The sequence below is a fragment of the Streptomyces sp. GQ60 genome, from assembly GCF_059758875.1.
In genome coordinates this window covers 229,443-287,113 of the sequence record NZ_JCAXEG010000005.1, presented here as the reverse complement: position 1 = coordinate 287,113, position 57,671 = coordinate 229,443, and the positions used below count along the sequence as shown (strand labels likewise).

45 protein-coding genes and 1 pseudogene (2 of these 46 cut by a window edge) are annotated in these 57,671 nt (G+C 72.7%); 20 read left to right on the top strand and 26 right to left on the bottom strand.

What is annotated here, in order from left to right; translation table 11 throughout:
- Both AC6CKD_RS15395 and AC6CKD_RS15390 read left to right on the top strand, forming a co-directional pair.
- Positions 1–505 carry the 3' portion of a DUF2470 domain-containing protein gene (locus AC6CKD_RS15395; protein WP_498327851.1) on the top strand. The gene continues 215 nt to the left of window position 1, outside the view, so the window shows 505 of its 720 coding nt (coding positions 216–720); the start codon falls outside the window, past its left edge; its stop codon occupies positions 503–505.
- A gap of 94 nt (positions 506–599) precedes the next feature.
- Positions 600–1,526: an NADP-dependent oxidoreductase gene (locus tag AC6CKD_RS15390; protein ID WP_498327850.1), complete on the top strand. Its 927-nt coding sequence runs from the start codon at positions 600–602 to the stop codon at positions 1,524–1,526.
- Between the two features lie 44 nt (positions 1,527–1,570).
- On the opposite strand, the gene AC6CKD_RS15385 is transcribed toward AC6CKD_RS15390, so the two are convergent.
- The 9 genes from AC6CKD_RS15385 to AC6CKD_RS15345 form a co-directional block, all read right to left on the bottom strand.
- Positions 1,571–1,942 carry a 4Fe-4S ferredoxin gene (locus tag AC6CKD_RS15385; RefSeq protein WP_498327848.1) on the bottom strand — a complete coding sequence of 124 codons (372 nt, stop codon included), beginning with the start codon at positions 1,940–1,942 and terminating at the stop codon, positions 1,571–1,573.
- A gap of 22 nt (positions 1,943–1,964) precedes the next feature.
- Positions 1,965–3,398: an FAD-binding protein gene (locus AC6CKD_RS15380; RefSeq protein ID WP_498328128.1), complete on the bottom strand. Its 1,434-nt coding sequence runs from the start codon at positions 3,396–3,398 to the stop codon at positions 1,965–1,967.
- Between the two features lie 148 nt (positions 3,399–3,546).
- Positions 3,547–4,593, bottom strand: a complete 1,047-nt coding sequence (locus AC6CKD_RS15375; protein ID WP_498327846.1) for an LLM class flavin-dependent oxidoreductase — start codon at positions 4,591–4,593, stop codon at positions 3,547–3,549.
- 473 nt (positions 4,594–5,066) lie between these two features.
- Positions 5,067–5,972 (bottom strand): ABC transporter permease, encoded by a 906-nt coding sequence (locus tag AC6CKD_RS15370; protein ID WP_498327845.1) that lies wholly within the window; start codon positions 5,970–5,972, stop codon positions 5,067–5,069.
- On the bottom strand, positions 5,969–6,799 hold the full coding sequence (locus AC6CKD_RS15365) for an ABC transporter ATP-binding protein (protein ID WP_498327844.1): 831 nt from the start codon (positions 6,797–6,799) through the stop codon (positions 5,969–5,971). The genes AC6CKD_RS15370 and AC6CKD_RS15365 overlap by 4 nt, the downstream gene beginning before the upstream one ends.
- A gap of 9 nt (positions 6,800–6,808) precedes the next feature.
- On the bottom strand, positions 6,809–7,594 hold the full coding sequence (locus AC6CKD_RS15360) for an ABC transporter substrate-binding protein (RefSeq protein WP_498328127.1): 786 nt from the start codon (positions 7,592–7,594) through the stop codon (positions 6,809–6,811).
- Positions 7,595–7,624: 30 nt separating this feature from the next.
- Positions 7,625–7,843, bottom strand: a complete 219-nt coding sequence (locus AC6CKD_RS15355; protein ID WP_498327843.1) for a hypothetical protein — start codon at positions 7,841–7,843, stop codon at positions 7,625–7,627.
- A gap of 102 nt (positions 7,844–7,945) precedes the next feature.
- A complete protein-coding gene (gene ssuE, locus AC6CKD_RS15350) occupies positions 7,946–8,503 on the bottom strand; it encodes an NADPH-dependent FMN reductase (protein ID WP_498327842.1) in 558 nt (185 codons plus the stop codon).
- Between the two features lie 106 nt (positions 8,504–8,609).
- Positions 8,610–9,557 carry a TauD/TfdA dioxygenase family protein gene (locus AC6CKD_RS15345; protein ID WP_498327840.1) on the bottom strand — a complete coding sequence of 316 codons (948 nt, stop codon included), beginning with the start codon at positions 9,555–9,557 and terminating at the stop codon, positions 8,610–8,612.
- A 1,273-nt stretch (positions 9,558–10,830) separates the two neighbouring features.
- Between AC6CKD_RS15345 and AC6CKD_RS15340 the strand changes: the two genes are divergently transcribed.
- From AC6CKD_RS15340 to meaB, 4 genes are all read left to right on the top strand, one after another.
- The gene (locus AC6CKD_RS15340) at positions 10,831–12,066 is read left to right on the top strand and encodes an ROK family protein (RefSeq protein ID WP_498327839.1); all 1,236 of its coding nucleotides are present in this window, start codon (positions 10,831–10,833) and stop codon (positions 12,064–12,066) included.
- Positions 12,067–12,128: 62 nt separating this feature from the next.
- Positions 12,129–13,985: a methylmalonyl-CoA mutase family protein gene (locus AC6CKD_RS15335; protein ID WP_498327838.1), complete on the top strand. Its 1,857-nt coding sequence runs from the start codon at positions 12,129–12,131 to the stop codon at positions 13,983–13,985.
- 20 nt (positions 13,986–14,005) lie between these two features.
- Positions 14,006–16,195: a methylmalonyl-CoA mutase gene (scpA, locus tag AC6CKD_RS15330; RefSeq protein WP_498328126.1), complete on the top strand. Its 2,190-nt coding sequence runs from the start codon at positions 14,006–14,008 to the stop codon at positions 16,193–16,195.
- A 10-nt stretch (positions 16,196–16,205) separates the two neighbouring features.
- Positions 16,206–17,189 carry a methylmalonyl Co-A mutase-associated GTPase MeaB gene (gene meaB, locus AC6CKD_RS15325; protein ID WP_498327837.1) on the top strand — a complete coding sequence of 328 codons (984 nt, stop codon included), beginning with the start codon at positions 16,206–16,208 and terminating at the stop codon, positions 17,187–17,189.
- A gap of 264 nt (positions 17,190–17,453) precedes the next feature.
- Here the strand turns inward: meaB and AC6CKD_RS15320 are convergent, their stop codons facing one another.
- Positions 17,454–18,473, bottom strand: a complete 1,020-nt coding sequence (locus AC6CKD_RS15320) for an asparaginase (RefSeq protein WP_498327835.1) — start codon at positions 18,471–18,473, stop codon at positions 17,454–17,456.
- A gap of 126 nt (positions 18,474–18,599) precedes the next feature.
- On the opposite strand from AC6CKD_RS15320, the gene AC6CKD_RS15315 reads away from it, so the two are divergent.
- From AC6CKD_RS15315 to AC6CKD_RS15295, 5 genes are all read left to right on the top strand, one after another.
- Positions 18,600–19,049 carry an Lrp/AsnC family transcriptional regulator gene (locus tag AC6CKD_RS15315; RefSeq protein ID WP_254384480.1) on the top strand — a complete coding sequence of 150 codons (450 nt, stop codon included), beginning with the start codon at positions 18,600–18,602 and terminating at the stop codon, positions 19,047–19,049.
- A 147-nt stretch (positions 19,050–19,196) separates the two neighbouring features.
- Positions 19,197–20,783, top strand: a complete 1,587-nt coding sequence (locus tag AC6CKD_RS15310; protein ID WP_498327834.1) for an amidohydrolase — start codon at positions 19,197–19,199, stop codon at positions 20,781–20,783.
- A gap of 32 nt (positions 20,784–20,815) precedes the next feature.
- The gene (locus AC6CKD_RS15305) at positions 20,816–21,046 is read left to right on the top strand and encodes a hypothetical protein (protein ID WP_498327833.1); all 231 of its coding nucleotides are present in this window, start codon (positions 20,816–20,818) and stop codon (positions 21,044–21,046) included.
- Complete coding sequence (locus AC6CKD_RS15300; RefSeq protein WP_498327832.1) at positions 21,043–21,750, top strand: 4'-phosphopantetheinyl transferase family protein; 708 nt, start codon at positions 21,043–21,045, stop codon at positions 21,748–21,750. Before AC6CKD_RS15305 ends, AC6CKD_RS15300 begins: the two co-directional genes overlap by 4 nt.
- 141 nt (positions 21,751–21,891) lie before the next feature.
- Positions 21,892–22,419 (top strand): GNAT family N-acetyltransferase, encoded by a 528-nt coding sequence (locus AC6CKD_RS15295; RefSeq protein ID WP_498327830.1) that lies wholly within the window; start codon positions 21,892–21,894, stop codon positions 22,417–22,419.
- Positions 22,420–22,526: 107 nt separating this feature from the next.
- Here the strand turns inward: AC6CKD_RS15295 and AC6CKD_RS15290 are convergent, their stop codons facing one another.
- On the bottom strand, positions 22,527–23,669 hold the full coding sequence (locus tag AC6CKD_RS15290; protein WP_498328125.1) for an acetylornithine transaminase: 1,143 nt from the start codon (positions 23,667–23,669) through the stop codon (positions 22,527–22,529).
- 47 nt (positions 23,670–23,716) lie between these two features.
- Entirely contained in the window at positions 23,717–24,610 is an 894-nt protein-coding gene (gene argB, locus AC6CKD_RS15285) for an acetylglutamate kinase (protein ID WP_498328124.1), read from the bottom strand.
- A 198-nt stretch (positions 24,611–24,808) separates the two neighbouring features.
- Between argB and AC6CKD_RS15280 the strand changes: the two are divergent.
- Positions 24,809–26,056, top strand: a pseudogene (locus AC6CKD_RS15280) (RNA-guided endonuclease InsQ/TnpB family protein).
- Positions 26,057–26,068: 12 nt separating this feature from the next.
- Here AC6CKD_RS15280 and argC read toward each other — a convergent pair.
- The 3 genes from argC to AC6CKD_RS15265 all read right to left on the bottom strand — a co-directional run bounded on the left by argC (position 26,069) and on the right by AC6CKD_RS15265 (position 28,425).
- On the bottom strand, positions 26,069–27,115 hold the full coding sequence (argC, locus tag AC6CKD_RS15275) for an N-acetyl-gamma-glutamyl-phosphate reductase (RefSeq protein WP_498327829.1): 1,047 nt from the start codon (positions 27,113–27,115) through the stop codon (positions 26,069–26,071).
- Positions 27,116–27,256: 141 nt separating this feature from the next.
- The gene (locus AC6CKD_RS15270; protein ID WP_498327827.1) at positions 27,257–27,925 is read right to left on the bottom strand and encodes an isochorismatase family protein; all 669 of its coding nucleotides are present in this window, start codon (positions 27,923–27,925) and stop codon (positions 27,257–27,259) included.
- Positions 27,926–28,212: 287 nt separating this feature from the next.
- Positions 28,213–28,425 carry an MbtH family protein gene (locus tag AC6CKD_RS15265; protein WP_498327826.1) on the bottom strand — a complete coding sequence of 71 codons (213 nt, stop codon included), beginning with the start codon at positions 28,423–28,425 and terminating at the stop codon, positions 28,213–28,215.
- Between the two features lie 188 nt (positions 28,426–28,613).
- On the opposite strand from AC6CKD_RS15265, the gene AC6CKD_RS15260 reads away from it, so the two are divergent.
- Positions 28,614–29,729 carry an alpha/beta hydrolase-fold protein gene (locus AC6CKD_RS15260; RefSeq protein WP_498327824.1) on the top strand — a complete coding sequence of 372 codons (1,116 nt, stop codon included), beginning with the start codon at positions 28,614–28,616 and terminating at the stop codon, positions 29,727–29,729.
- 127 nt (positions 29,730–29,856) lie between these two features.
- Here the strand turns inward: AC6CKD_RS15260 and AC6CKD_RS15255 are convergent, their stop codons facing one another.
- From AC6CKD_RS15255 to AC6CKD_RS15220, 8 genes are all read right to left on the bottom strand, one after another.
- Positions 29,857–31,560, bottom strand: coding sequence for an ABC transporter ATP-binding protein (locus AC6CKD_RS15255; protein WP_498327823.1), 1,704 nt, complete (start codon positions 31,558–31,560; stop codon positions 29,857–29,859).
- The gene (locus AC6CKD_RS15250) at positions 31,547–42,523 is read right to left on the bottom strand and encodes a non-ribosomal peptide synthetase (RefSeq protein ID WP_498327822.1); all 10,977 of its coding nucleotides are present in this window, start codon (positions 42,521–42,523) and stop codon (positions 31,547–31,549) included. Before AC6CKD_RS15250 ends, AC6CKD_RS15255 begins: the two co-directional genes overlap by 14 nt.
- Before the next feature lie 58 nt (positions 42,524–42,581).
- Positions 42,582–44,369, bottom strand: coding sequence for an ABC transporter ATP-binding protein (locus AC6CKD_RS15245; RefSeq protein WP_498327821.1), 1,788 nt, complete (start codon positions 44,367–44,369; stop codon positions 42,582–42,584).
- Between the two features lie 2 nt (positions 44,370–44,371).
- Positions 44,372–45,430, bottom strand: coding sequence for an iron-siderophore ABC transporter substrate-binding protein (locus tag AC6CKD_RS15240; RefSeq protein WP_498327820.1), 1,059 nt, complete (start codon positions 45,428–45,430; stop codon positions 44,372–44,374).
- 106 nt (positions 45,431–45,536) lie between these two features.
- Positions 45,537–46,376 (bottom strand): ABC transporter ATP-binding protein, encoded by an 840-nt coding sequence (locus AC6CKD_RS15235; protein ID WP_498327818.1) that lies wholly within the window; start codon positions 46,374–46,376, stop codon positions 45,537–45,539.
- A 41-nt stretch (positions 46,377–46,417) separates the two neighbouring features.
- On the bottom strand, positions 46,418–47,491 hold the full coding sequence (locus AC6CKD_RS15230) for a FecCD family ABC transporter permease (RefSeq protein WP_498327816.1): 1,074 nt from the start codon (positions 47,489–47,491) through the stop codon (positions 46,418–46,420).
- Positions 47,488–48,564, bottom strand: a complete 1,077-nt coding sequence (locus AC6CKD_RS15225) for a FecCD family ABC transporter permease (protein WP_498327814.1) — start codon at positions 48,562–48,564, stop codon at positions 47,488–47,490. The genes AC6CKD_RS15230 and AC6CKD_RS15225 overlap by 4 nt, the downstream gene beginning before the upstream one ends.
- 152 nt (positions 48,565–48,716) lie before the next feature.
- Positions 48,717–50,081 (bottom strand): lysine N(6)-hydroxylase/L-ornithine N(5)-oxygenase family protein, encoded by a 1,365-nt coding sequence (locus AC6CKD_RS15220; RefSeq protein ID WP_498327812.1) that lies wholly within the window; start codon positions 50,079–50,081, stop codon positions 48,717–48,719.
- 262 nt (positions 50,082–50,343) lie between these two features.
- On the opposite strand from AC6CKD_RS15220, the gene AC6CKD_RS15215 reads away from it, so the two are divergent.
- The 7 genes from AC6CKD_RS15215 (at position 50,344) to rpsR (ending at position 54,816) form a co-directional block, all read left to right on the top strand.
- The gene (locus AC6CKD_RS15215) at positions 50,344–51,291 is read left to right on the top strand and encodes a methionyl-tRNA formyltransferase (RefSeq protein ID WP_498327810.1); all 948 of its coding nucleotides are present in this window, start codon (positions 50,344–50,346) and stop codon (positions 51,289–51,291) included.
- 220 nt (positions 51,292–51,511) lie between these two features.
- The gene (gene rpmF, locus AC6CKD_RS15210) at positions 51,512–51,682 is read left to right on the top strand and encodes a 50S ribosomal protein L32 (RefSeq protein ID WP_214924716.1); all 171 of its coding nucleotides are present in this window, start codon (positions 51,512–51,514) and stop codon (positions 51,680–51,682) included.
- Positions 51,683–51,687: 5 nt separating this feature from the next.
- Positions 51,688–52,866 carry a GTP-binding protein gene (locus AC6CKD_RS15205; RefSeq protein ID WP_498327808.1) on the top strand — a complete coding sequence of 393 codons (1,179 nt, stop codon included), beginning with the start codon at positions 51,688–51,690 and terminating at the stop codon, positions 52,864–52,866.
- 80 nt (positions 52,867–52,946) lie between these two features.
- Complete coding sequence (rpmG, locus tag AC6CKD_RS15200; protein WP_030162346.1) at positions 52,947–53,111, top strand: 50S ribosomal protein L33; 165 nt, start codon at positions 52,947–52,949, stop codon at positions 53,109–53,111.
- Between the two features lie 25 nt (positions 53,112–53,136).
- The gene (locus tag AC6CKD_RS15195) at positions 53,137–53,385 is read left to right on the top strand and encodes a type B 50S ribosomal protein L31 (RefSeq protein ID WP_031149134.1); all 249 of its coding nucleotides are present in this window, start codon (positions 53,137–53,139) and stop codon (positions 53,383–53,385) included.
- A gap of 26 nt (positions 53,386–53,411) precedes the next feature.
- Positions 53,412–54,524, top strand: a complete 1,113-nt coding sequence (locus AC6CKD_RS15190; RefSeq protein WP_498328122.1) for a CobW family GTP-binding protein — start codon at positions 53,412–53,414, stop codon at positions 54,522–54,524.
- A 55-nt stretch (positions 54,525–54,579) separates the two neighbouring features.
- A complete protein-coding gene (rpsR, locus tag AC6CKD_RS15185; protein WP_498327805.1) occupies positions 54,580–54,816 on the top strand; it encodes a 30S ribosomal protein S18 in 237 nt (78 codons plus the stop codon).
- Positions 54,817–54,912: 96 nt separating this feature from the next.
- On the opposite strand, the gene AC6CKD_RS15180 is transcribed toward rpsR, so the two are convergent.
- The 3 genes in view from AC6CKD_RS15180 to AC6CKD_RS15170 are tightly spaced (each overlapping or abutting the next) and all read right to left on the bottom strand, a layout consistent with a single transcriptional unit that may run on beyond the window.
- Positions 54,913–56,421: an ABC transporter ATP-binding protein gene (locus AC6CKD_RS15180; protein WP_498327803.1), complete on the bottom strand. Its 1,509-nt coding sequence runs from the start codon at positions 56,419–56,421 to the stop codon at positions 54,913–54,915.
- Positions 56,418–57,227, bottom strand: a complete 810-nt coding sequence (locus tag AC6CKD_RS15175; RefSeq protein WP_498327801.1) for an ABC transporter permease — start codon at positions 57,225–57,227, stop codon at positions 56,418–56,420. Before AC6CKD_RS15175 ends, AC6CKD_RS15180 begins: the two co-directional genes overlap by 4 nt.
- Positions 57,224–57,671: the 3' end of an ABC transporter permease gene (locus AC6CKD_RS15170; RefSeq protein WP_498328121.1), read on the bottom strand. 509 nt of this gene lie beyond the right edge of the window; the window shows 448 of its 957 coding nt (coding positions 510–957); the start codon falls outside the window, past its right edge; its stop codon occupies positions 57,224–57,226. The genes AC6CKD_RS15175 and AC6CKD_RS15170 overlap by 4 nt, the downstream gene beginning before the upstream one ends.

Genomic DNA, 57,671 nt, shown 5'->3' with positions numbered 1-57,671 from the left:
GCCCACTCCCGTACGGGACCGCGTGCGCGCCCGGGTCACCCTCGTCGGCCGCCTGCTCACCCCTTACACCGACGGGGGCGCCGAGGGCTCCGACTCCACGTGCGTGGAGTTCGGCCGGGCCGTCCTGGAAACCGCCGACGGCGCCCGCTCGTACGTCGGCCCCGACGAGCTGGACGCGGCCCGACCCGACCCGCTCGCCCCCTACGAGGCCGGGATGCTCACCCACCTCCTCGACGACCACGCCGAACTCGTCACCCTCCTCCTGCGCTTGGTGCGACCGCAGCCGTCGGCGGACCCGGGGGCCGAGTCCGCCGTCCTGCGCGCGCTGCCCCTCGCCATGGACCGGTACGGCATCACACTGCGCCTGGAGGAACGCCGCGGCCACCGCGACGTACGGATCCCCTTCCCCTCCCCGCTCGACGACGTGGAGCAGTCCGGGGCGCAGATCCAGGCCCTGTTCAGCGCGGCCCGGCGCAGCTCGCGCCGCAATACGCTGCCCGCCTGAACGACCTCCACGGGACGGGAGGTTCCGGAAGGCTCCGGTAGAAGGGCCCCTCGGGTTCGGAATACGGACACTGGGCCCCCCGTTGGGGATGATCATGAAGGCAATCACATACACCGCATACGGAACGCCTGACATCCTCACCCTCACCGAGGTTCCGGAGCCCAAGGTCGCTCCGGGCGAGGTCCTCGTCCGCGTCAAGGCCACCGGCGTGAACCCGGTGGACTGGAAGCTCGCCTCCGGGTACCTCGACTCGATCCTCGAAGTCCGCTATCCGGTCATACCCGGCTGGGACGTCGCCGGGGTGGTCGAGGCGGTCGGCGAGGACACCTTCGACTACGCCGTCGGCGACGAGGTCTACGGCTACGTCCGCAAGGAGTGGGTGGAGCTGGGCACTTACGCCGAGCTGGTCTCCGCCCCCGTCCGCACCCTCGCCCGCAAGCCGCGCGGGCTGACCTTCGAGCAGGCCGCCGGCATCCCGCTGGCCGGGCTCACCGCCCTCCAGTCTCTCACCCGCGTGGACCTGAAGGCGGGCGAGACCGTACTCATCCACTCCGCCGCCGGCGGCACCGGCTCCTTCGGCGTGCAGATCGCCGTCGCGCTCGGCCTGCGCGTCATCGGCACGGCCGGCGCGCACAACCACGACTACCTGCGCTCGCTCGGCGCCGAGCCGGTCCTGTACGGCGAGGGCTTCGCCGACCGGGTCCGCGAGCTGGCGCCCGAAGGGGTGGACGCCGCCCTGGACTTCTTCGGCGACGACGTGATCCCGACGCTCCGGTCCCTGGTCAAGCCGGGCCAGGGCCACCGGTTGGTGTCCATCGCCGACTCCACCGCGGCCGCCCAGGGTGCCCACCAGCTCTGGGTCCGCCCGGACACCGCCGACCTGACCTTCCTGGCCGAGCTCGCGGACGCGGGCAAGCTCACGGTCAACGTGGAGCACGCGCTGCCGCTCGCCGAGGCGGCGAAGGCCTGGGAGCTGAGCGCCACGGGCCGCACCCGCGGCAAGATCGTCCTCACGGTCTGACGCGGGAACCGGGAGGCGGGAACCGCCACCCGGGACGCGTTCGCTCAGGAGGTGAGCGGCGGCGCGGCCCCGCCGCCGCTCGCCGGGCCGAGCGACGGGCCGATCGCCCGCAGGGCGCCCGGTGTGCGCCCCTCGCCCCAGCCGATCTCCCGCCGGTAGCTGCCGAGCAGACCGCGGGCGGCCAGCCCGGCCTCGTCCCGTACGGCCGGGTCCTCGGGGACCGGACGGGTCAGCGGGGACACGAACAGCGCGTCCGCCGGGCAGTTGGCCTCGCACAGGAAGCAGGTCTGGCAGTCCTCCTGCCGGGCGAGCAGCGGGATCCCCTCCGGTCCCCGCTCGAAGACGTCGGTCGGGCAGACCTCCACGCACTTGTCGCCGGGGGTCTCCCCAGGCCGAAGGCCGAGGGGGCGGTGCACCGCTCGGCCGAGACCAGTTCGATCATGCGACCAGCTCCGCCGGCCGCGTCCGCACCCGGTCGAGCCCGCCGGTCACGATCCGGTGGTGCTGCGCCGGGTCCTGCCCGGGGTGGTCGAGCCGGCGGGCCATCCCGCGGCTCTCGGTCCGGGCCAGCGCGGAGGCGTACATCCAGCGGGCGTGCGCCGTCATGGCCGCCGCCTGCCGGACCTTGACGAGCCCGGCGTCGTCCCCGCGCAGGGAGCCGCGCAACCGCGCCCAGACCTCGTCGAGGGCGCCGAGCGAGTCCGCGAGGACGGAGCCGCGCCTCAGGTAGTTCTTGTCGTACGGCAGCACCTGCTCCTGGACGAGGCGTACGAGTTCCCGTGCCTCCGCGGGCCCGGCCGGCGACCCGGCGCCCCCGGTCGGCCGCAGGCCCGCCCCGCCGGCCCCGGTGACCGGCCGGAAGGCGGCCCGGCCCGAGCCCAGCGAGCGGGCGTACCGGGCCGCGCCGGCCCCCGCCCAACTGCCCGAGGACATCGCCCAGGCGGCGTTGTGGCTACCGCCTCCGGTGAAGCCCCCGCAGATCTCCTCGCGGGTGGCCGCGTCCCCGGCGGCGTACAGCCCGGGGACGGCGGTGGCGCAGTCGTCCCCGGCGATCCGGATCCCGCCGGTGCCGCGGACGGTGCCCTCCGCCGGCAGCGTGACGGAGAAGCGGTCGGCGAAGGGGTCGATGCCGAGCCGGTCGAAGGTGAGGAAGAAGTTCGGCTGCGCGAGCCGCATCGCGGCCTGCGCGGTGGCGTCGGCCCGGTCGAGGCGGGCGTACGCCTTGGAGCCGGTGAGGAGGTGGCGGGCGATGACGCAGCGGCCGCCGAGGCTGGCGGCGCCCTCCAGGACCTCGCCGTCCTCCTGGTAGAAGGTGGCGAAGGCGTAGAAGGCCGTCTTGGTCACCGAGGTGCCCTCGGGGGCGATCCCGTAGGAGTTGGAGAACTCCATGCCGGACAGCTCGGCCCCGGCCTCGGCGGCGAACAGCGCGCCGTCCCCGGTGTTGGTGTTGGTGTTGGTGCCGAGCGCGCCGCTGAGGAAGGCGCAGCCCCCGGTGGCCAGGACGACGGCGCCGGCCCGGACCCGGTAGGGCTCGCCGGCCTTGCGGCGGGGGCCGGCGGCGCCCGCGACGGCGCCGTCCGCGTCGGTCAGCAGCTCGGTGACGGGTCTGTGGTCGAGGATCCGGACCCCGGCACGGCGGATCCGGATGCGCATGCGGCGCATGTATTCGGGCCCTTGGAGGCCGTTGCGGAGCGGCCTGCCGTCGGGCCGGTAGGGAAGGGGTAACGGCCTTCGTCCGCCAGCTCGTTCATCCGGTCGTAGGTCTCGTCGAGGACCCGGGACATCCGCCGCCGGTCGGAGAGGTACCCGCCGAGGCCCTCGCGGCTCGCCATCGCGGCTTCGCGGGCGGCCGGCTCCGGCGGGACGTACCAGACGCCGGTGCCACCGGCGGCCGTCGCCCCGCTGGTGCCGCAGTAGCCCTTGTCGGCGAGGACCACGGAGGCCCCGGCCGCGGCCGCCTTGAGGGCGGCCCAGGCGGCGGGGCCGCCGCCGACCACGAGCACGTCGGTGGCCTGCTCGCTCACGCGCCGGCTCCGGCGGTGGCGTAGCGGTTGGCGGGGCGCGCCAGCCCGTAGTTCTCGCGCAGGGTCCGGCCGGTGTACTCGGTGCGGAAGAGCCCGCGGCGCTGCAGGATCGGCACGACCTGGTCGACGAAGTCGGTCAGCCCGGTGGGGAGTACGGGAGCCATGACGTTGAAGCCGTCGGCGGCTCCCTGGGTGAACCCCTCCTCCAACTGGTCGGCGATCTGCTCGGGCGTCCCGGCGAAGACGCGGTGGCCGCGGCCCGCGCCCAGCCGGGCGATGAGCTCGCGCAGGGTGAGTCCCTCGCGGCGGGCGAGCTCGGCGACGAGCGTGAAGCGGCTCTTGTTGCCGTTGATGTCCCGCTCCTCGGGCAGCTCGGGCAGCCCGCCGTCGAGCGGCAGCCCGCTGAGGTCCACGCCCAGCATGTTGGAGAGCTGGGCGAGGCCGTACTCCGGGATCTGGAGCTCGGTGAGCTCCTGCTCCAGGGCCCTGGCCTCGGCCTCGGTGGAACCGATGACGGGGGCGATGCCGGGCAGGACGAGCAGCTCGTCCTCGGAGCGGCCGTACTTGGCGAGGCGGGACTTGAGGTCCTTGTAGAAGGTCTGCCCGTCGGCGAGGTGCTCGTCGCGGTTGAAGTTGCGGGCCTCGTCGACGCTGCCGGAGGTGACGATGTTCCAGCCGGCGCGGCCGCCGCTGATGTGGTCGAGGGAGGCGAACTTCCGGGCGGTGTTGAAGGGCTCGTTGAACGTGGTGGAGACGGTGGCGATGAGCCCGATGTGCTCGGTGACGGCGGCGATCGCGGAGAGCAGGGTGAGCGGCTCGAAGCCGCCGACGGCGTTGTAGCGGGCCTTGCCCCAGAGGGCGACCCCGTCGGCGAAGAAGATCGAGTCGAGCCGTCCGCGCTCGGCGGTGCGGGCCAGTTCCTGGAAGTAGCGCAGATCGGTGATCCGCTCGGGGCTGCTGGCCGGGTGGCGCCAGGCGGCGTCGTGGTGCCCGGCGTTCATGAGGAAGGCGTTGAGGTGGAGGGTCCGGGGTGTGGTGGTCATTTTTCTCGTCCTCGGTTCGGAGCGGGGGGTCTCGGGGGCCAGTGGCCTGGCCGGCCGGAGCCAAGGGCCTGGCCGGCCGGAGCCAAGGGCGGGGGCCAAAGTCGGGGTCGGGGTCGGGGTCAGAGCCGGGCCGGGTCCGGGCCCGGGGCCAGGCCAGGGACCGGGATCAGGACCAGGGCCAGGGCCAGGGCCAGGGGCCAGGGACCGGGGCCAGGGACCGGGCCAGAGGCCAAGAGCAGGTCCAGGGACCGGGGGCCAGGGCCAGGGGCCAGGAGCAGGGCCAGGGACCGGGGCCAAAGCTAGGAGCAGGGCCAGGGACCGGGGCCAAGGCCAGAGGCCAGGGACCAGGACCGGAGCCAAAGCCAGGAGCAGGGACTGCGGCCAGGGACCAGGACCGGGGCCGGAGCCAAGGACAGGGGTCAGGGCTCCGGGGGCCGGGTCCGGGGTGGGGCAGGGGTGGGTGGGGTGGGGGTTCAGGACGGGACGCGCCACGTGCTCAGTCGGCGTTCGATCGTGACGAGGATCTGGTTGAAGGCGAGGCCGATCGCGGAGATCGTGACGATGCCCGCGTACATCTGCGGGATCGCGAAGTTGAACTGCGAGGCGTTGATCAGGTAGCCGAGGCCCGCCTTCGCACCGATCATCTCGGCCGCGACGAGGACCAGGATGGAGACGGCCCCCGCCAGCCGGATGCCCGTGAAGATGACCGGCACCGACGCCGGCAGGATCACCTTCTGGAACAGCTTCGGCGTGGACAGGTCCATGGAGCGCGCCAGCTTCACGAGCGTCGGATCGGCGTTGCCCACGGCGCTGATGGTGTTCAACAGGATCGGCCAGACGCAGGCGTACACGACGATCGAGACCTTCGAGGTCTCCCCGATGCCCAGCAGCAGGACGAACACCGGCAGCAGCGCCAGCGCCGCCGTGTTGCGGAACACCTCCAGCAGCGGCCCGAGGAGCGCGGCCACCGGCCGGTACCAGCCGATCAGCAGCCCGAGCGGGACCGCGACGGCCACCGCGATGCCGAATCCCCCGAACGAGCGGGCCAGGCTGGCCTTGCTGTGCTCGGCGAGCTGCCCGTTGCCCAGCAGCTCCCACCAGGCCTTGGCGACCTCGCTCACCGGCGGCAGGAACGTCGCGTCGACCAGCCCCAGCCGCGGCGCCGACTCCCAGAGGGCCAGCAGCGCGAGGATCGCCGCCGAGCGCAGTGCCACCGCCCGCAGCCCCCGCAGGACGCGCAGCGCCGGGGCCGCGCCCGGTACGCGTACGGGGGGCCGCGCGGGGGTTCGTACCTCCGCGGGCGCGCGGTTCCGTACGGCCGTCGCCGCCACGGGCGCCTCCGTGTCCGTCTCCACCGCCGCTTCCACCGTGGTGCTCATACGGCGACCTCCTCCTTCTCCAGTTGCTGGGCGCGGGCCACCTCGTCGTGGAGCAGGGTCCAGATCTCGTGGCGGTAGCGGGCGAACGCCGGGCTGGAGCGCAGGTCTTCACCCGTCGCCCCGGTGGCCCGGTCGCCGAACGACACCGGGACGACCTGCTTGACCCGGCCGGGGCGGGAGGTCATGACGGCCACCCGCTGCCCGAGGTACACGGCCTCTTCGATGCCGTGCGTGATGAACACGACCGTCTTGCCGGTGCTCTGCCAGATCCGCCGCAGTTCGTCCTGGAGGGACTCGCGGGTCTGCGCGTCGAGCGCGGCGAACGGCTCGTCCATCAGCAGCACGTCCGGGTCGTACGCGAGCGAGCGCGCGATGGCGACCCGCTGGCGCATGCCGCCGGACAGTTCGTGCGGGTGCCGGTCCTCGAATCCGGTGAGGCCGACGAGTTCCAGGAACTCACGGGCTTTCGCCGCTCGTTGGCGGCGCGGGACGCCGGTGGCCTCCAGGCCGAACTCGGTGTTGCCCAGCGCGGTGCGCCAGGGCAGCAGCGCGTACTGCTGGAAGACGATGCCCCGGTCGAGGCCCGGCCCGGTGACCGGCTTGCCGTCGAGCAGGATCCGGCCGGAGGTGGGCGGGGTCAGGCCGCCGAGCAGGTCCAGGAGGGTGGACTTGCCGCAGCCGCTGGGGCCGACGACGACCACGAACTCCCCCGACCCGATCTCCAGGTCGATCCCGTCGAGGGCGGTGAACTCCTCCTTGCTCCTCCTGTTCTTCTTGTCCGTCGTCGGGAAGGTCTTCGTCACGGAGTCGAACACGATCTTCGCCATGGCAGCCGGTCAGCCCTTCCCGTGTCCGTTGAACTCGTTGGTGTAGAGGTCGGCCGCCTTGGGCTGGCCCTTCCTGATCTCGCCCCGGTCGCCGAGCCAGTCGAGCCAGAGCTGGAACTCCTTGTCCTCGATCCGGCCGCCCGTCTCGGCGACTCCGTAGGAGCGCCAGAACTTCAGGGTCGCCGTGTCCTCGTTGCGGCCGCGCTTCTTGACGATCTCCGTCATCCGCGCGATGACCTCCTCGCGCGGCGTGGTGCGGGACCACTCGATGGCCTTGGCCACCGCGGTCACGAACGTCCGTACGGTGTCCGGGTTCTGCTTGATGAAGCGCTCGGTCATGATGTAAGTCCCGGCGCTGAACGGGCCGAGCAGTTCCACGTCGGTGAACAGCGGCCGGATGCCGCCGGTCGCGAGGGCCTTGTCGCGCAGGACTCCGGTGAGGACCCCGACCTCGATCTGCTTCTGCCGCAGCGACTGTTCGGTGTTGACGGGCGGAACCACGAGGGGCTCGACCTTGGCCGCGTCCTCCTTGGCAAGGCCGCCCCGGCTCAGGTAGATGTCGAGCAGGGCCTGGTAGTGGGCGCCCAGGGTGTTCATGCCGACCTTCTTGCCGATCAGGTCGCGGGCGGAGCGGATCGGGCTGTCCTCCAGTACGTAGTAGCCGCCGTAGGAGTACTGGTCGGAGCCGTAGGAGGAGATGACGGCCTTGATCGGGGCCTTGGTGGAGGCGAGTTTGATGACCGCGCCGTTGAAGGCGCTGCCGAAGTGGGTCTGGCCGGTGGCGGCGGACTGGATGTCCTGCGGGCCGCTGGTGGTGTTGCCGACTCAGTCCAGGGTCACGCCGCCGAGGTAGCCGAGGTCGGCGGCGAGCTCGGGGAGCGTGACCGCGCCGACGGCTCCCTGGTACTTCAGGGCGGTGATCTGCTCGCCGCCGGAGCCGCCGGTGGCGGTCGCCGTCCCGCAGCTCACCGCGGCCGCCGAGATGCCGAGCAGGGTGAGGAACTGGCGTCGGGAGGTACGGGTGGTGGTGAAAGCTGCGGACATCGCGATTCCTTGTCGATCCGGGTCGGGCGGGTAGGGCCGGTCGGGCGCGGGTAGTGCGGGTGGGGCGCGGGCAGTGCGGGTGGGGCGGTTTCGGTACGGAGATCAGTGCGCGGTGGCGAGCACGACGGCCTCGGCGGCGCGCAGGGCCTCGGCGAACTCGTCGACGGCCTGGTACAGGTCCAGCTCCGCCTCCGGCCGCAGCCGGTCCGGGCCCGCCCCGCGCTCGACGGTGGAGTCCAGGACGAAGCGGCCGGCGGTGACGTGCCGGGCGCCGAGCGCGGCGAGGACCGGGCGCAGGGCGTAGTCGATGGTGAGGACGTGGGCGAGGCTGCCGCCGGTGGCCAGCGGGAAGACGGTCTTCCCGGCCAGTCCGTCCTGCGGGAGCAGGTCGAGGAAAGCCTTGAGCAGCCCGGTGTACGAGGCCTTGTAGACGGGCGTCGCGATGACGATCCCGTCCGCTTCGGCGACGGCTTCGAGGGCCCGGCGGATCTCCGGCTCGCCGCGGCGTGCGGCGAGCAGATCGGCGGCGGGGAGTTCCCGGACGGCGAGCTGCGCGGTCTCGAACCCGGCGTGGTTCAGGCGGCGCAGCACGTGATCGGCGACCACGTCGGTACGGGAGTGGACGGACGGACTGCCGGTGAGGGCGAGCAGCTTGGGCACGGAGCGCTCCTTGGCTGACGGGTCGGGGTGGCTCGGGTCGGACGGGCCGTTCGGGGGCCGGTCGGGGTCGGGCGGGGCCGGTCGGGGCCGGCCCATGTCTGTCGGCTCAGGCTTCGGAAGCTGCGGAGGCGGACGCTCCGGAGGCGATGCCGAAGGCCGGGTCCGGCACGGTCTCCGGGCTGATCAGCCGGGACGGGGCCCCGTCCGGACCGACCGGGACGTCGCCGTCGACCGTCACGCGGCGCAGGGTGCGTTCGTGGTCGTCGGAGTCGTCGACGCCGTAGTGCTGGGTGGCGCGGTTGTCCCAGATCGCTACGTCACCGGCCTGCCACTGCCAGCGGACGGTGTTCTCGGGGAGCTCGATGTGGGCCTGGAAGAGGTCCTGGAGGAGGCGCGAGTCACGGCCGGTGAGCCCGTTGATCCGCTGGACGAAGTTGCCGAGCAGCAGGGTGCGTTCGCCCGTCTCGGGGTGGACCCGGACGACCGGGTGCTCGGTGAGGAACTTGGTCGAGGTGAACACCTCGCGGTACTGGGCGAGTGCCTCGGGAAGGGCGTCGGGCTTCAGGGCCGCGTAGTCGTACTCGTTGGAGTGCACGGCGCGGAGGCTGTCGGCGAGGACGCGCAGCGGCTCGGGCAGGCCGGCGTAGGCGGTGGCCGTGTTGGCCCAGAGGGTGTTGCCCCCGTACGGGGGGATGGTGACGGCGCGCAGGATGGAGAAGGCGGGGTAGGCGGGGACGAAGGTGACGTCCGTGTGCCACTGGTTGGCGCGGGCTCCGTGGTGGGAGTCGATGCCGAGCGCGTAACGCCCGTCGGCGGAGGGCACGGTGGGGTGCGCGACGGGCGCGCCGAGCAGGTGGGCGAAGGCCTCGTGCCCGTCTGCGTCGAGGTGGTCCTGACCGCGGAAGAAGACGACCTTGTGGGCGAGCAGCGCGGCCCTGATCCCGGCGACGACGTCGGCCTCGAGCTCGCCGCCGAGCCGGACCCCGCCGATCTCGGCGCCTATGCGGCCGCCGATCTTGGTGACGGTGAGGTCGGTGCGGGTGGCAGTGGACATGAAGGGCTCCTTGTATATTTCCGCAGAGGAAGAAATGAGGGGACGCGAGGACGAGGGTGGTCCGACACAGTCGGGCGGACTGCGGACGGACGGGGTACGGGGGCGGGGTGGACGGAGGCGGGCCGACGGACGGCCGGATCAGGGGGACGGCGACGTTCAACGGGCATTACCCGACGGGAGTTGACCCGGTGGGCGGAGCCCGACGGGGGGCGGTTCGGCGGGCGTTGACCCGACGAGGTGGTGCGGTTCGGCGGGTAGACGCGGAACGACGACGCTCGGCAGACAGAGGCCGGACAGCGACGCTCGGACACGATCGGCCTGACCCCTGGAGCCCCACCCCACCGCCATCGACTGGCGACAAGGCGCGAGCCCCTACGGGCACCCTGGACGACCTCGGCACGAACACCCGGGCACTCGGGAACGCGGATCTCAGGGGCTCTGGGCTCAGGAACTCCGGGGTCTGGGGGCTCCGGACTCCGGGGCTCCGGGCTCCGGCTCCGGGGTTCCAGGGGTCCGGGCTCCGGGCTCCGGCTCCGGGCTCCGGCTCCGGGCTCCGGCTCCGGGGCTCCAGGGCTCCGGGGCTCCAGGGCTCGGGACTCAAAGTTCCAGGGGCTCCGGGGTTCCAGGGCTCGGGACTCCGCGTCCCAGGGCTCCGGGGCTCGACACTCAGGGGTGCTCCGGGCTCCGGGCTCAGGCGCTCAGGTACAGCTCGGGGCCGTACAACGACGGCCCTGACACTCGCCCGGCGCGGTACAGGGGCCGGGGGTGCGGAGCCGCGGGGCGAGGGACTCGGTCGCGGTCATGTCCCGGAGACTGCCAGCGCCCCCACCCCCGGTCAACCCCGCCGAGCACCCCCCACGACCACCCGCGACCCCGGCCCCACACCCCCCGCGACCTGCCCTTTCACCCGTTTCCGCCGCTCCCGGAGCGGCCGAAACCCATGGCCGGATTTCACGCCCCCGCAACGCACCCGCCACGCGGCCGGTTCGAATCCAGCCCCGCCGGCGTTTGAGGCGCGGGGCGCGGGGCGGAGCCCAGGGAGCGGCGCCGCACGGACCCGCCCACCACCGGTCCCACCTCCGACCCGGCCGGCGTTCGAGACGCGGGGGTTCGGGGGCCGACACCCCCGGGAGCCCCGCCGCACGGTGCACCCCACCCCGCCGCGCCCCCGCGCAGCGACACGCCGGGGCCCGGGGGCCGGCCCCCGGGAGCCGCGCCGCACGGTGCACCCCACCCCACCCCGCCGCGCCCCCGCCCCGCGCTGCGACACGGCATGATCGGGACCACACCCCACCCCCGAGGAGCCCGCCCGTGCCCCCCCACCCCCGGTGACGGCCGGGCCGCCGCCAACGCCGCCGCCGTGCTCCGCGCCGTCCTGACCCACGGCCCCCTCGCACGGAGCGACATCCCGAAGCTCTGCGGTCTCAGCCCGGCCGCCGTGTCCCGGCAGACCACCGCCCTCCTCCACGCCGGCCTGCTGCACGAGCACCCCGAACCGGAGCAGCCGCCCGCGGCGACCGGCCCCGGCCCCGGCCGCCCCCGCATCCCCCTGGACCTGCACACCGGCCCCCTCGGCGGCCCCCTCGCCGCCGGCCTGCACATCGGCGTGCCCTCCTCCACCTTCAGCCTCGTGGACCTCCGCGGCCGCGTCCTGGCCCGGCGGGCCTTCCCGCACGCGGGCCGCTCCCCCGGCCGCCTCCCCGCCGCCATCGCCGCCGGACTCGGCCGGTTCCTCCGGGAGTCCCACCCCGCCGGCCGGCCCCTGCTCGGCCTCGGCGCCGCCCTCGGCGGCTGGGTCCGCCCCGCCGACGGCACCGTCGTCCGGCACGACGCCCTCGGCTGGCGCGAGCTCCCCCTCGGCGCCGAGCTCTCCGACCGCCTCGGCCTGCCCGTCTCGGTGGACAACCACGCCCGCGCCGTCGCCCACGCCGAGATCCTCTTCGGCCGCCCGGAGGCCCGCTCCAGCCTTCTCCACCTCTTCATCGGCAACGTCGTCGACGCCGCCTTCGGCATCGAGGGCACCGTGCACCAGGGCCCGGGCGCAGCCGCCGGGGACGTCGCGCACCTCCCGGTGCCCGGTTCGCCGACCCCCTGCGCGTGCGGCCGTACGGGTTGTCTGCAGGCGAGCGCCTCCGACGGAGTCCTCGGCGCCGAGGCCGTGCGCCGCGGCATCCTTCCGGAGCTCGCGGACAACGCGGTCAACCTCCTGGTCGACGCCGCCGCCGCCGGCGACCCGCGCGCCGACCGGCTGCTGCGCGAACGCGCCCGTACCGTCGGCCGGGCCGCCGCCCTGCTCCTCGACGTGTTCAATCCGGCCGTCATGGTGGTTTCCGAGCTGTCCAGCGTCCTCCACGACGGCTACCTCGACGAGATCCGCGGCGCGGCCGGTGACCAGGGCCGGTACGGGCGGCGGATCGTCGCCCCGCACGCGGGTCCGGCCGTACTCGCGGTAGCCTCCGCGACCGTCCTCCTCGCCCCGCTCTTTCGTGACCCCTCCCGACTCACATGAGAGGGGGAGATCACATCCGGTGGTTATAGGTCGTTCACAGGTACCCCCCTAACATTCGAGCCATGACGGTCCTGCCTGATGACGGGCTCTCCTTGGCCGCCGAATTCCCTGACGCGACGCATGAGCAGTGGCAGCGCCTGGTAGAGGGCGTGCTGCGCAAGTCGGGCAAGGAAGTTTCCGGCGAGGCAGCGGAAGACGCGTTGTCCACGAAGCTTGAAGACGGGCTCACCACCCGCCCGCTGTACACCGCGCCCGACACCGCGCCCGACACCGGTTTTCCCGGGTTCGCGCCCTTCGTACGGGGCGGACGTGCCGAGGGCAGTGCCGCCTCGGGCTGGGACGTGCGCCAGCGGATCGCGGGCACCGACCCCGTACGGGTGAACGACGCGGCCCTGGCCGACCTCGAGAACGGCACCACCTCGCTGTGGCTGGCCGTCGGCGACGCCGGCCTCCCCGCGGAAGGCCTGGGCCGTGCGCTGGAGGGGGTCTACCTCGACCTCGCGCCCGTCTCCCTGGACCCCGGCGCCCAGTACGCCGAGGCCGCCCGGGCCCTGCTCGCGCTCTACGCCGAGCGCGGGGTGGCCCCCGAGGCCGCCCACGCCTCTCTGGGCGCCGACCCGCTGGGCCACGAGGCCCGGACGGGCCAGGCCCTGGACCTGGCGGAGGCCGCCGCGCTCGCCGCGGAGACGGCCGCCTGGCCCCACGTGCGCGCCCTGACCGTCGACGCCCTGCCGTACCACGAGGCGGGCGGCAGCGCCGCCGAGGAGCTGGGGCTCTCCCTGGCCACCGGGGTGGCGTACCTGCGCGCCCTCACCGATGCGGGTCTGAGCACCGAAGCGGCCTTCGGCGAGCTGGAGTTCCGCTACGCCGCCACCGCCGACCAGTTCCTCACCATCGCCAAGCTGCGCGCCGCCCGCCGGCTGTGGGCCCGGATCGCCGAGGCCTGCGGGACCCCGGGAGCCGGCGCCCAGCGCCAGCACGCGGTGACCTCGCCGGTGATGATGACCCGCCGCGACCCGTGGGTGAACATGCTGCGCACCACCGTCGCCTGCATGGCGGCGGGCGTGGGCGGCGCGGACGCGGTGACCGTGCTCCCGTTCGACCAGGAGCTCGGCCTGCCCGACGCGTTCGCGCGCCGCATCTCCCGCAACACCTCCACGATCCTGCTGGAGGAGTCCCACCTGGCCCGGGTGATCGACCCGGCGGGCGGCTCGTACTACGTCGAGCAGCTCACCGACGAAATCGCCCACGCCGCCTGGGAGTTCTTCCGGAGCGTCGAGAAGGCGGGCGGCCAGGCCGCCGCCCTGCGCTCCGGCCTGGTCGCCAAACGCCTCGCCGCCACCTGGGCCGCGCGCTCGAAGAAGCTGGCCACGCGACGCGAACCCGTCACCGGAGTCAGCGAGTTCCCGCACCTCTCCGAGAAGCCGGTCGTACGGGAGCCCGCTCCGGCCCCGCTCACCGGCGGACTGCCGCGCGTGCGGCGCGATGAGGCGTACGAGGCCCTGCGCGCCCGCAGCGACGTACACCTGGCGGCGACGGGCGCCCGGCCCACCGTCTTCCTGGCGGCCCTGGGCCCGGCGGCCGCGCACACCGCCCGCGCCACCTTCGCCTCCAACCTGTTCCAGGCCGGCGGCATCACCCCGGTCCACGACCCGGTGTCGGTTACCGCGGAGACGGCCGCGGCGGCGTACGCCGCGAGCGGCGCCGACGGCATGGCCGTTCTCTGCTCCAGCGACGCGCTGTACGAGGAGCAGGCCGAGGCGGTGGCCGCGGCCCTGCGCGCGGCCGGCGCGACGACCGTGTTCCTCGCGGGCAAGCCCGGCACCGCCGCGACGGCCGTGGACGAGTACGTCTTCGCCGGCTGCGACGCGGTCGCCGTGCTGTCCTCCGTACTCGACCGGATGGGAGTCGCGTCTTGAGCACCGACCGCACCCCCCGCATCCCCGATTTCTCCGAACTCCCGCTGGACGGCGCGGCCCCGGCCGCCGGGTCCGAGGACCAGTGGCGCACCGCGCTGAAGGAGTCCACCGGCTCGGGAGCCGCCGAGCTGCTGTGGGAGACCCCGGAGGGCATCGGCGTACAGCCCCTGTACACGGGCCGCGACCTGGAGGGCCTGGACTTCCTCCGGACCTACCCGGGTGTGGCCCCGTACCTGCGCGGCCCGTACCCGACGATGTACGTCAACCAGCCCTGGACCATCCGGCAGTACGCGGGCTTCTCCACGGCCGAGGAGTCCAACGCCTTCTACCGCCGCAACCTCGCGTCCGGCCAGAAGGGCCTGTCGATCGCCTTCGACCTGCCCACGCACCGCGGCTACGACAGCGACCACCCGCGGGTGACGGGCGACGTCGGCATGGCGGGCGTGGCGATCGACTCGATCTACGACATGCGCCAGCTCTTCGACGGCATCCCGCTGGACAAGATGACGGTGTCGATGACGATGAACGGCGCCGTGCTGCCGGTCCTCGCGCTCTACATCGTGGCGGCGGAGGAGCAGGGCGTCTCCCCCGACAAGCTCGCCGGGACCATCCAGAACGACATCCTCAAAGAGTTCATGGTCCGCAACACCTACATCTATCCGCCGAAGCCCTCGATGCGGATCATCTCCGACATCTTCGCCTTCACCTCGCAGAAGATGCCCCGCTACAACTCCATCTCGATCTCCGGCTACCACATCCAGGAAGCCGGGGCCACGGCCGACCTGGAGCTGGCGTACACCCTCGCCGACGGCGTGGAGTACCTGCGGGCGGGCCAGGCGGTCGGCCTGGACGTGGACGCCTTCGCGCCGCGCCTGTCCTTCTTCTGGGCGATCGGCATGAACTTCTTCATGGAGGTGGCGAAGCTGCGCGCGGCCCGCCTCCTCTGGGCCCGCCTGGTCAAGCAGTTCGACCCGAAGAACGCCAAGTCCCTGTCGCTGCGCACGCATTCGCAGACCTCGGGCTGGTCCCTCACGGCGCAGGACGTCTTCAACAACGTCACCCGCACCTGCATCGAGGCGATGGCCGCGACCCAGGGCCACACCCAGTCCCTGCACACCAACGCGCTGGACGAGGCCCTCGCCCTCCCCACCGACTTCTCCGCCCGCATCGCCCGCAACACCCAGCTCCTCCTCCAGCAGGAGTCGGGCACCTGCCGCTCCATCGACCCGTGGGGCGGCAGCGCGTACGTCGAGAAGCTGACGTACGACCTGGCGCGCCGGGCCTGGCAGCACATCCAGGAGGTCGAGGCGGCCGGCGGCATGGCGCAGGCCATCGACGCGGGCATCCCGAAGCTCCGCGTGGAGGAGGCCGCGGCCCGCACGCAGGCCCGCATCGACTCGGGCCGCCAGCCGGTGATCGGCGTCAACAAGTACCGGGTGGCGACGGACGAGCGGATCGACGTCCACAAGGTCGACAACTCCTCGGTCCGCGCCCAGCAGATCGCCAAGCTCCGGCGGCTGCGCGAGGAGCGCGACGAGGCGGTCACCCAGGACACCCTGCGGGCGCTGACGAACGCGGCCGAGCGCGGCGACGGCAACCTGCTCGCCCTGGCGGTCGACGCGGCACGCGCGAAGGCCACGGTGGGCGAGATCTCCGACGCCCTCGAAAAGGTCTACGGGCGGCACGCGAGCCAGATCCGTACGATCTCGGGTGTGTACCGAACCGAAGCAGGCGATTCCCCGTCCCTGGAGCGCACGCGTGCGCTCGTCGACCGGTTCGAGGAGGCGGAGGGCCGCCGGCCGCGCATCCTGGTCTGCAAGATGGGCCAGGACGGGCACGACCGCGGCCAGAAGGTGATCGCCACCGCCTTCGCCGACCTGGGCTTCGACGTCGACGTCGGCCCCCTCTTCCAGACCCCGGAGGAGGTGGCCCGCCAGGCCGTGGAGGCCGACGTGCACGTGGTCGGCGTCTCCTCGCTGGCCGCGGGCCACTTGACCCTCGTACCGGCGCTCCGCGAGGCGCTGGCCGAGGAGGGGCGCGAGGACATCATGATCGTCGTGGGCGGGGTCATCCCTCCCGCGGACGTCCCCACCCTCCTGGAGATGGGTGCGACGGCGGTGTTCCCGCCCGGCACGGTCATCCCGGACGCGGCGCACGACCTGGTGACGCGGCTGGCCGCGGACCTGGGCCACGAGCCGCACGAGCTGTAGGCGAGCCCGGGTGCCGAAGATCGACCTCGCCGCCTACAGCAAAGGGGTGCTCGACGGGAAGCGCGCGTTCATCGCGCGCGCGATCACCCTCGTCGAGTCCACCCTGCCGGCGCACCGGGCCATGGCCCAGAGCCTGTTGACGGAACTCCTCCCCCACGCGGGGCGGGCGCGCCGGATCGGCATCAGCGGCGTGCCGGGCGTCGGGAAGTCCACCTTCATCGACGCCTTCGGCACGATGCTGACAGGACTCGGCCACAAGGTGGCGGTCCTGGCCGTCGACCCCTCCTCAACCCGTACGGGCGGCTCCATCCTGGGCGACAAGACCCGGATGGAACGCCTCTCCGTGGACCCCGCGGCCTTCGTCCGCCCGTCCCCCTCGGCGGGGACGCTGGGCGGGGTGGCCAAGGCCACCCGGGAATCGATCATCGTGATGGAGGCCGCGGGCTACGACGTGGTCCTCGTCGAGACGGTGGGCGTCGGCCAGTCCGAGACCACGGTCGCCGGAATGGTCGACTCCTTCCTCCTCCTCTCCCTCGCCCGCACGGGCGACGGCCTCCAGGGCATCAAGAAGGGCGTCCTGGAACTGGCCGACGTCCTCGCCGTCAACAAGGCCGACGGCCCGCACGAGCGCGACGCGAAGTCGGCGGCGCGCGAACTGTCGAGCGCGCTGCGCCTGATGCACCCGGCCGACGCCGCGTGGACCCCGCCGGTGCTCACGTGCAGCGCCCGGGAATCCACGGGCCTGGAGGAGGTCTGGAACCGGCTGGAACAGCACCGCGTGCTCCTGGAAGCGGGCGGCCGCCTGGCGTCGAAGCGCGCGGCCCAGCAGGTGGAGTGGACCTGGTCGATGGTCCGCGACGAACTCCTGGAACGCCTCCGCTCGAACCCGGCGGTACGAGACCTGGCCCCGACCCTGGAATCAGCCGTCCGGGCAGGCACCCTGACCCCGACCCTGGCGGCGGACCACCTACTGTCGGCCTTCACCGACTCCTGACGCGGCCGGGCCACATCCAGCCTCGCCGGCGTGTGAGGCGCGGGGCCACATCCAGCCTCGCCGGCGTGTGAGGCGCGGGGCCACATCCAGCCTCGCCGGCGTGTGAGGCGCGGGGTCTGGGGCGGAGCCCCAGGAAACGGAGAAAGGGCGGGGCGGGGAGCAAGCCCGCGCAGCGGCACTCCGACCCCGCCCCGGAATCAGCGCACCGGGCACCAGGCACCCGGAGCCCGACCCCGCCAGGGCCAGGGCCGGCCAGGGCCAAGGTCAGGCGGCAACCAGCACGGGCCCACCAGTGGCCAGCACCCGCCGCAGCACCCGTACCCGCTCCGCCGGATCCCCCGCATCCCCCTCGGAGAGCAACGCCGCGAGCACCGCGACCCGCGCCTGCGGCGCCCGCAACGTCCCCGTAGGCACCGCCCCGGCCGCAACCAGATCGACCGCACCCCCATGGGTGTAGATCTCCGTCACGGGCCCGGCCGCCACCCGCGTGGTCAACGCCACCAGCACGCCGCCCGCGACAGCCGCCTTCACGGCGTCGACGACCTCCGGCGTGGCGTTGCCCGCGCCCGTCCCGACCAGCACGATCCCCCGCGCCCCCGCCGCCACCGCGGCGTTCAGCAGCACCGCGTCACCGCTCACGTGGTGCACCACGACGTCCACCCGCGGCGGCCCTTCCGGAGCCTCCGGCATCGCGGGCAACGGCAACGGCTCCGGCCGCACCGGCGTCCGCAGCACGGTGACCTTCCCGAAACCGACCTTCCCCAACAGCTCCTTCGACGGGTCGGCGAACGCATCGAGCGCCACCGCCTGCGCCTTCACGGTGCCGCGCGCCGCGTGCACCCGCCCCGCGAACGTGATCAGGACGCCGAGCCCGCGCGTCTTCGACGCGGTCAGCAGGGCATCGTAGAGATTGCCGGGGCCGTCCCCGTCCGCCGCCCCCATGGGCCGCTGCGAACCGGTGAAGACAACAGACCGCTCATCGTGATGATGCAGGTCCACCAGGAACGCCGACTCCTCCAGCGTGTCCGTGCCGTGCGTGACCACGATCCCGTCCACATCCGGGTCGGCGAGCACCTCGTGCACGGTCCGCAGCAAGGTCAGCTGGTGTGCGGTGGTCAGCCGAGGGCTGTTGACGCTGAACAGATCAACGACCTCCACGCTCACCCCCTCCGGCAGCGGCGCGGTCGCCATGACCTCGGCACCGTCCGCATCGGCCGCGAAACCGGAACCCTGCCAGCGGCTGGCGATCGTCCCGCCCGTACTGATCACGACGATGCGTCCCATGACCACGACCCTTCCCTCACACAGCCCGCACAGATTTTCTACAAACGGCAATGGTAGGCCGATCTACGCGCAATGCGATTGCCACTTCACCCCAGCCGGCAACAAAACATGCGCGATAATTGCGCCATGGACGCGATCGACAAAGAAATCTTGCGTGAGCTTCAGGCCGACGGCCGGCTCAGCAACCAGGAGCTGGCCCAGCGCGTGGGCCTCACCCCCTCCCCCTGCATGCGCCGGGTCCGCCAGCTGGAAGAGGAAGGGATCATCCAGGGCTACCGCGCGGTGATCTCCCCCGAAGCGGTGGGCCGCGGCTTCGAGGTCCTGGTCTCCGTGGAGGTCCGCCGCGACCGCGAGGCCGTGGAAGCCTTCGAAGCCGCCCTCCAGGACATCCCCGACGTCATCGAGGCCTACCGCCTCTTCGGCAGCCCCGGCTGCCTCCTGCGCATCGCGGTGGCGGACCTCCGCGCGTACGAACGCCTCTGGATCGAAAAACTGACGGCCCTCTCGGGCGTCACGGAGGTCAACTCCCAGATCATCATGAAGCGCATCAAGGAACCGACGGGCCTCCCGGTCTGACCCCGGCCCGGAGGCGATCGGGATCGGTCGCACGTTGACCGGCTGCCGAATGTACAGTTAGGGTCACCTAAGTCGGATGTGGCGGCCCTTGGCCCCCGTCCTGACTCGTGTACATGCGCGTTGCCGCCAGGGGGAGTTGGACCGCCCATGCTGTGTTCGAGGCTGACCAACGCGAACATCATCACCATGGATCCGGATCGTCCCGTCGCCCATACGCTGGGGATCTGGCGGGGCCGGATCGTGGGGCTCGACGGGGATGTCGCCTCGCTGGCGGCCCGGGAGGTCGTCGATCTGCAGGGCGCCACCCTGCTGCCGGGGTTCATCGACAGTCATGTGCACCTCGCCTGGACCGGGCTGAAGCAGAGCACCCCGAGCGTCGCCCCGTGCGAGCGGGTCGGGGACGTGCTGGCCGTGGTGGCGGAGGCGGTCTCCCGCTCCGCGGGCGGGGACGGCGCCTGGGTCGATGTCATGGGTTACGACCAGCGGGCTCTGGGACGGCACCTGACCGCCGCCGAGCTGGATACGGTCAGCCGTGGGCGCAAGGTGTTCCTGATGCACGACTCGGGGCACGGGTGTGTCGTGAACAGCGCGGTACTGGGGCTGCTGCCCGCCGATGTTCCGCACCAGGACGGGTTTCTGGCCGAGGGCGCCATGACCGCCGCGCGGCGGCTCCGGCTGCCGTACGGGCAGGAGGAGATCGCCGACGCCGTCGAGCGCGCGGCCCGGACCTGCCTGGCCGAAGGCGTGACCGCCGTCGCCGAGGCGGGCATCGGGGGCGGGCTGCTCGGCCACAGCCCGGTCGAGCTCGGTGCGTACCAACTGCTGCGGGACCAGGGGAGGCTGCCCCTGCGGGTGCAGCTCATGCCCGCGGGCGATACGTTGCGGCCGCGCGAAGCGCACCGGGAGGACGGGATCCCCCGCGCCCTGGACCTGGGCATGCGCACCGGGTTCGGCGACGACTGGCTGTCCTTGGGGGCGCTCAAGATCTACACCGACGGCGGGATGATGGCGCGCACCGCCGCGCTCACCGCCCCGTACGCGGGCACGGACCACACCGGTCAGCTCCAGGACGACCCCGAACGCCTCACCCGGCTCATCGTGGACGGCCACCTCGCCGGCTGGCAGCTCGCCGTCCACGCCATCGGGGACCGCGCCGCCGACCTCGCGCTCGACGCGCTGGAGCAGGCACAGCGGCTACGGCCCCGCCCGGACGCGCGGCACCGGATCGAGCACGCCGGGCTGATCCGTCCCGACCAGCTCCCGCGCTTCGCGCGCCTGGGCGTCAGCGCGGTCGTCCAGCCGACCTTCCTCTACTCCTTCGGGGACGACTACGCGGCCGCGATGGGAGAGGAGCGGGCGCCCTGGATGTACCGGGGGCGCGGGTTCCTGGACCACGGGGTGACCCTCGTGGGCAGCTCGGACCGTCCCGTCACGGACGGAGCTCCGCTCCGGGCGATCCAGTTCATGGTCGAGCGCGCCTCCGCCTCCGGGCGGCCGGTCGGGCCGGACGAGGCGGTCACCGTCGAGGAGGCGCTGCACGCCTACACGGTCGCCGGCGCGTACGCCTGCCGGTGGGACGACAGCGCCGGCAGCCTCACCCCGGGGAAGCGCGCCGACCTGGTCGTCCTGGGTGACGACCCGCGGTACGTCGATCCCTCCCGGATCGGCGCGATCGAGGTCGTGGAGACCTTTGTCGACGGACAGCAGACGAGGACGGATGCGGGAAAGCTGTGATCGGTGTGAGTGGTGTGAGCGGTGTGACTGGCTTGAGTGGTCGGACGAGTGTGCTGGAACGGTTCTCTCCGCTGTGGGAGTCGCCCGCCGTGCCGCCGCGCTGGGTGATCTGGCACGCGGGCGCGGGTGACTCCTTCGTGTTCGACCGGGAGTTCAACATGCCCGTGGACGTGGACGACGCCCTCCTCGGGGAGGTCATGTGCCGGATGCGCGAGGCCGGGGCCCCCGAAGGCGACGACTACCCCGGCCGCCCGTGCGGATGACGGCCGTACCGGACCTGGCCCCCGGCCCGGACGCCCTCACCTCGCCCGGACCGGGGCTGTGGGCGGTGCGCGTGAGCCTGTACGCGGACCGGGCGCGGGAGTTGGAGCAGGTGCTCGACGGCGACGAGCGGGCCCGGCTCCAGGGCATCAGGCGTGCCTCCGACCGTGACCAGTACCGGGTCGCCCACGTCGTGCTGCGGCAGTTGCTGGGCGACCGGCTCGGCCAGGACCCGGCGCAGGTGCGCTTCTTCCGTGAGCCGTGCCCCGGCTGCGGTGCGCCGCACGGCCGGCCCGCCGTGCCCGGCCTACCGCTGCACTTCTCGCTGTCGCACGCGGGGGACGCCGTACTGGTGGCCTTCGCCGACAGTCCGGTCGGCGTGGACGTGGAGCAGCGGCCGACCCCGGCGCTGGCCGCCCAACTGGTGTCCGAGCTGGCGGGGGTTCTCCATCCGGACGAGCGCGCCGAGCTGTCGGCGCTGCCGGCCGGCGAGCGCCCGGCCGCGGTGGCCCGCTGCTGGTCCCGCAAGGAGGCCTACCTCAAGGGAGTCGGCATCGGCCTCGGCGGGAACCCGGCCCTGACGTACGTGGGCACCGGCGCCGCCCCCTCGGCTCCGCCGGGCTGGGCCGTCGCCGACGTGCCCGCCTTCCCCGGCTACGTGGCGGCCCGCGCCGTCCGTACGGGCCGACTTGGCTCCACCATCTAGGTAAGGCTACCCTTACTTAGAACGTTCCGCCGGGGAGCCTCCGGCACGTCCAGCGCCTTCGAATCCCACTCGGAATCCGCTCTGGAACCCGTCCGGGAGGCTCCCGCCCCCGCACACGGCGGAACCCGAGGAAGGAACACCTTGACCACGGCCACGCTGCCCCCTGCCGCCGCGCACGCCACCCTGTCGCCCCGCATCCCCGCCCCCCGGTGGCACGGGGTCCCCGAGTTCTCGGTGCGCCCGGCGCGCCGGGACGACGGCCCGGCGCTCGCCGCCCTCTCCCGGCCGTTCGTCCACGCGGGGGCGCTCCGCGAACGCCCGCTCTCCCTCTACCTCTCCCGGGCGTCCGACTTCCTCGTCGCGCAAGCACCCGACGGAACCCTCGAGGGCTGCCTCGGCCTGCGCGAGCACCCCGCCGCCGGCGTGCTCTACAACTTCTGCGTCGCGGCCCACCGGCAGGGCTCGGGCATGGGAGCCCGACTCCTGCACGCGGCGGTCGCCAGAGCCCGCAACCGCTCCCTGGCCACGCTGTTCACGGCGACGACCGGCAGCGGCCGCCTCTTCCTCCTCCACGGCTTCGCCCCGGCCCTCCCCAGCCTGGCGCCCGCCGACTGGGCCCAGTCGCTCGACCCCGCCCGGGGCGCACGCGTCCTGTCCCGCGCCCTCTGACCCGCGCGACGGCGAGCCGGCCACCGACCCCGCGAGACGAGAAGAGACGACGAGACGACGAAGGGGCGGGTCCCTGAGGGACCCGCCCCTGTGAGGTGTCCCGCCGATCAGGCCGGGCTCGCGGCGTCGAGGATCGCGGGCAGCGCCGCCACCAGGGCATCGGCCCGCTCCCGCAGCAGCGTCAGGGCGGGAGCCAGCCGTACGACGCCCGCGCCCGCCGCGTTCACGAGGAACCCGGCGTCCTGCGCGGCCCGCTGGACCCGCGCGGCGACCGGCTCGGCCAGGGCGATGCCCAGGAGCAGGCCGGCGCCCCGCACTTCTCGGACCAAGGGGTGTTCCAGTGCCTCGATGCCGAGCCTCAGCCGCTCCCCCACCCGCGCGGCGTGGGCGAGCAGCCCCTCCGTCTCGATGGTCTCCAGGACGGCGAGCCCGGCCGCGCAGGCCACCGGGTTGCCGCCGAAGGTGGAGCCGTGCTGACCGGGGGTCAGCAGCTCGGCGGCGGGGCCGAAGGCGACCGCGGCGCCGATCGGCAGACCGCCGCCCAGCCCCTTGGCCAGGGTGATCACGTCCGGCTCCGCGCCCGGCTCCGCCTGGTGCGCGAACCAGTGGCCGGTACGGCCGATCCCGGTCTGCACCTCGTCCAGTACGAGGAGCGTGCCCGTGGCGCGGGTGATCTCACGGGCCGCGCGCAGGTAGCCCGCGGGCGCCGGGACGACTCCGGCCTCGCCCTGCAGGGGTTCGAGCACGACCGCGGCCGTGTGCTCGGTGACGGCCGCGCGGAGCGCCGCCGCGTCCCCGTAGGGAACGTGCGTGACCTCCCCGGGCAGGGGCAGGAAGGGGGCGCGCTTGGGCGGCTGGCCGGTGAGGGCCAGCGCCCCCATGGTGCGCCCGTGGAACCCGCCCTCCGTCGCGACCAGGTGCGGGCGTCCGGTCCGGCGGGCGATCTTGAAGGCGGCTTCGACCGCTTCCGCGCCCGAGTTGGCGAAGAACACCCGGCCCGGCCTGTCCAGCAGGGCCAGCAGCCGTTCCGCCAGCGCGACGGCCGGCTCCGAGACGAACAGGTTCGACACGTGGCCGAGCCGGGCGACCTGGTCCTGGACGGCCGAGACCAGGGCGGGGTGGGCGTGCCCGAGGGCGTTGACGGCGATCCCGCCGGTGAAGTCCGTGTACGCGCGGCCGTCCTCGTCCCAGACCGTGCTGCCCTCGCCCCTGACCAGGGCCAGCGCGGGCGTGCCGTAGGTGTCCATCATCACCGCGCGCCAGCGGTCGGCGAGCGGTGTCTTCGTGCTGTCGGCGGTCACGCGCCGTCCCCCTCGTCGCCGTCCGGCCCCTGCGGGCCGGTTTCCTCGTCCGGCACCACCGTGGTGCCGGGTCCGTCCTCGGTGAGGACTCCGCGCAGCAGCGCGTGCGGCACCCGGCCGTCGATGACCTGCGCCTTGGCGACGCCCGCCCGTACGGCGCGCAGGCAGCCCTCCATCTTGGGGAGCATGCCGCTCGCGAGCTCCGGCAGCATGGCGTCCAGTTCGCCGGCCGTCAGGCGGTCGATCACCTCGGTGCTGTGCGGCCAGTCCGCGTACAGCCCCTCGACGTCGGTCATCACCACCAGCCGGTCGGCCCCGAGGGCCACGGCCAGGGCCGAGGCCGCGAGGTCGGCGTTGACGTTGTAGACCTGGCCGTCCTCGCCGCGCGCGACGGGCGACACGACGGGGATGCGGCCCTGCTCCAGCAGCCCCTCGATCGTCGCGCCGTCCACGTCCACGATGTCGCCGACCAGGCCGATGTCCACCGGCAGGCCGTCGACCCAGGCCGGGCGCCGTACGGCGGTCATCGTGTGGGCGTCCTCGCCCGACAGGCCCACGGCGAACGGCCCGTGGGCGTTGATCGCCCCGACCAGTTCGCGCTGCACCTTGCCGGTGAGCACCATGCGCACCACGTCCATCGTCTCCGGTGTGGTCACCCGCAGTCCGGCCTCGAAGCGCGTCTCCAGGCCGAGCCGTTCGAGCAGCGCGCTAATCTGGGGACCGCCGCCGTGGACGACGACGGGACGCAGGCCCGCGTGCCAGAGCTCCACCACGTCCTGGGCGAACATCCGGTGCGCGGACGGGTCCACCATGGCGTTGCCGCCGAACTTGACGACGACCGTGCGCCCTTGGAGCTGCTCCAGCCAGGGCAGGTCCCGGGGGGCCGGCATGATGGCCGACGTCTTCGGCTGGGCCTCCATCTGCGTCATCTCCGCCCCGCTCACGTGATCTCTCCCAGAATGCCCCGGGCTTCAGCCCGGGGAGGAACGGGTCCTTGGGGCGGAGCCGCATAGCGGCGGAGTTCGTTGCGCATCTGTTCTGACCTGCACTCTCTTTCGTTGTCAGTGGGGGTGGTTAGGTTGGGAAGCATGGCAGCGACAGCAGCGACGGACGTTGGGGATACCGGGCATGCCCGGTACACCTTCCGGCTTCGCGCGTCGTCTACCGCGCTTGCCCGGCTTGAGGCGGAGTGGGCTCGGTGCCGGTGGGTGTGGAACGAGTGCGTGGCGATGTCCCGCAAGGTCCACGCCCACAACAAGACGGCCGACGAGAAGATGACGTGTGGTCCCTCGTAGCTCGACAAGCTGCTGACCGGGGCCCGACGCTCGATGAAGTGGCTGCTTGAGGGCAGCAGCGTTCCCCAACAACAGATCATCCGCGACTTCGGTAAATCCCGGGCCAAGGCGCTGGGGGACATCAAGACTCGGTTGCCGATGTGGCAGCGCGCCGGGATGCCGAAGTACAAGAAGAAGCACGTGACGGACCCCACGCTCAACTACACGCAGCGTGGCTTCCGGTTGAAGGACGGGCGTCTGCATCTGGCCGGAGGTATCAGCGTGACCGTGGTGTGGTCGCGGGATCTGCCCGAGCCGCCATCGTCGGTGCGCGTGTACCGGGACAGCCTCGGACACTGGTACGCCAGTTTCGTCGTCCCCGCCGAAGTGCAGCCGCTCCCGGAGACGGGTGCGGTGATCGGGATCGACTGGGGAGTGCGGGAGACCGCGACCACCACCAGCGACGCCCACGACCTTCCGCACACCGAGCACGGGCGGAAGGCCGCCGCCGGGCTCGCTCGCTATCAGCGGATGACGGCCCGCCGGAAACCGGCGAAGGGCAAACCCGGATCGAGGGGCTACCGAGCCGCGAAGAAGCTGACGGCGAAGCTCCACAAGAGAGTGGCCCGGCAACGCCAGGACACCGCCCGCAAGTGGGCCAAGGCCGTGGTCCGCGACCACGACGCCCTCGCCGTCGAGGACTTCCGCCCGCGCTTCCTCGCCAAATCCACCATGGCCCGTAAAGCAGCCGACGCCGCGATCGGTGCGACCAAGCGCGAGCTGATCGCCATGGCTCGTAAGCACGGGCGCATCGTGCACCTGGTACACCCCGCGCACACCACCATGGACTGCGCGCAGTGCGGAGCGAGAACCAAGCACGCACTACCTCTCTCAGAACGTACCTACACCTGCACCGCGTGCGGAGCCGTGTCCCCCAGGGACAAGAACTCCACACACGTCATGCTGGTCCGGGCTGGTCTCAACCCGGCTGGTGCCGATCGTGTAAGAGCTGACGGACCGCCGGTCCACAGCCAACGTGAGCCAGGAATCCCCGCCCTTTAGGGCGGGGAGGATTCAAGGAGCCACTCCATTCGTGGGCAGGCCCAGCCGTTCCGGCAGGCCGAGGGCTATGTTCATGCTCTGCACCGCCCCACCGGCGGTGCCCTTCGTCAGGTTGTCGATGGCGCTCACGCAGATCAGCCTGCGGGCGTCCGGGTCCACGGCGAGCTGCACCTGCGCGGTGTTCGAGCCGAGGACCGCGGCGGTGGTGGGCCACTGGCCGGGCGGCAGCAGCCGTACGAACGGCTGGTCGGCGTACGCGGCTTCGAACGCGGCGCGCGCCTCGTCCTCCGAGGGGATCGCCGAGGTCCCCGCGGCCGGGCGCAGCCGGGCCGAGCAGGTGGCGAGGATGCCCCGGGGCATGGGCGCCAGGGTGGGCGTGAAGGAGACCGTCACGGGCTCGCCGGCCGCGCGGGACAGGTTCTGGGCGATCTCCGGGGTGTGCCGGTGGCCGCCGCCGACTCCGTACGGGGTCATGGAGCCCATGACTTCGGTGCCGAGGAGGTGCGTCTTGAGCGCGCGTCCGGCTCCGGAGGTTCCGCTGGCGGCGACGATGACGGCCTCGGGCTCCACCAGCTGCGCCGCGTAGGCGGGGAACAGGGCCAGGGTGACCGCCGTGGGGTAGCAGCCGGGCACGGCGATCCGGGTGGCGCCCTTCAACTCCGCGCGTGCCCCCGGCAGTTCCGGAAGGCCGTAGGGCCAGGTGCCGGCGTGGGCGCTGCCGTAGAAGCGCTCCCAGGCGGCCGCGTCCCGCAGCCGGAAGTCGGCGCCACAGTCCACCACCAGCGTGCCGGGCTCCAACTCCTCTGCCAGGGCCGCTGATTGGCCGTGGGGCAGGGCGAGGAACACCACGTCGTGGCCGCGCAGGGAGGCGGCGGAGGTGTCCAGGAGGATCCGGTCGGCGAAGTCCGGGAGCTGCGGCTGCACGGACCCCAGCGGACGCCCCGCACTGCTGTGCGCGGTCAACGCACCGATCTCCACACCGGGATGCGAGCTCAGCAGGCGGAGGAGCTCCCCGCCCGCGTAGCCGCTGGCACCGGCCACCGCGACCCGTACGGTCATGTTCTTCCGCTCTCTCTCGGTTCGTGTGCGCGCCTCGGGCGCGGGGCGGCGCCGTGGTGCGGGCGTCGGCGGGGTGCGGGCGTGGACGCGCTGCGGGCAGTTGGTGGCGTGCGGGCGTCGATGGGCGCGGACGGGATCGGCTCAGGCGTCCTTGCGCACGCCTCGGGACCCGCCTCCGAGCAGCAGCTCGCGCAGCAGGGTCTCGGTCGTACACACGACCGCGCTGCGGGCAGCCCAGCGCAGGGCCATCGCGTGCTCCTCGGCGGAGAAGTCGGCCACCGCGTCGGCGACCACGAAGGGCTGGATGTCGTTCATGAAGGCGTCCGCGGCCGTCAGCAGGACGCCGAGGTGGGCGTGGACCCCGCAGACGATCAACTGGTCGCGCCCCTCCGAACGCAGCAGCCTCCCCAAGTGGCTGCGGAGGAAGGCGTTGTGGCGCACATTGGCCAGCACGCGCTCGCCCGGCCGCGGGGTGAGCGGCGGGATGATCGCGGCGGCGTCGGTTCCGTCACCGATGCCCGGTCCCCAGATGTCCGCGGCCAGGCCGCGCTGGCCGGGCGGCTGGGCGGCCGGCTCGGCCGTGAAGACGACCGGTATGCCGAGTGCCGTGGCGAGGGCGCGAAGGGCCGCGATGTTCTCCACGAGTTCCACGACCGGGGAACGGTCCGTGGGGAGTTCCCCCACGAAGTGGTTCTGCATGTCGTGCACCAGCAGTGCGGCGCGGCCCGGGTCAATGGCCCAGGACGCGCAGGAGCGGGGCAGGGCTGCGCGATCGGGCATGGGGTAGGAGCCGATGGCCGGCAGGCCCATGACGATCCCCTCCCCCGCTGATGCCGTGCGTGCGATCCACGCAGGATCCCTACGCAGTTAGCTTAGCCTAACCTAATTTACCTCGACCTCGCTCGCGCGGTCCGCCGACAACCGGCCGTGCTCGACGGCCCCTTGCGTCCGGAAAGCGCCGGACGCACTCCCGCCCGGCACGGGCGAGCCCCGGATCCTCCGCGAGCGCGGCGGGTCCGGGGCCGACGGCGAACCCCGGCCGGCGGGCTCACCCCACCGGTCCCCGGCGGGGCGTTCACCCGTCCGGGCGGTCCCGGTCAGGCCTCGACGGCCGCCGCGAGGGACCGGGGACGCAGGTCGGTCCAGCTCGACTCGATGAACTCCAGGCACGCGTCGCGAGTGGTCTCGCCGAGGGCGACCGTCCACCCGCCGGGGGCGTCGGCGAAGGAAGGCCAGAGGGAGTGCTGACCCTCGTCGTTCACCAGGACCAGGAAACGGCCGTCGGCATCGTCGAACGGGTTGGTGCTCATACTGGGGTTCCTCCAGGAGCCCGATGGGACCGGCGAGTGGCGTCGGCGTGCGGCGTGCGCGCCGTCCGACAGCGGGTGCCGTGCCCGTAGGGAAGGTCGATCGAGAATGAAGAGAGCCACACACTTAGGTTAGGCTCGCCTAATTATAAAGCTTAACGTTTCCCCTTCCCCCTCACAAGGAGGCACCGATGCGTGCACTCGAACGGATCCTGGCCGAGGACGGCTCGGAGAGCCCCTTCGCCGCGTTCGACCTGCCCGGCACGCCCGGCACCGACGAGTTCTGGGCGGCCGCGACGCCCGCGTCCGCGCCTTCCGGCGACGGCGGTTGGGTCACCCTGTTCCTCTGGCGCGGCACCCCGACGGTCATCGACTTCGAGAGCTGGTCGGATCCGGTACCGCTGCTCCGGTGGCGCGACACGGACTGCTGGTACGTCGAGGTGCTCATGCCCGCCCGGCTCCGAGTGACCTACCGGTTCCTCGCGGATGACGGATCGTCGTACCCCGACCCGCTCAACCCGGTCCGGGCGGGCGGCGACCGGTCCATCGTCGCCACCCCGGACCTCCCGCCCCAGCCGTACTGGCCGGCCGTGGGCGCCGACGACGTACTGCCGCTGCCGCGCACCCGCATCCGCTGGGCCAGTGAACGGCTCGGCGGGAAGCGCACCGTACGGGTCCACCCGGTGGGCGGCGGCGGACCGGTGGTCCTGCTGCTCGACGGGGACGACTGGCTGTACCTGCACCCGGCCATGACCGCCTTCGACGCGGCCTTCGAGGCCGGCGACATGCCCCCGGCCACACTGGTGTTCCTGCCCACCAAGGACCGGCAGGCGGAGTTCGGCTGCCGGCCCGAGCTGTGGGAGGCCGTACGGGACGAACTGCTGCCCCTGGTCGCGGACAGCGGGGTGCCCGCGGACCTCGACCGGCTCGTGGTCGCCGGGCAGAGCCTCGCGGGTCTGAGCGCGATGTACGCGGCACTGGAGTTCCCGGAACTGGTGTCCCGGGTCGCCTGCCAGTCGGGGTCGTTCTGGTGGACGCCGGAGGCCGCGGACCTGCCGGACCCCCTGGGCGGTCCGCGCGGCGGCGCCATCGCCGCGCGTCTGCGCGAGCGCCCCGCCCCGTCCGGGCTGCGGATCGCGTTCGACCTGGGCGAGCACGAGACGCGCATGCGCCCCCACTGCGAGCTGATCGAGGCCCTGACGGAGCAGGCCGGTGCGACCGTACGGGTCTCCAGGTCGGCATCGGGCCACGACCGGGCGGGCTGGCGGCAGGCCCTGCTCAGGGATGTCGCCTGGGCGCTGGCCTGACGGCCTGACAGGCTGACGGGCTGACGGGCTGACTGCGTGACGGCCTGACGACAAGGGGGCCCGGGTGTCCGGCGATTCGCCGGCACCCGGGCCCCCTTGTGCTCACCGGCTCAGAAGAGCCGTCACGTCACCGCGTCACCGCCAGGCAGTACGCCGGGTCGGTGGCCATCAGATGACGGTGCGTCCCTTCGGCCGTGACCACCCCGTCGTCCAGGACGAGGACCCGGTCGGCGGCGTCCAGCAGGGCCGGGCTGCTGGTGATGACCACGGTGGTACGGCCCCGGCGCAGCTCCGCGATCCTGCGTGCGACGAGCTGCTCGGTGACGGCGTCCACGGCCGTCGTCGGGTCGCGGAGGACGAGCACGTCGGAGTCCGCGGCCAGCGCCCGGGCCAGCGAAAGCCGCTGGCGCTGCCCGCCGGAGAGGTTCGAACCGCGGTCGCGGACCTCGTAGTCGAGTCCCTGCCGGTGCAGGGCGACGACATCGGTCAGCATGGACGCCTCGACGGCCTCGGCCACCGTACTGCTGGTGCCCGACGGGTCGATGTTCGTACGGAGGGTTCCCGCGAAGATCTCCCCGTCGTACGGGTTCACCAGCATGAGTTCGCGGACCGCCTCGACCGACAGGTCCGCGAGGTCCTGCCCGCCGAGCCGCACCACTCCGCCGTACGAGGCCGGCGGCACGTTCACGGCCAGGATCGAGGCGAGTTCGGCCGCCGCCCGCGGCTGGTAGACCGTGATCGCCGTGAACTGCCCCGCCGGGACGTGGAACTTCAGGCCCTGGAGGGACTCGTACCGGACGCAGTCGATCTCCAGGTCCCCGCCGGGCGCCGGGCGGGCCGTCCCCGGGGCCGCCACCGGCGGAGCGGACAGCACCAGGGACATCCGCTCGGCCGAAGCGCGCGCCATCATCACGTACTTGGGCATGTCCGAGAACAGCCTGAGCGGCTCCATGATGAACTGCGCCAGGCCCACGGCCATGACGAGCTCACCGATGCTGATCTGCCCGTCGAAGGCCAGCCAGCCGGCGGTCAGGGTCACCGAGGCGGCGAGGGTCGCGTTCAGGCCCAGCGCGGTGCCCGTGTAGACGCCGTTCACCCGGGCGACGGTGATCGCCTGCTCCTTCGCCTCCGTGCTGACCTTCCGGTAGGACCGGAACGCCGCGTGGTTGCCGCCGAAGCCGTGCAGCGGGCGCAGGCCGGTGATCAGGTCGGCGACCTTCGCACCCGCCCGCGCCACCCGGGCCTGCTGCTCCTGGGTGCTGCTGCCGATCCGCTTCGACATCACGCTGAGCGTCGACAGGATCAGTGCCGTGCCGATCATGACCAGCAGGCCGAGCCGCAGGTCCGCCAGGCTCAGCGCGACGGCCGCGACCAGGACCGCGACCGAGGAGCTGATCAGCATCGGCACGACCTCGACGATGTCGGCGGTCTGGTCGGCGTCCTCGGTGGCGATGGTGAGCACCTCGCCGGACTTCAGGTCCACGTCCCGGGCCACCGGCTGGAGGCCGCAGGAAGCGACCCGCACCCTCCAGTGGTGGGCCTCGGTCGTGTTGGCCTTCTGCAGGATGCGCATCCCGAACCGCCACGACAGCGACACGATCGTGATGATCGCGGCCAGCGCGGCGATCGAGAGGGCGAGCGCCGCCGGGCTCCGTTCGCGCATCGTGTGATCGACGATCATGCCGAGCGCGATCGGGAAGGCCGTCTCGCCCGCCTGGTACAGGCCCATGAGGACGGTGCCCCAGACCATGGCGCCGACATTGCGTCGTATGGCGGTCCGGAGGATGTCGGATCCCGCGCGGCGGGATCTCTGGACGTCAGGAGTTGTCATCAAGGTGCCGGGCAATCGCTTCGGGGGTTCGCAGGGTGAGCAGGTCGCGGATGGTGATCGTGGGGCCGAATTCACGGCGCAGGAGTCCGACCAGGCGTACGGCCAGCATGGAGTGTCCTCCGAGGGACACGAAGTCGCTTACGGCGCTCACCTCGTCGTCGTCCAGGTCCAGGGCCTCGGCGAAGAACTCGCAGACCAGGACCTCGGTCTCGGTCTCCGGGCCGCGCTCGCCCGAAGTGGTCAGCGCTCCCAGCGGCTTGGGTTCGGGCAGGGCCTTCGTGTCGGCCTTCCCGTTCACCGTGAGCGGGATGGCGTCGACCTGAGCGTAGTGCGTCGGGCGCATGTAGTCCGGCAGTCCGGTGCCCGCTTCGGCGGCGACCGCCGCCAGGTCGGCCCCGGCCGCCAGCACGAGGTACGCGGCCAGCCGGTAGGCGCCGTCGACCTGCGGGTCGGGCTGGGCGACCGCGGCGGTGAACCGTACCGCCGGGTGCGCGGCGAACGCGGCCTCCACCTCCCCCAGCTCGACGCGGTGGCCCCGGATCTTGACCTGCTGGTCGGTGCGGCCGAGGTACATCAGGTTCCCGTCCGGCCGGCGGACCACGAGGTCGCCGGTACGGTACATGCGCTCGCCGGGCGCCCCGAACGGGGAGGCCACGAACCGGTGCGCGGTCTGGGCCGGCTGGCCCAGGTATCCGCGGGCGATGCCGATGCCCGACACGTAGAGCTCACCGGGCACCCCGTCGGGCAGCGGCCGCAGCCACGGGTCCAGGACGAAGACCTCGGTGTTGTCGATGGCCACGCCCACCACCGGGTCCTGGCACTCGAAGGTGCCGACGCCCAGGGTGTTGATGGTGTATTCGGTGGGTCCGTACAGGTTGTAGCCGACGGTCCCCTCGGTCTCGGCGAGCCGCTGCCACAGGGTCGGGGTGACCGCCTCGCCGCCCAGGAGCACCAGCGCGGGGCGCCGGTCCGGGTTGTCGAGCAGGCCTTCGGCCGCCAGCTGCTGCGCGTAGGTCGGCGTCACGTTGATGACGTCGATCCCGTGCTCACGGCAGTAGTCGACCAGTCCGGGCGCGTCGCGGCGCAGTTCCTCGTCGCAGATGTGCACCTCGTGGCCGTCGGCCAGCCACAGCAGCTCCTCCCACGACATGTCGAAGGCGAAGGACACGGTGTGCGCGATCTTGAAGATCCGGTTGCCGTGCTCCGCCAGCACCGGTTCGAAGATGCGGCGCTGGTGGTTGATCAGCATGTTGGTGAGGCCGGCGTACTCGGTCACGACGCCCTTGGGCTTGCCCGTCGAACCGGAGGTGTAGATCGTGTACGCGGGGTGCCGCAGCCGGTCGGGGTCGTCCGGTGCGAACGTCACGAGCGGTTCGGCCTCCGGGAGGGGCCGGTCCAGTTCGATCAGGTCGCCGGTCAGCCGGGGCGAGACGGCGCTGACGGTGAGGATCACCTCGGGCCGGGCGTCCGCGACGATCGTGGCGATCCGCTCGTCCGGGTGGTCCAGCTCCAGCGGTACGTACGCGGCTCCGGTGCGCAGTACGGCGAACAGCGCGACGATCCAGTCGAGCGTGCGCGGGATCGCCAGGCCCACCGTCTTCTCCGGGCCGATGCCGCGTCCGGCGAGCACGCCCGCCAGCAGGCGGCTGCGGTCACGGAGTTCGGCGAAGGTCATGCTCCGGCCGTGGGCGACGAGCGCGACCCGCTCGGGTGCGCGGTCCGCCGCCCGGTCGAAGCGGTCGACCACCGTGTCGGTGCCGATGTCGGTGCGCTCGGCGGGGCCGGGCACCGGCCCGAGGCCGGGCAGCGCGCCCACCGGTCCGGTGGAGCGGGCCAGGTCCTGGAGCAGGCCGACGTAGTCGTCGAGGAGGCGGCGGGCGCTGTCGGAGTCGCCGTGACGGTGCTCCAGCTTGACCGTGAGCCGGTCGCCGGGCGTGACGACCCAGGTGAACGGGTAGTGCGTGGAGTCGTCCGACTTCACTGCGGTGATGCCGTGGCGGGCGTTCATCTCGGCGAGCCCGTCCAGGTCCAGGAAGTTCTGGAGGACGAACAGGTTGTCGAAGAGGGTGTCGTGGCCGCTGGCCCGCTGGATCTCGCCGAGCCCCAGGTGCTCGTGCTCCATCGCGTCGACCCGGGCCGCCTGTACGGAGGCCAGGTACTCCCCGACCGTGTCCCCGGGCCTGGCCCGCGTCCACATGGGCACGGTGTTGAGGAGCACGCCGACGATGTCGGACAGGCCCTCGCCCTCGCGGCCGGAGACGGTCACGCCGAACACGGCGTCGCCGCGGCCGGTGTGGGCGCCGAGGAGCAGGCCGAACGCGCCGGTGAGGACCGAGTTCAGGGTGACTCCGTGCGCCTTGGCCGTGTCCCGCAGCAGCTGCGACTGTTCGGCGGACAGCGTGTGGAGGAGCGCGGGCGGCAGCTCGTCCGAGAGGGACGGCGCCGGTCCGGCGAGCAGCGTCGGGCCGGTGAGGCCGGTCAGCTGCTCGGCCCAGAACCGCTCCGATACGGCGGGGTCCTTGGCGGCGAGCGCCCGGGCGTGGCCCTCGAAGCCCGGCACGGCCGGGGCGGAGGACGGCTGCTCGCCGGCGAGTACGGCCCGGTAGGCCTCGAACAGGTCCCGCAGGACGATCGCGCGGGACCAGCCGTCCCACAGCAGCAGGTGGTAACTGAGGAGCAGGCCGTCGCGGCCGTCGGGCAGCCGGATCACGGTCAGCCGGATCAGCGGCGGCTCGGCCGGGTCGAAGCCGGTGTTGCGGTCCCGGACGCGCAGGGCCTCGACTTCCTCGTCGGTCGACAGCTCGACCGTGTGGACGCCGACCCGGCGGCCCGCCTTGAGGATCTGGACCGGGTTGCCGTCGTCGTCGGTGGTGAAGCCGGCGCCGACGACCGGGTGCCGGGACATGACGACGGCCATGGCCTCGGTCAGTGCCCCGGTGTCGAGGCGGTGGTCGAGGGCGAAGTAGCTCTGCGCCACGTAGTGCCCGGCCGTGCCGGCCATCTGGGCCTGGAAGAACAGGCCCCGCTGGAGGGCGGTGACCGGCGCCGTGCGCTCGGCCGTCACGGAGGCTTCCGCGAGGGACTCCAGGGCGTTCAGCCAGTGCGCGGTGATCTCGTCGGGGATCTCCGCGGCGAGGGTGAAGGTCGCGTGCAGGCTGCCGGTGGCCGCGTCGGTCCAGGCGTTGACCTCGACGGCGTACGGGCTGCCCTGGTCGCCGCCGGTGATGTGCAGCGCCTGGGACTCGCTGCCCCGGCCGAGGTAGTTGAAGAGCACCTGCGGGCGGGCGGTCAGCAGCGGGGCCGTCTGCGGGTTGAGGTAGCGCAGCCGGCCGTAGGAGAGGTGCCCGGACTCGTCGGGCTGCCGCTCGGCGAGCTCGCGGGCCGCCGCGACCGGGTCGGTGTGCGCGGTGAGCCGGACGGGCGCGATGGCGGTGAACCAGCCGACCGTACGGGTGTAGTCGTGGTGCTCCAGCACCGACACCCGGCCGTGCCGCTCCAGCTCGATCGCGAGATCGGTGGGCGTCGGCTGGATCCGCGTCAGGGCGGTGCGCAGGGCTCCGCACAGCAGCTCGGTGAGCGCGACGCCCAGCGCGGCGGGGGCGGTGCGCGTCACCCGGTCGCTGGCCTCGGGGCCGAGGACCACGGTGGTGTCGCGCAGCGCGCCGGACGCGGGCAGCAGCGGGGGTGCCTGGAGGGTGTCCACCCAGTGCCCGAGGTCGTCGGCGCCTGCGGCGGCGCGCAGGGTCAGCGCGTCGGCGTACTCGGCGTAGGAGGTGGTCGCCGGTGCGAGGGTCTCCCCGCGCAGGGCGGCGGCCAGGTCGTCCAGCAGGATCAGCCAGGACACCGAGTCGACCACGATATGGTGCACGGTGACCACCAGGGTGTTGGTGGCCGCGAGCCAGGTGAAGGCGGTGACCTCCCCGGTCTCGGGGTCGAGCCGTCCGGCGGCCTCGTTCGCGGCGGCCGTGGCGTCGGCGGTGTCCGCGCGGACGACGGTGGCCTCGCGGCCGGGCTCGGTGCGCAGGTTCCACACGCCGTGCTCGGCGTGCAGGCGCATCCGCAGGGCCGGGTGGACGGTCAGTACGGCGTTGGCGGCGCGCTCGATGTCGGCGAACGGGGTGCCTTCGGCCACCTCCACGGTCCGCGCCTGGGCGAACCGGGCGAGGGAACCGCCCAGTTCGCGCTGGCGCAGGATGATCGGCGTGGGCGCCAGCGGGCCGTCCTCGCGGCGGGCGGCGGCCGGAGCGGGGCCTTGCGTCTGCGGCGCACGCGTGCCCAGCAGCTCCGCGAGCGCGCGCGGCGTCTTCAGGAGGAAGACGTCGCGGGGTGCGATCGGCAGGCCGAGCGCCCGGGCCCGGTTGACGACGGTGATGGCGATGATGCTGTCGCCACCGGCGCCGAAGAAGTCGGTGTCGGCGTCGGCTGCCGGGTGGGACAGGGTCTCGGCGAAGATGCCGACCAGCGAGGCACGGACGGCTTCGGCGGCGGATCCGGTGGCGGATCCGGTGACGGAGCCCGCGGCCGGATCGGCGAAGGAACCGCCGGCCACCGGGGTGTCGTCCTGTGCGGCCCGCGCGATCAGGGCCTTGCGGTCCAGCTTGCCGTTGACGGTCAGCGGCAGGGCGTCCACCGGCAGGACCCGGCCCGGCACCATGTGCACGGGCAGCTTCTCGGCGAGCAGGGCGGAGAGGTCGCCGGGCACCCGGCCCACGACGTGCGCGACCAGGTGGTCGCCGCTGTCGGCCACGGTGACGGCCACGTCGACCACGCCGTCGAGGTCCCGCAGCGCGGACTCGACCTCGCCGAGTTCGATGCGGAAGCCCTTGAGCTGCACCTGGTCGTCGGCGCGGCCGGTGAACTCCAGCTCCCCGTCGAGGGTGCGGACGGCGAGGTCGCCCGTGTGGTACATCCGGGAGCCGTCGCTCGCGAACGGGTTCGCCACGAACCGGCCCGCGGTCAGGCCCGGCCGGCCGAGGTAGCCGAGGGACACCTGGTCGCCGGCCACGTAGATCGCGCCCACCTGCCCCGGCGGCACCGGCCGGAGCCGGTCGTCGAGCAGGTAGGTGGTCAGGCCGGGGATGGGTCCGCCGATGGGGCTCACGTCGTCGCCGAAGGCGAAGTCCCCGTCGGTCAGAACCCGGTGGGTCACGTGGACCGTGGTCTCGGTGATCCCGTACATGTTGACGAGCTCGGGCGAGGCGGCGCCGTGCCGCTCGATCCAGCCGCGCAGCCGCCCGAGGTCCAGTGCCTCGCCGCCGAAGATGACGCGGCGCAGGGCGGGGAGCGGCTGGTCGGCGTGCCGGTCGGCCTCGACGAACTGGTAGAAGGCCGAGGGCGTCTGGTTGAGCACGGTCACCCCGCGCTCGCGGACGAGCCGGTGGAAGTCGACCGGGGAGCGGGTCAGCCCGTAGTCGGGGACGAGCAGTTCGCCGCCGTGCGCCAGGGCGCCCCACAGCTCCCAGACCGCGAAGTCGAAGGAGTAGGAGTGGAACTGGACCCAGACGTCGTCGGGGCCGAAGCCCATGTCGGGCTGGGTGTTGGCGAGCAGCGCGACCACGCTGGAGTGCGGGACGACGACGCCCTTGGGCCTGCCCGTCGACCCGGAGGTGTAGATCACGTACGCGGGGTCGTGCCAGGTGACCTCGTCGGCCGCGGCCACCGCGTCCGCGGCGGCCTCCCGCGGCAGCTCGTCGCCCTGGACGAGGACGCGGGCGGCGACTCCCGCCCGTTCCAGCAGGGCCGTGAAGCGTTCGCGCTGTCCGGGGTCCACGAGGACGGCCTGCGGCGCGGCGTCCGCGAGGACGTACTCCAGCCGCTCGTCCGGGTAGGCCATGTCGAGCGGTACGTAGGCGCCGCCCGCGCTGACGATCGCGACCAGGGCGACGACCTGCTCGATGGTGCGCGGGACGGCCACGGCCACGCGGCGGCCCGGCCGGACCCCGGCCGCGCGCAGGGCGGCGGCCAGTTCGTTCTTCGCGGCGGCGAGTTCGCCGTAGGTCAGCGAGCGGGTGGTGCCGTCGAGCGCGCACTGGGTGACGGCGGTGGCCGCCGGGTCCCGGTCCGCCGCGGCGTCGAACAGCGCGCCGAGGGTGGTCGGGGTGATCCGTGCGGGGGTCCTGCCGTCCTCGGGCACCAGGTCGCCGACCGGGACGTCCGGCCGGGCGAGCAGGCCGGTGAGGGTGTGCGCGAACCGGTCCAGGATGTCCCGGGCACTGCTCTCGCGTATCAGTTCGCCGTCGTAGATCAGGTTGAAGCGCGGACGCCCGTCGAGGGCCCGCTCCACGACCAGGGTCAGCGGGTAGTGCGGGGCTCCCTCGTTGACGAGGCCGGTGACGGAGAGGGTGTCCCCGGCGCGGCGCAGGGCGGCCACGTCGGTGGCGACGTCGAACACCACGAGGGTGTCGAAGAGGGAGCCGACGCCGGCGAGGCGGCCGATCCGGGCCAGCGAGACGTGCTGGTGCGGCAGGACCGCGCCCTGGTGCTCGCGCACCGAGGCGAGCAGCTCGCGCGCCGTGGTGCCGGCGGTCCACCGCGCACGCAGCGGGACGGTGTTGATGAACAGGCCGACCATGTCCTCGATGCCGGGGACGTCCGCGTCGCGGCCGGAGACCGTGGAACCGAAGACCACGTCGGCGGAGTGCAGGATCCCGCCCAGGGTCACAGCCCAGGCGCTGTGCACGGCCACGCTCAGCGGGACGCCGGCCGACCGGGCGGCGGCGTCGATGTCGAGCGCCGGCTCGACGGAGGTGTCGGCGAACCGGTCGGACGGGGTGTGGTCCTTGGCCACCAGGGAGGGTCCGGGAAGTTCGGCGAGCTCGGCGCCCCAGACGCGGTCGCTCTCGTCGGCGTCGCGCTCGGCGAGCCAGCCGACGTAGTCGGGGAAGCCGCTCAGCGGGTAGGTGCTTCCCGGTGCGTGGTACTCGGCGAGCAGCGCGCGGAGCATCGGCGGCACCGACCAGCCGTCGGCGATGATGTGGTGGACGGTCTGCACGAGGACGTTGCGGCCGGATTCCGGGTCGCGGACCAGGGTGAACCGCATCAGCGGGCCGGTGGCCAGGTCGAATCCGGCGCGGCGGTCCCGCTCGGCGTGCTCGTGGAGTTCCTCGTCGGTGATGCCGGGCCGGTCCAGGGTGGTGAAGGGCGCCTCGGCGCCGCTTTCCAGGACGGAGACGACGCGGCCGTCGGCGAGGGCGGTGAACCGCGCGGCCAGGTTCGGGTAGAGGGTGAGCAGCCGGGTGGCGGCGGCCTGGAGGCGGGCGGGGTCGAGCTCGCCCTCCAGGGTCAGCAGCTGCTGTTCGACGTAGCTGCCCGCGGAGTCGTCGTCGAAGACGGAGTGGAAGTACAGGCCTTCCTGGAGCGGGGTCAGCGGCAGGACGGCGCGCAGCTCCGGTCCGTCCAGGGCGTCGACGTCGGCCTGGGTCAGCCGCACCAGCGGGAAGTCGCTGGGCGAGTGGCCGCCCTCGTCGAGCTCGGCCAGGGCGGCGAGGGCCGCCTGGAAGTACCCGCCGATCGCCTCGACGTCCTCGTCGGTGAACATCCCGTCGGGCCAGGAGACGGTGGTGACGAGTTCGTACTCGCCGGTGGCGGAGGGTTCGGCGATCGCGTTGAACTCCAGGGCGCGCGGCAGGCGCATCCGCGGGTCGCGCTTCTCGCCGAGCTGCCCGGTGGTTCCGGAGAGCTGCCAGTCCCCGGCGGCGCCCGCGTCGAAGCGGCCCAGGTAGTTGAAGAGGACCTGGGGCGCCGGGGCCGTGAAGTCGGTGTCGGCCAGGTAGCGCAGGGCGCCGTAGGAGACGCCGTTGCTCGGAACGCGGGCGAGGTCCTCCTTGACCGCCTTGAGCGCGGCGGCGAGGTAGCGGGGGTCGGTGAAGTCGCCGGTCGTGCCGGGGTCCACGGTCACCGGGAACAGCGTCGTGAACCAGCCGACGGTCCGCGACAGCTCCGGCTCGACGCCGGCGGCGCCCGCCACGTGGCGTCCTTCGCGGCCGTGGCCCTCCAGCTCGACGTGAGCGAAGGTCTGCTCCTGGCCGCGGCTGCGCCGCCAGCGGGCGAGGGTGACGGCGAGCGCGGTCAGCAGGACGTCGTTGACGCCCGAGTGGAACTTCGCGGGGATCTCGCCCAGCAGGGCGGCCGTGGCCTCGGAGCCGACGGTGAAGATCCGGGTCCGCTCCCGCTCGACCGTGTCGGCTTCGGAGGGGGCCCGCCGGCCGAGCGGCGCGTCGGGGCCGGGCAGCGGGCGCTCGAAGTAGGCGCGGTCCGCGTCGAAGTCCGCGCTTCCCAGCAGCTGGGTCCAGCGGCGGAACGAGGTTCCCACCGCGGGCAGTTCCAGCTCCTCGCCCGCGGAGAACTGGCGCCATGCCGTGGCCAGGTCGTCCATCAGGACCCGCCAGGACACGCCGTCGACCACCACGTGGTGGGCGACCAGGACCAGTTGGCGGGCCTCGCGGCGCCAGACGGCCCGCAGCATCACGCCGTTGTCCGGGTCCAGTCCCGCGGTGGCGAGGGCCACGCACGCGTCGAGCGGCTCGTCGCTCTGCTGCCAGCCGGCCGTGGCTCCGCCGGCCTCCGGGATGTCGAAGCTCCAGCGGTCCCCGCGGACGAGCCGGGCGCGCAGCATGTCGTGCCGGGCGACGAGGGAGTCGAGGACGGCGCCGAGGGCGTCGGCGGTGAGGTCCGCCGGGGTGTTCAGTACGACGGCCTGGACGAAGCCGTCGATGGCGTCCGTGGTCCGGCCGAGCCACTGGACGATGGGCGATCCCGCGACGGGACCGGTCGCGACGTCCGCGTGGTCGACCCGGGCCACGTCCTCGCGGCTGGCGACCGCCGCCAGGGCGCCCAGGACGCTGTTGGCGAAGATCTGGCCCGCGGTGACGTAGAGGCCCGCTTCGCGGAGCGCGCTCAGCAGCGAGATGGCGAGGATGCTGTCTCCGCCGAGCTGGAAGAAGTCCTGGTCGACGCCGACTTCGTCGAGCCGCAGCACGGAGGCGACGGCCGTGCACACCGCGCGCTCGTCGTCGGTGGAGGGCCGGACGAACGTCCCGGTCACGACCTCGGGTTCGGGCAGCGCGCGCCGGTCGAGCTTGCCGTTCGCGGTGAGCGGGAACTCGGTCATCACGACGATGTGGGCGGGCACCATGTACTCGACCATGTGCTCGGTGGCCCAGGCCTTGACCTCGTCCGCCCGCAGCTCCGCGGCTCCGGCGGCCGGGATCACGTACCCCACGAGGTAGGTGCCGCCGGCGCTGTTCTTCTTCGCGATGACGCAGGTGTGCCGTACCGCGGGGTGCTCCGCGAGGCCGACCTCGACGTCTTCGAGTTCGAGCCGCATGCCGCGGATCTTGATCTGGTTGTCGGCGCGGCCCAGGAAGTCCAGCGAGCCGTCGGGGGCGAACCGGGCGAGGTCACCGGTGCGGTAGAGGCGGGAGCCGTCGTTCGCGAAGGGGTTCGCGACGAACCGGGACGCGGTCAGTCCGGGTGCGTTCACGTAGCCGCGGCCGAGGAGGAAGCCGCCGACGTAGAGTTCGCCGCCGACGCCGACCGGGACCGGGCGCAGCTCGTCGTCGAGGACGTACAGCTGGGTGTTGGGGTTGGCCTTGCCGATCGAGGTCGACAGGCGCTCGGCCTCGCCCCGGTAGATGACGTGGGAGACGCCGATGGTCGTCTCGGCCGGGCCGTAGCCGTGGTACATGGGGATGTCGAGCCGGGTGCGGAACCGCTCGTACAGCTCGGGGGTGAGCACCTCGCCGCCGCACCACACGTGGCGCATGCTGTCGAGGCGGTCGGAGTCTCCGGCGATCTCCAGCAGGACGTCCAGCATGGAGGAGACGAGGTAGGTGAAGGTGACCCGGTGCTCGGCGATCACGCCGAGCAGGTGGTGCGGGTCGCGTTCGCCGCCGGGCCGCAGGACCACGAGGCGGCCGCCGCACACCAGCGGGAGGAAGATCTCGTTGATGGATATGTCGAAGGACAGCGGCGCCTTGAACAGCGAGGCGTCGTCGTGGCCGAAGCCCAGGATCTCGTCGACCTGCCACAGCAGGCGCTCGCTGATCGCCTCGTGCCGGATCATCGCGCCCTTGGGGCGGCCGGTCGAACCGGACGTGAAGATCACGTAGGCCAGGGAGTTGCCGTCCGCGGTGATGCCGGTGCCCCGGGCGGGCAGGTCGGCGTACCGCCAGTCGTCGAGGTCGACGGCGACGGCGGCCGGTTCCGCGGGGTCGTGCGCGCCGGAGTCGTTGAGCTGCACCACGACCCGCGCGTCGTCGATGACGACGGCGCGGCGCGCGGCGGGCCACTGCGGGTCGAGCGGGACGAACGCGCAGCCGGCCTGGAGCACGCCGAGCAGGCCGATCACCATGTCGGCGGAGCGGCCCAGCGAGATGCCCACGACCTGCTCGGAGCCGAGTCCGCGTCCGATCAGGTGGTGGGCCAGCTGCGCGGACAGCTCCGCCGCCTGGCGGTAGGTCAGCGAGCGGTGTTCGTCGATGATGGCGACCGCGTCCGGCCTGAGCCGCGCCTGCTCGCGGAACATCTCCACGATGGTCGGCCGGACCCGGTCCGCTCCGTTGTCGTTCCACTGGGCCAGGGTCGTGAGCCGCTCCGCCACGCCGGACGGGCTGATGGTGCCGATGGGCCGGTCGGGGAAGTCCGCCAGGTCGTCCAGCGCGCGCTGCGCGTCGGAGGCCCGGACGCCGTCGGGGACGGCGATGGCGAAGCCGTCCGGGGCGGCCGCGCCGCTCTCCCAGCCGCTGGGCGCGGTACCGCCGTTGTCGACCCAGCCGAGAACGTCCGCGAAGAGCGTTCCGGGGGCCAGGTCGATTCCGTCGGGGCTCTCGCCCGTCGCCCAGTACGACAGTCCGATGGCACTGGCCTCGGCGATGGTCCGGTCGGAGTATCCGCCGGTACGCCGGCGCACGTCTGCCAGGCGCGTAGGAGAGATCAGCACGAGACGAGCGCTCGGTTCCATCATTTGAAGACTCAACACCCTTCCAAGGTACGAAGGCTAGCCTAACCTAAATTAGGGTGGCCTAACTAGCGTCTCTCCAGGCCCGCCAGAGTCGCGCGTAGCGGCCGCCCAGGGCCACCAACTCCTCGTGCGTGCCCTGCTCCACGACGCGTCCCGCATCCAGCACGGCGATCCGGTCGGCCGCCACCGCCTGGGTCAGCCGGTGGGCCACGAACAGCGTGGTCCGGCCCGAGCAGGCGGCCAGTACGGCCCGTTCCAGCTCGGCGGCGCCCTCGCTGCCCGCCTCCGCGGTCGACTCGTCGAGCACGACCACGGGCGCCCGGCCCAACACCAGCCGGGCCAGGGCCACCTGGGCGACCTTGGTGCCGTCCAGCCGCGCACCGCCCTCGCCGACCGCGGTGTCCAGACCCTCGGGCAGGGCTTCGACCCACTCGGCGGCGCCCACGGTGCCCAGGGCGGCCAGCAGTTCGGCGTCGGTCGCCTCCGGCGCGGCCAGCCGCAGGTCGTCGGCGAGCGGCCCGGAGAACACGTGGGTCTCCTGGGTCAGGATGCTCACCAGCGCCCTCGCCCCGGCCTCGTCCAGCTCGGCGAGGTCGGTCGACCCGATCCGCACCGACCCGGCATCCGGGGACCCGATGCCGGCGATGAGCGCGGCCAGGGTCGTCTTGCCGGCGCCCGTCGCGCCCACCAGGGCCAGTGAACCGCCCGCCGGGATCGTCAGACTGACGTCGCGCAGGACCGGCTCCTCGGCTCCGGGGTAACGGAACGTCAGCCCCCGCACCGTCACCGCGTACGGCTTCTCGTCCGCCGGCGCGGCGGACGAATCGCCCACCAGCCGGTCCTCCGTGGACTCCGCCAGCACCCCGACGAGCCGGGTCAGGCTCGCGCCCGACTTCTGGGCCTCGTCGAAGGTGAACATGATCGCGCCCAGCGGGGTGAACAGCCGGTGGAACACCAGCGGCGCCGCCGCCACTTCGCCGAGACTGGCGGAGCCGGTCTCCAGCAGGACGTAGCCCACGACCAGGATCAGCGACAGACCGATGAACTCCGCGCGGTTCTCCCGGCCGACGAACCGGCCGAAGAAGTGGAACACCTCGATGCCGAGGTCCCGCACCCGCCGCGAATCGTTGGAGACCTTCTCGCGGAACGCCTCCTCCAGGCGGTGCGCCCGTACCGTCTCGATGCCGTTCAGGCCGCTGATCAGCGCCTGCGCGCGCTCGGCCTGGGCCACGGCGCGCTTGCGGTAGAGCGGGGCGGACCGGGGCAGGTACCAGCGCAGGGCCAGCGCGTAGGCCGGCAGCGCGCAGGCGCCGGCCAGGCCGAGCCGCCAGTCGAGGCCGAACATGCCGATCGTGGCGATGGCCACCAGGACCCCCGCGGAGAACACCGTGGGGATGGCCGAGCGGATGCCCTTGGACAGGACGGCGACGTCGTCGCCGACCCGGGAGAGCACGTCTCCGCGGCCCACCTGCTCGACCCGCGCACTGGGCATGCCCAGCACGGCCCGTACGGCGCCTTCGCGCAGGTGCGCGAGCAGGTCGGCGCCGAGCCGCCCGATCAGGTAGGCGGACAGGGCGGTGGCCGCCGCGCCGAGCAGCGCGGCGGCCACCATCCATGCCCCGATCGTGACCAGGATCGAACGCGGTTCGCCCCCGGTCACTCCGTCGATCACCCGACCGAGCAGCAGTACGGGGAGCATTTGGAGAGCCGCCCCGGCGACCGTGCTGAGTACGGCGGCGGACGTCAGCCAGGGCATCGTGCGGCAGTTCGCCGCGACCCATCGGGCTGCTTCACGTCCGGTCGTCGTACGCAGGGTTGCCGGGGCGACCCGAGTGTCCGTGGTGCTCACACCTAGCCGACCGACTTGACGAGCTCGTCGATGGCGAAGGGCAGGGCGGGCAGGGTGGCCTGCGACATGGCCGCGCCGGCCGCGGGGCCCTCGCTGTCGAGCAGGTAGGACACCTTGTTGGCCTTGGTGACCTTCAGGTTGGCGAACAGGTCGAACTTGTTCAGCGCGTCCGTGTCGGCCTTGTCGTTGACGACGAAGACGCGGTCGACGTCGATGAGGTCCATGCGCTCCGGGGAGAGCGCGAAGGAGAACTTGCCGCCCGAGATCTTGTCGAGCTCGGTCTGGCCCTTGAAGCCCATGCCGGTCAGGAGCTGGCCGCGCACGTCGGTGGTGGTGAAGGGGTTGACCGCGTCCTTGTACCAGGACACCGCGACGGCCGTCTGGGTGGCGAACTCGGGGTGCGCCTTCTTGACCGCGGCGAGCTTGTCCTGGATGCCCTGGACCATCGCCTTGCCCTCGGTCTCCTTGCCGACCGCCTTGGCGATCTGGAGGGCGTTGTCCTGCCACGGAGCGCTGAAGGGCTCCTTCTCGGTCTTGGTGCGGCCGACCGTCGGGGCGATCTTCGACAGCTTGTCGTAGGCGGCCTGGTCGACCTCGGAGTAGACCGCGATGATCAGGTCGGGTCGCAGGGCCGCGATCTTCTCGAAGTTGGGGCCGGTGTCACCGTTGTTCATGATGACCTCGGGCTTGGTCTCGCCCCACTTGTCCTTCACCCAGGGCCACTGGGTGTTGATGTCGGGGCTCTGACCCGCCGGGTTCGGGTACTGGTCGACCATACCGACCGGCTTGATGCCGAACGCGAGGACGTTCTGGTCGTCGGTGTAGCCGACGGTGACGACCCGCTCGGGGGCCTTCTTGACCTCGGTGGAGCCGAAGAAGTGCTCGACGGTGACGGGGAACGCGCCGGTCGCGGCCGGGGCCTTGGCGGCGTCGTCCTTCTTGTCCGTGGACGCCGAGTCGGAACCGCACCCAGCGAGGAGGCCTACACCGAGGGCCGCGGCGGACACGGTTGCCGCCAGCTGCCGCCAGGGCTTGTTACGTGTCGTTCGGTCGAGGAGCATGCGGAATCCCTTGCTTTCGTGCTGTCCACTACGGCCCCACTTAGGGCAGGCAAACCGTACCCCGGGGAAGTGAGGTAAGCCTAGCCTAAGTTAGGAGGCTGTTGATTCAGCTGCCCACACTCTGGACGTGGGTCCGCCCGATCGGCACGACGAGCGGCCGGTCGCCCACCGGATCGTCAATCACCATGGCACGCAGGCCGAATGCCTCGTGCAGCAGCTCGGCGGTCAGCACCTCGCGCGGGTGGCCCTGCGCGAGGACCGAACCGGCCTTCATCACGATCAGGTTGTCGCTGTAGCGGGCGGCCAGATTGAGGTCGTGCAGCACCATGACCACGGTGCATCCCGACTCGTGCAGGTCGTCCACCAGGTCGAGCACGTCGATGGCGTGCGCGAGGTCCAGATAGGTGGTGGGCTCGTCGAGCAGCAGCAGGTCGGTGCCCTGAGCGAGGGTCATCGATATCCACACGCGTTGACGCTGGCCCCCGGAGAGCGCGTCGACGGGACGGTCGGCCAGGTCGGCCACCCCCGTCATGGCCAGCGCGCGCTCCACGACGGAGGCGTCGTCCGAGGACCACTGGCGCAGCCAGCTCTGGTGCGGATGGCGGCCCCTGGCCACCAGGTCGGCCACGGTCAGGCCCTCCGGCGCCACCGGCGCCTGGGGCAGCAGCCCGAGCTTCTTCGCGACGTCCCGGGTCCGCAGCCGCGCGATGTCCTCGCCGTCCAGGACCACGGATCCGCTGGTCGGCTTGAGCAGCCGCGACAGGGTCCGCAACAGGGTGGACTTGCCGCACCCGTTGGGCCCGATGATGGTGGTCACGACCCCCGGCGGTATCACCACGTCGAGCGAGTCGATGACGGTCCGGTCGCCGTACCCGACCGTGACGCCCTTGGCCGCCAGCCGCGGGACGGCATCGGACTCGATCTCGGTGATGGACTGAGCGACCACGGGCTCCCCCTCTATTTAGGCTTGCCTAACCTTTCTATCACCTAGCGGCGGTTCGCCCGCACCAGGAGGTAGATGAGGAAGGGGCCGCCGATCGCGGCGGTGACCACGCCGACCGGCAGGCTGATCGGCAGCGCGGTACGGGCGACCAGGTCCGAGCCGATCAGCAGCAGCGCCCCCGTCACGGCGGACGCCACCAACGGCGGGGTCGGGGACTTCGTCAGACGGAGCGCCACCTGCGGCGCCACCATGGCGACGAACGGGACCGGTCCCGCGGCGCTCACCGCGAAGCCGGCCAGGAGCACCGCGCACAGCAGCAGGACGGCCCGTACCAGCGAGAACCGGACGCCGAGGCCGGCGGCCACGTCGTCGCCGAAGTGCAGCGGCTTGAACTGGAAGGCGACGCACGCCACGACCACCGCGAGGGCGAGCGTGCCCCAGAGGGCCACCCCCACCTCGTCCCACGACCGGTTGTCCAGGGAGCCGACCAGCCACGCCTGGGACCGCGCCACGTCCCTGATGTCGGCGGTGACCAGCAGCCAGGTCGTGATCGCCTCCATCGCGGCGCTCACGGCGAGGCCGATGAGGATGAGCCGGAAGCCGTCGACCCCGCGCCGCCACGCCATGAAGTACACCAGCAGCCCCGTGCCCAGGCCTCCCGCGAGCGCCGCGCCGGACAGCCCCACGGAGCTGACGACCGCGGCCGCGGCCCCGCCGGACACCGTCACCAGGCACACCGCGACCGCGCTGGCGCCCGCGGTGATCCCGAGGATGTCCGGACTGGCCAGCGGATTGCGGGCGATGGACTGGGTGATCGCCCCGGACATCCCCAGCGCGATGCCGACGACGAGCCCGGCCAGGGCCCGCGGCATGCGCAGATCCATGATCACGAACTGGTCGACCTGCTCGCCCCCGCCGAAGAGGGTGGCCACCACCTGCGAAAGGCCGAGGGGGAAGTCCCCCACGGCGATGGACAGGCAGAACACCAGGAAGGCCGCCGCCGTCAGCAGCAGCGTGACCAGCACCATCCTGGGGCGCCAGACGAAGGACAGGCCCCCGAGCCGCACACCCGGCGTCATCGACGGCTTGTCGGCGGACTTCAACACGGACACGTTCATGCGTTCTTGAACTTTCCCCGCCACACCAGGACCGCGAAGAACGGGGCGCCGAGGAGAGCGACGAGGATGCCCGCGTCCAGCTCTCCCGGCCTCACCACGACGCGTCCCACGATGTCGCAGACCAGAAGGACGACCGCGCCGAGCAGACCCGCGTACGGCACCAGCCAGCGGTAGTCGGGGCCGGCCAGGTACCGGGCCACGTGCGCCACCATGAGTCCGAGGAAGGCGATGGGGCCGCACGCCGCGGTGGCCGCGCCCGCCAGCAGCGTGATGGCGATGATGCCGGTGATCCGGATCAGCGTGATGCTCACGCCCAGTCCCCGCGCCACGTCGTCGCCCAGGTTCATCAGGTTGACGGAGGGCAGGGTGGCCAGCGCCAACACCAGTCCGACCACGATGAAGCCGGTCACCGGCCAGATGACGTCGAAGCCGACGCCGGCCACCGACCCGGCGTTCCAGAACCGCAGGGCGTTCAGCGCCGCCTTGTCGGACAGCGCGACCGCCGTCGTCATCGCCATCAGGAACACCGCGACCCCCTGCCCGGCCAGAGCGAGCGTCAGCGGATTGCCGGCGCCCCGGCCGATGCTCGACAGCCCGAACACCACGACACCGGCGAGGCCGGCGCCCAGGAAGGCGAACCAGACGTACTCGAACGGATCGGTGAGCCCGAACAGGGCGATCGCCGACACCACGGCGAACGAGGCACCGGTGTTCACCCCGAGCAGGCCGGTGTCCGCGATGGGGTTGCGCGTGTATCCCTGGATCAGCGCCCCGGCGACGCCCAGGGCGATGCCCGCCACGATGGCGAGGACCGTACGGGGCACCCGTACGGTCTGCATGATGAGCCTGGCTTCGGAGAGCTTCTGGTCGGGGTCCGGGTCCGCGAAGAGCCCGTGCCAGGCCTCGGCGGGGCTGAGCGCCCGCGCGCCGACGGCGAGCGACACCAGCGCCGCGACCACGAGGACCGCGAGGATGGCGACCAGGCCCGTGATCCGCCGCCGCCGGGCCCGCGCGACGACCCGGGAGGATGCCGGGCGTCCGGCCGTGGCCGTACCCACGTCGAGGCGGGTCACCCCTCGTGTCCGGTGCGGGCTGCGGGCCGCCCGGCGGGGCGGCGAGTACCAGTGGGCACGGACGTTCCTTCTTCGTGGGGCAACTGGTTGCACAGTACTGCCGTGCCTCCGGCGCGAACACACCGGAGGCACGGCAGCGGGCGGGGGGCCGGCTAGACGGCCGGCTGGCGGGTGCCGGTGGCGCCGTCGGCGACCGGACTGGCCTGGTCGGGCACGGCCTTGAGGTTCCGGTCGAGGATCGAGTCGAGTATCTCGCCGACCCGTACCGCGGTGTTGGACAGCAGGGAGGAGGTGATGCCGTGGGTGTGCTCGGTTCCGCCCTGGAGGTAGATGCCGCAGCTCAGGTCCAGGTCGGTCGCCACCCGGTAGTCGCGCTCGACGCGGACCCGGCCCTGGTCGTCGCGGTGGCAGCGGTCCGCGACCTCGCCGAGCAGGCCCAGGCCGTCGGCCTGCTGGTACCCGGTGGCGCACACCACGACGTCGGCGTCGAGCACGCTCTCCTCGCCGGTGACGAGGGACTTGATGGTGGCGCGGACCCCGTCGGCCGTCTCCTCCACGCCCGTCAGGCGCGAGACGTTCAGGAAGCGCAGCCGCTCGGTGCCGAGCACCTTCTCCTGGTACGACTGCCGGTACAGGTCGTCGATGAGGTCGATGTCGACCACGGAGTAGTTGGTGTTGCCGTGGTAGCCCATCAGCCGCTGCTTCACGTCCTCCGGGGCGGTGAAGTACTCGTCCACCGCCTGGGGGTCGAAGATGCGGTTGGCGAAGCTGCTGTCGTCCGCCGGGCTGTAGCCGTAGCGGGAGAAGACCGCGCAGACTTCCGCCTGCGGGAAGCGGCGGTGCAGGTAGGCCACGTTCTCGGCGGCGCTCTGGCCGGCGCCGACCACGACGAAGCGGGTGGGCTCGCTGCCCTCCAGGCCGTCGATCTTCTTCAGCAGGTCGGTGTTGTGCCAGACGTGGTCGGTCCGCTCGACGCCCTCGGGCATGACCGGACGCAGACCGGTGGAGATGACGAGGTTGCGGGCCCGGTGGACGACGACCTCGTCGCCGGAGCGCGCCGTCACGTCGAGGTACTCCACGACGCCGTCACGGAGCACGGGCTCGACGGAGACGACCTGGTGGCCGTACGAGACCATGTCGTCGACCTTGGCCGCGGCCCACTCGAGGTAGTCGTGGAACTCGACCCGGAGCGGGAACAGGTTCTTGTGGTTGACGAAGTCGATCAGCCGGCCCTTCTCCTGCAGGTAGCAGAGGAAGCTGTACTCGCTGGTCGGGTTCCGGAGCGTCACCAGGTCCTTCATGAAGGACACTTGCATCGTCGCGTCGTCGATGAGCATGCCGCGGTGCCACCCGAACTCGGGCTGCTGCTCGAAGAAGTGGGCGGTGACCGCCTCTTGCCTTCCGACGCGCACGTTGTGCTCGCTGAGCGCGATCGCCATGGCGACGTTCGACGGCCCGAAGCCGATACCGATCAGGTCGTGGATCAGTGGTGCGTCGCCAGGAAGAGCCTGTGACATGTCACTCCCATTGGTGCGGGACAGCCGCCTGCCAGGCGTCTTGTCAGGGGTGGGGGAAAGGGGGAGTCCAGGCGCACCGGTGACCGGCAGCCGAGTGGAACTTAGGTAAAGCTAACCTGATCCAGGCGGGCTGTCGACCAGACAAAGCGGGCATCGCACCCCCAGCCGGGTCAATCAAGCCCAGAATCGGGGTTGTTGCGCCGTTAGGTAAGCCTTGCTTTACTTACTCCTGGTCATTTTGCTCTTCTGAGGAGGAACCCCGATGCGGGTCGTCATGTTCGGCTATCAGACCTGGGGCCATCGCACCCTGAAGGCACTCCTGGACTCCGAGCACGACGTCGTGATGGTCGTGACCCACCCCAAGAGCGAGCACGCCTACGAGAAGATCTGGAGCGACTCGGTCGCCGACCTCGCCGAGGAGCACGGCGTTCCGGTCGTCATCCGCAACCGCCCCGACGACGAGGAGCTGTTCCAGCAGCTCAAGGAAGCCGACGCGGACATCCTCGTCGCGAACAACTGGCGCACCTGGATCCCGCCGCGGATCTACACCCTGCCGCGGTACGGCACCCTCAACGTGCACGACTCGCTGCTGCCCAAGTACGCGGGCTTCTCGCCCCTCATCTGGGCCCTCGTCAACGGCGAGACCGAAGTCGGCGTGACGGCGCACATGATGGACGAGGTGCTCGACGCCGGCGACATCGTCATGCAGCACTCGATCCCCGTCGGCCCGACGGACACGACCACGGACCTGTTCCACAAGACGGTCGACCTGATCGCCCCGGTCACCATCGGCGCCCTCGACCTGATCGCGTCCGGCCAGACCGAGTTCACGAAGCAGGACCGCACCCAGGCCACCTTCTTCCACAAGAGGGCCGAGGAGGACATCCGGATCGACTGGTCCTGGCCGGCCGAGGACCTGGAGCGCCTGGTCCGCGCCCAGTCCGCCCCGTACCCGTCCGCCTTCACCTTCCACAAGGGCAAGCGCCTGGAGGTGCTCGCCTCCGTCGTGTCCGAGGGACGCTACGGCGGCACCCCGGGCCGCGTCTTCTACCGCGAGGGCGAAGGCGTGGTCATCGTGGCCGGCGCGGACGCCCGTACGGGCCGCAACCACGGCCTCGCCATCACCCGCGTGCGCACCGAGGACGGCCGGGAGCTGCCCGCGTCCGAGTACTTCACGTCCATGGGCGGCTACCTCACGTCCCGCCCCTGACCCGGCGGGCGGGCCCGCGCCGCCCCTGATCAACGGCCCGCCCCGGACGGTCCCGGGGCGGGCCGGCACGAGTCACCGCCGCACGGATCTCCTTTCCGTGCGGCGGTGACTCGTTCATCCCGCCCGCACACCCAGGCGGGGTGACGCTCTCCCCTAATTGAAAATGGTCGTCGTTTCCATGTAGGTTCGCGGCACACCCCCGACACCTCAGGAGACACCGATGGCCGTCCCCAAGCGGAAGATGTCCCGCAGCAACACCCGTCACCGCCGCGCCCAGTGGAAGGCCACGACCCCGCAGCTCGTCCCGATCACGGTCGACGGCTCCGTGTACCGGGTCCCCCAGCGGCTGGCGAAGGCCTACGAGCGCGGCCTGCTCCGCCCCGAAGGCTGAGCCCGATGACCGGTACGACGCCTGCCGCGCTGCCCGTCACCGTCCTGTCCGGCTTCCTCGGAGCCGGTAAGACCACCCTGCTCAACCACGTGCTCGGCAACCGCGAGGGCCTGCGGGTCGCCGTCATCGTCAACGACATGAGCGAGGTCAACATCGACGCCGCGCTCGTGCGCGGCGGTGGGGCCGCCCTGTCGCGCACCGAGGAGCGACTGGTCGAGATGACCAACGGGTGCATCTGCTGCACCCTGCGCGACGACCTGCTGGAGGAGGTCGACAGGCTGGCCCGCGAGGGGCGCTTCGACTACCTCCTCATCGAGTCCAGCGGCATCTCCGAGCCCATGCCCGTCGCCGCCACGTTCTCGTTCGCCCGCGACGACGGCGCCACCCTGGGCGACCTGGCCCGCCTCGACACGATGGTCACCGTCGTGGACGCCGCGAACTTCCTGCCGGAGCTCACGGGCGGCGACGAGCTCACCGCCCGCGGGCTCGACCAGTACGAGGACGACGAACGCACCGTCAGCGATCTCCTCATGGACCAGATCGAGTTCGCGGACGTCATCGTCCTCAACAAGCTCGACCTGGTCGGGCCGACCGACGCCGCCCGGCTCCGCGCGACGCTCTCGCGGCTCAACCCGGAGGCGAGGATCGTTCCCGCCGTCCGCGGACAGGTGGCCCTCGAGCAGGTGCTGGGCACGGGCCTGTTCGATGTCGAGCGGGCCCAGCAGGCCCCGGGCTGGGTCAAGGAGCTGAACGGCGACCACGTCCCGGAGACCGAGGAGTACGGGATCTCCTCGGTCGTGTTCCGCTCCGGCCTGCCCTTCCACCCCGGCCGGCTGTGGACCTTCGTCACCAAGGGCCTCGACAGCGGGACGTTCGGACAGGTCCTGCGCTCCAAGGGGTTCTTCTGGCTGGCCAGCCGCCCCCGCGTGGCCGGCCTCTGGTCCCAGGCCGGCACCGTCGCCCGCTTCGAACCCTCGGGCGCCCGCGGGCCGGAGACCGCTCAGGGCCAGGAGCTCGTGTTCATCGGCACGGGCCTGCGCGCCGACTCGCTGAGGGCGGCGCTCGAAGCCTGCCTGCTCTCCCCGGGCGAGGCCGTGCCCGCCGTGGACGACTTCCCGGACTGGGAGACGTACGGGATCGACGACGCCTGCGAGCACGAATCCGCCGCCCCTCGAGCGGCCTGAAGAATCACTGGTTCGACCCTCCCCCGGGGGAGGGTCGAACCTCTTATTGAAAACGATTCCCATTCCCGTATACTGTCGCCATGGCACGCAACGAAGTACGCCCGATCGTCAAGCTCCGCTCGACCGCCGGCACCGGCTACACGTACGTCACCCGCAAGAACCGGCGCAACGACCCGGACCGGATGGTGCTCCGCAAGTTCGACCCGGTCGTCCGCCGGCACGTCGACTTCCGCGAAGAGCGCTGAGCAAGCCCCCAGAGAGAGCGACCCCATGAAGCCTGGAATCCACCCCGCCTACGGTCCCGTCGTCTTCCGCGACAAGGCCGCCGACTTCGCGTTCCTCACGCGCTCGACCGCCTCCAGCGACAAGACGGTCGAGTGGGAGGACGGCAACACCTACCCCGTCATCGACGTCGAGATCTCCTCGCAGAGCCACCCCTTCTACACCGGCACCGCGCGGGTCCTGGACACCGCCGGCCGCGTCGAGCGCTTCGAGCGCCGCTACGGAGGGCCCAAGTGACCCTCCCCGTCGTGATCGTCGGCGGGATGCACGCCGACGCGCGCAAGGAGACCGTCGAGCACCTGCTGCGCGCGGTGCCGGGAAGCATCGCCCTGCACCACGACCTGTCCTCCGCGACCGGCGGTACGGTGCTCCGCACGCTGCGCGATTCCGGGGGCGCGCTCTCCGCCGACGAGACGCCGCTGGTCAACGACTGCGCCTGCTGCGCCCTGCGCGAGGACCTGGTCCCCGAGCTGGTGCGCCTGGCCGCCGGCGGGCTGACCCGGCTGGCCGTCGTGGAACTGTGGGACTCGGTCGAGCCCCGGGCGATGGCCGAGGTCGTCGCCGCCCACTCCGGGGACCTGCTGGAACTCACCAACGTGATCACCGCCGTCGATCCCGCCCTCGTCCTGCCCTGCCTCGGCAACGGGGACGACCTCGCCGAGGCGGGATTCGCCGCGTCGGCCACCGACCAGCGGACCGTCGGGGACACCTGGGCCCGCCAGCTCGAGTACGCGCCGGTCCTCGCCATCGCCGACAGCGACGAGGCCGACGACGAGGACCGCGCCCTGCTCTCCCAGTTGCACCCGACGGCCCGCCACGTGCCCACCGGCTCCAGCGAACTCACCCGCCTGGCCTTCGCCGGCTTCGACGTGGAGACGGCCGCCGCGGCGCAGCACCCCGCCTGCGCGCTCCTCCCCCAGGAGGCCGACGAGGCCGGAGTCGCCACGCTCGTCTGGCAGCGCCGCCGGCCGTTCCACCCCGAGCGGCTCTACGAGGCCCTGGAGGACCTGAGCTGCGCCGCGGCCCGGAGCCGCGGCCGGTTCTGGCTGGCCGACCGCCCGGACACCCTCCTCGCCTGGGACGCCGCGGGCGGCGCGCTGTGCGTGGAGAGCGCCGGCCCCTGGCTGGCCTCGCTCCCCGACGCCGCCTGGGACCTGGTCCCCGCCATGCGTCAGGCCGCGGCCTCCCTCGACTGGGACCCCGAGCACGGCGACTGCTGCCAGCACCTGGTCTTCACCTCGCCGGGCCTGGACCGCGAGGGGCTCGAACAGCTCCTGGACTCCTGCCTCCTGACCGAAGCCGAGTACACGGCCGGGCGCGAGGGCTGGAAGCAGCTGCCGGCCGCCTTCGCCCCGCTGCTCGACCCCGTCTCCTGACCGCCGACCGCCCCCGTCTTCCGACCGCCGACCGCCCCCACCCCGAGGAGCCCCCATGGCCCGCCGCCCCTCCCCCGGCAAGCCGCCGAAGTCCCGCCCCAACCCGCTGGACACGGCGGGAATCACGTACATCGACTACAAGGACACCGCTCTGCTGCGCACGTTCATCTCCGACCGGGGCAAGATACGCGGCCGCCGGATCACCCGGGTCACGGCGCAGCAGCAGCGCCGGCTCGCCCGGGCCGTCAAGAACGCCCGCGAGATGGCCCTGCTCCCGTACGCCGGCCGCTGAGACGGCCCGGCGCACGGCCTCAGCCGTGCGCCGCCGAGACCCCGATGCGCCGCCGAGACCCCGCGCCCCGAGCCCCGGCCCTCCACGGGCCGGGGCTCACCCGTGCACCGGGCCGGGCAGGGCCGCGGACCGCGCGGACAGCAGGTCCCGGGTGAGGGTGTGCTGCGGAGCCTCCATCAGCCGGCGGGCCTGACCCTCCTCGACGATGCGCCCCGCGTCGAGGACGGCGATCCGGTCCGCGAGGGCTCCGGTGGCGGCCGGGTCGTGGGTGATGAACACCAGGCCGAGCCCGCCGCTCCGGAGCCGCGCGAGGGCGTCCAGGATGGTGGTCCGGGTGGCCGCGTCGAGGCCGGAGGTGATCTCGTCGCAGACGAGGACCCGGGGTCCGGCCAGCAGGGCCCGGGCCAGCGCCGCGCGCTGGAGTTCGCCGCCGGAGAGTTCCCCGGGCCGGCGCCGGGCGAGGCCCTCGCCGCGGCCGAAGTCTCCGAGCCCGAACTCTCCGAGCACGGCCAGGGCCGCGTTCCGCGCGTCCTCGGGTGCGGCACCGCGGAGCCGTACCGCGCTGCGGGCCACCTGGTCCAGGACCGGCCGGTGCTCGTCGAAGGCGGCCTTCGCGTCCTGGAACACGTACTGCACGGCGGCCAGTTCGGACCGGCTGCGGGAACACAGGCTGGGCGGCAGTGGCGTCCCGTCGAGCAGGACCGTGCCCTCGTACCGGCGGTGCAGCCCGGCCAGGCAGCGCCCGAGGGTGGTCTTGCCGCTGCCGGACCGGCCGACGAGCGCCAGGCACTCCCCGGCCGCGACCGACACCCCGATGCCGGTCAGTACCTCGGCGGCGCCCTGTGCGGTGCGGTGCCGGGCGGTGAGGTTCCGCGTCTCCAGCCGCACCGGACCGCGCGGGCGGGGCGTTCGGGCGGGGCGCGGCGGCTCCGGTACGAGCTCCCCCAGGACCGACGACGCGGGTCCGCGGTCCACGACCCGCCCGTCCCGCATGACCACGACCTCGTCGGCCAGCCTCCGTACGACGTCCAGGTCGTGGCTGAGCAGGACGACGGCGATGCCCCGTGCGGCGATGGCGGCCAGCTCCGCCACGATGCCCTGCTTGGTGAGGACGTCCTGCCCGGTGGTGGGTTCGTCGGCGACGATGACCCGCGCGCCGAGCAGCAGTGCCTGGGCCAGGACGACCCGCTGCTGCTGGCCGCCCGAGAGCTGGTGCGGGAAGCGGCCCAGCACGGCCGCGGGATCGGGGAGTTGGGCGAGGCCCAGGGCCTCTTCGGTACGGCGCGCGCGCTCGCGCCGGTCGCCTCCCTGCCGGGCGGCGATGTCGGCGAGGAGGGCTCCCACCCGGCGGGCGGGGTTGAGGACGGAGGCCGGGTGCTGGGGTACGTATCCGACCGGGCCCGCCGGTGTGTGGACCGTGCCGCCGACCAGGGCGCCGGCCGGGTACTCGCCGAGGAGGGCGAGGCCGGTGGTGGTCTTGCCGCTGCCGGACGGGCCGATGACGGCGGTGATCCTGCCGGCGTGCGCGGCGAGGCTCACCCCGTCCACGATCGCCCGTCCGCCGATCTCCACGCGCAGGTCCCGCACGTGTGCGACGGGGGTCATGGTGTCGCTCCCTTCCGGGGGCCGGGCCGTTGGAGGACGGCGTCGAAGAGGAGGTTGGTGCCCATGGACAGGGCCGCGATGAGCAGGGCGGGCACGACCACGGCCCAGGGCTGGAGGAAGAGCCCGGTGCGGTTGCGGTCGACCATCACCGCCCAGTCGGCGGCGTCCGGCTGTACGCCCACCCCGAGGAAGGCCGCGGTCGCGACCAGGTAGAGGGCTCCGGTGAGCCGGATTCCGGCGTCGGCGGCGAGGGTGCGGCGCATGGAGCGGGCCACGTACCCGACGGCCGTGCGCCACCAGGACTCGCCCTGCATGCGCAGTGCTTCCACGGCGGGCCGGGAGGAGATCTCGACGGCCGCCGCGTGGACGACGCGCGCGGCGTCGGGTACGGCGGCCAGCCCGACCAGGACGGTCAGTCCGGCGGGTCCCGGGGTGAGGGTGGCCGCGACGAGCAGCACCAGCAGCAGCGAGGGGACCGCGATGACCACGTCCAGGGGCCGCATCAGCGCCTCCTCCAGCCAAGTGCGGCGGGTGAGCGCGGCGGTGAGGCCCAGGGGGACGGCGACGAGGTAGGCGAGGGCGGTTGCGGCGAGCGCGACGAGCACGACGGAACGGCCGCCGAGGAGCACCTGGTGCCAGACGTCGCGTCCGCTGAAGTCGGTGCCGAGCCAGTGCCCCGCGGGGAAGGCGAAGGAGACCGAGCGGGGACCGGGCGCCCCCGCCACGAGGGGTCCCAGCAGGGCGAGGAGGACGGGGAGGCCGATCAGCGCGAGGGCGAGCAGGGACCGTGAGGGTGTCTGCTTCACGCCGCCACCTCGGACCGGGGTGCGAACCGGCGGGCCGCCAGGTCGGCGGCGAGGTTGACCGCGACGGTGACGACTCCGAAGACGACGGCCATGCCCTGGACCACGGGGAGGTCGCGGGCGGCGACGGCTTCGACGAGGACGGTGCCGAGGCCCGGGATCACGAAGAGCGCCTCCACGACGATGACCCCGCTGAGCAGCCAGTCGCAGGTACGGGCCAGTTGCTGGGTGGCGGGGGCCAGGGCGTTGGGCAGGGCGTGGGTCCAGGTGATCCGGGCGCCGGAGACTCCGTAGCGCCGGGCCTGGGCCACGTACGGCGAGGCCATCGCGTCGATCATCCCGGCGCGCACGAGGCGGCTGATGGTGCACACGGGCCGCGACAGCAGGACGACGACGGGCAGGATCAGGACGGCGGGCTCCGTGAAGGGGTCGGCGCCCACGGCGGTG

Coding starts and splice junctions, on each gene's coding strand:
- AC6CKD_RS15390 (WP_498327850.1), top strand. CDS start 600: ATGAAGGCAATCACATACACCGCATACGGAACGCCTGACATCCTCACC.
- AC6CKD_RS15375 (WP_498327846.1), bottom strand. CDS start 4,593: ATGACCACCACACCCCGGACCCTCCACCTCAACGCCTTCCTCATGAAC.
- AC6CKD_RS15370 (WP_498327845.1), bottom strand. CDS start 5,972: ATGAGCACCACGGTGGAAGCGGCGGTGGAGACGGACACGGAGGCGCCC.
- AC6CKD_RS15365 (WP_498327844.1), bottom strand. CDS start 6,799: ATGGCGAAGATCGTGTTCGACTCCGTGACGAAGACCTTCCCGACGACG.
- AC6CKD_RS15355 (WP_498327843.1), bottom strand. CDS start 7,843: ATGTCCGCAGCTTTCACCACCACCCGTACCTCCCGACGCCAGTTCCTC.
- AC6CKD_RS15345 (WP_498327840.1), bottom strand. CDS start 9,557: ATGTCCACTGCCACCCGCACCGACCTCACCGTCACCAAGATCGGCGGC.
- AC6CKD_RS15340 (WP_498327839.1), top strand. CDS start 10,831: ATGATCGGGACCACACCCCACCCCCGAGGAGCCCGCCCGTGCCCCCCC.
- AC6CKD_RS15335 (WP_498327838.1), top strand. CDS start 12,129: ATGACGGTCCTGCCTGATGACGGGCTCTCCTTGGCCGCCGAATTCCCT.
- AC6CKD_RS15320 (WP_498327835.1), bottom strand. CDS start 18,473: ATGGGACGCATCGTCGTGATCAGTACGGGCGGGACGATCGCCAGCCGC.
- AC6CKD_RS15315 (WP_254384480.1), top strand. CDS start 18,600: ATGGACGCGATCGACAAAGAAATCTTGCGTGAGCTTCAGGCCGACGGC.
- AC6CKD_RS15310 (WP_498327834.1), top strand. CDS start 19,197: ATGCTGTGTTCGAGGCTGACCAACGCGAACATCATCACCATGGATCCG.
- AC6CKD_RS15300 (WP_498327832.1), top strand. CDS start 21,043: ATGACGGCCGTACCGGACCTGGCCCCCGGCCCGGACGCCCTCACCTCG.
- AC6CKD_RS15290 (WP_498328125.1), bottom strand. CDS start 23,669: ATGATGGACACCTACGGCACGCCCGCGCTGGCCCTGGTCAGGGGCGAG.
- argB (WP_498328124.1), bottom strand. CDS start 24,610: ATGCCGGCCCCCCGGGACCTGCCCTGGCTGGAGCAGCTCCAAGGGCGC.
- argC (WP_498327829.1), bottom strand. CDS start 27,115: ATGACCGTACGGGTCGCGGTGGCCGGTGCCAGCGGCTACGCGGGCGGG.
- AC6CKD_RS15270 (WP_498327827.1), bottom strand. CDS start 27,925: ATGGGCCTGCCGGCCATCGGCTCCTACCCCATGCCCGATCGCGCAGCC.
- AC6CKD_RS15265 (WP_498327826.1), bottom strand. CDS start 28,425: ATGAGCACCAACCCGTTCGACGATGCCGACGGCCGTTTCCTGGTCCTG.
- AC6CKD_RS15260 (WP_498327824.1), top strand. CDS start 28,614: ATGCGTGCACTCGAACGGATCCTGGCCGAGGACGGCTCGGAGAGCCCC.
- AC6CKD_RS15255 (WP_498327823.1), bottom strand. CDS start 31,560: ATGACAACTCCTGACGTCCAGAGATCCCGCCGCGCGGGATCCGACATC.
- AC6CKD_RS15250 (WP_498327822.1), bottom strand. CDS start 42,523: ATGATGGAACCGAGCGCTCGTCTCGTGCTGATCTCTCCTACGCGCCTG.
- AC6CKD_RS15240 (WP_498327820.1), bottom strand. CDS start 45,430: ATGCTCCTCGACCGAACGACACGTAACAAGCCCTGGCGGCAGCTGGCG.
- AC6CKD_RS15230 (WP_498327816.1), bottom strand. CDS start 47,491: ATGAACGTGTCCGTGTTGAAGTCCGCCGACAAGCCGTCGATGACGCCG.
- AC6CKD_RS15220 (WP_498327812.1), bottom strand. CDS start 50,081: ATGTCACAGGCTCTTCCTGGCGACGCACCACTGATCCACGACCTGATC.
- AC6CKD_RS15215 (WP_498327810.1), top strand. CDS start 50,344: ATGCGGGTCGTCATGTTCGGCTATCAGACCTGGGGCCATCGCACCCTG.
- rpmF (WP_214924716.1), top strand. CDS start 51,512: ATGGCCGTCCCCAAGCGGAAGATGTCCCGCAGCAACACCCGTCACCGC.
- AC6CKD_RS15205 (WP_498327808.1), top strand. CDS start 51,688: ATGACCGGTACGACGCCTGCCGCGCTGCCCGTCACCGTCCTGTCCGGC.
- rpmG (WP_030162346.1), top strand. CDS start 52,947: ATGGCACGCAACGAAGTACGCCCGATCGTCAAGCTCCGCTCGACCGCC.
- AC6CKD_RS15195 (WP_031149134.1), top strand. CDS start 53,137: ATGAAGCCTGGAATCCACCCCGCCTACGGTCCCGTCGTCTTCCGCGAC.
- AC6CKD_RS15190 (WP_498328122.1), top strand. CDS start 53,412: ATGCACGCCGACGCGCGCAAGGAGACCGTCGAGCACCTGCTGCGCGCG.
- rpsR (WP_498327805.1), top strand. CDS start 54,580: ATGGCCCGCCGCCCCTCCCCCGGCAAGCCGCCGAAGTCCCGCCCCAAC.
- AC6CKD_RS15180 (WP_498327803.1), bottom strand. CDS start 56,421: ATGACCCCCGTCGCACACGTGCGGGACCTGCGCGTGGAGATCGGCGGA.